At 47.4% G+C, this 57671-nt stretch carries 46 protein-coding genes, 2 tRNA genes and 1 pseudogene (1 of these 49 only partly in view); 29 read left to right on the top strand and 20 right to left on the bottom strand.

What is annotated here, in order from left to right:
- Together NDI44_RS01680 and NDI44_RS01675 are read left to right on the top strand one after the other, a co-directional pair.
- Window positions 1-442, top strand: partial view of a PhoH family protein gene (locus tag NDI44_RS01680; protein ID WP_190413225.1) — the 3' portion only. Its footprint begins 515 nt before the window's first position; 442 of the gene's 957 nt are visible here — the last part of the coding sequence; its start codon lies off the left edge, out of view; its stop codon occupies window positions 440-442.
- 193 nt (window positions 443-635) lie between these two features.
- Entirely contained in the window at window positions 636-1010 is a 375-nt protein-coding gene (locus NDI44_RS01675) for a hypothetical protein (protein ID WP_190413223.1), read from the top strand.
- A gap of 12 nt (window positions 1011-1022) precedes the next feature.
- Here NDI44_RS01675 and NDI44_RS01670 read toward each other — a convergent pair whose 3' ends face one another.
- The gene (locus NDI44_RS01670) at window positions 1023-1940 is read right to left on the bottom strand and encodes a phytanoyl-CoA dioxygenase family protein (protein ID WP_190413221.1); all 918 of its coding nucleotides are present in this window, start codon (window positions 1938-1940) and stop codon (window positions 1023-1025) included.
- A gap of 212 nt (window positions 1941-2152) precedes the next feature.
- On the opposite strand from NDI44_RS01670, the gene NDI44_RS01665 reads away from it, so the two are divergent.
- From NDI44_RS01665 to NDI44_RS01655, 3 genes are all read left to right on the top strand, one after another.
- On the top strand, window positions 2153-3346 hold the full coding sequence (locus tag NDI44_RS01665) for an NAD(P)/FAD-dependent oxidoreductase (RefSeq protein WP_190413219.1): 1194 nt from the start codon (window positions 2153-2155) through the stop codon (window positions 3344-3346).
- Window positions 3347-3611: 265 nt separating this feature from the next.
- Window positions 3612-4259, top strand: coding sequence for an HAD family hydrolase (locus NDI44_RS01660; RefSeq protein ID WP_190413217.1), 648 nt, complete (start codon window positions 3612-3614; stop codon window positions 4257-4259).
- Between the two features lie 204 nt (window positions 4260-4463).
- Window positions 4464-4955, top strand: a complete 492-nt coding sequence (locus NDI44_RS01655) for a hypothetical protein (protein ID WP_190413215.1) — start codon at window positions 4464-4466, stop codon at window positions 4953-4955.
- A gap of 143 nt (window positions 4956-5098) precedes the next feature.
- Here the strand turns inward: NDI44_RS01655 and NDI44_RS01650 are convergent, their stop codons facing one another.
- Complete coding sequence (locus NDI44_RS01650; RefSeq protein WP_190413213.1) at window positions 5099-5824, bottom strand: DUF4079 domain-containing protein; 726 nt, start codon at window positions 5822-5824, stop codon at window positions 5099-5101.
- 24 nt (window positions 5825-5848) lie between these two features.
- Window positions 5849-6097 (bottom strand): DM13 domain-containing protein, encoded by a 249-nt coding sequence (locus tag NDI44_RS01645; RefSeq protein WP_199302826.1) that lies wholly within the window; start codon window positions 6095-6097, stop codon window positions 5849-5851.
- A 413-nt stretch (window positions 6098-6510) separates the two neighbouring features.
- Here NDI44_RS01645 and NDI44_RS01640 point away from each other — a divergent pair, with 413 nt between their 5' ends.
- The 3 genes and pseudogenes from NDI44_RS01640 (at window position 6511) to uvrA (ending at window position 12067) form a co-directional block, all read left to right on the top strand.
- On the top strand, window positions 6511-8784 hold the full coding sequence (locus NDI44_RS01640; RefSeq protein WP_190413211.1) for a glycosyltransferase: 2274 nt from the start codon (window positions 6511-6513) through the stop codon (window positions 8782-8784).
- Window positions 8785-8827: 43 nt separating this feature from the next.
- A pseudogene (locus NDI44_RS01635) lies at window positions 8828-8956 on the top strand (Uma2 family endonuclease); the annotation flags it as partial.
- 108 nt (window positions 8957-9064) lie between these two features.
- Window positions 9065-12067, top strand: coding sequence for an excinuclease ABC subunit UvrA (uvrA, locus tag NDI44_RS01630; protein ID WP_190413209.1), 3003 nt, complete (start codon window positions 9065-9067; stop codon window positions 12065-12067).
- Between the two features lie 199 nt (window positions 12068-12266).
- Here the strand turns inward: uvrA and NDI44_RS01625 are convergent, their stop codons facing one another.
- On the bottom strand, window positions 12267-16271 hold the full coding sequence (locus tag NDI44_RS01625; RefSeq protein WP_190413207.1) for a PAS domain S-box protein: 4005 nt from the start codon (window positions 16269-16271) through the stop codon (window positions 12267-12269).
- Between the two features lie 486 nt (window positions 16272-16757).
- Here NDI44_RS01625 and alr point away from each other — a divergent pair, with 486 nt between their 5' ends.
- Window positions 16758-17996, top strand: a complete 1239-nt coding sequence (gene alr, locus NDI44_RS01620; protein WP_190413205.1) for an alanine racemase — start codon at window positions 16758-16760, stop codon at window positions 17994-17996.
- A 111-nt stretch (window positions 17997-18107) separates the two neighbouring features.
- Here the strand turns inward: alr and NDI44_RS01615 are convergent, their stop codons facing one another.
- Complete coding sequence (locus tag NDI44_RS01615; RefSeq protein ID WP_190413203.1) at window positions 18108-18677, bottom strand: GNAT family N-acetyltransferase; 570 nt, start codon at window positions 18675-18677, stop codon at window positions 18108-18110.
- 54 nt (window positions 18678-18731) lie between these two features.
- On the opposite strand from NDI44_RS01615, the gene NDI44_RS01610 reads away from it, so the two are divergent.
- The gene (locus NDI44_RS01610; protein ID WP_190413201.1) at window positions 18732-19520 is read left to right on the top strand and encodes a mechanosensitive ion channel family protein; all 789 of its coding nucleotides are present in this window, start codon (window positions 18732-18734) and stop codon (window positions 19518-19520) included.
- 8 nt (window positions 19521-19528) lie between these two features.
- Here NDI44_RS01610 and NDI44_RS01605 read toward each other — a convergent pair whose 3' ends face one another.
- Both NDI44_RS01605 and NDI44_RS01600 read right to left on the bottom strand, forming a co-directional pair.
- Window positions 19529-21199: an ATP-binding protein gene (locus NDI44_RS01605; protein ID WP_339380697.1), complete on the bottom strand. Its 1671-nt coding sequence runs from the start codon at window positions 21197-21199 to the stop codon at window positions 19529-19531.
- 589 nt (window positions 21200-21788) lie between these two features.
- Entirely contained in the window at window positions 21789-23069 is a 1281-nt protein-coding gene (locus tag NDI44_RS01600) for a glycosyltransferase family 1 protein (RefSeq protein WP_190413199.1), read from the bottom strand.
- Between the two features lie 612 nt (window positions 23070-23681).
- Between NDI44_RS01600 and NDI44_RS01595 the strand changes: the two genes are divergently transcribed.
- Together NDI44_RS01595 and NDI44_RS01590 are read left to right on the top strand one after the other, a co-directional pair.
- Window positions 23682-23773, top strand: a tRNA-Ser gene (locus tag NDI44_RS01595).
- Between the two features lie 189 nt (window positions 23774-23962).
- Entirely contained in the window at window positions 23963-25336 is a 1374-nt protein-coding gene (locus NDI44_RS01590) for an ABC transporter substrate-binding protein (RefSeq protein ID WP_190413197.1), read from the top strand.
- 80 nt (window positions 25337-25416) lie between these two features.
- Here the strand turns inward: NDI44_RS01590 and NDI44_RS01585 are convergent, their stop codons facing one another.
- Window positions 25417-26385 carry a hypothetical protein gene (locus NDI44_RS01585; RefSeq protein WP_190413195.1) on the bottom strand — a complete coding sequence of 323 codons (969 nt, stop codon included), beginning with the start codon at window positions 26383-26385 and terminating at the stop codon, window positions 25417-25419.
- 391 nt (window positions 26386-26776) lie between these two features.
- Window positions 26777-27718: a serine hydrolase gene (locus NDI44_RS01580; RefSeq protein ID WP_190413193.1), complete on the bottom strand. Its 942-nt coding sequence runs from the start codon at window positions 27716-27718 to the stop codon at window positions 26777-26779.
- An 81-nt stretch (window positions 27719-27799) separates the two neighbouring features.
- On the opposite strand from NDI44_RS01580, the gene NDI44_RS01575 reads away from it, so the two are divergent.
- The 3 genes from NDI44_RS01575 to NDI44_RS01565 are packed head-to-tail and all read left to right on the top strand — an operon-like array spanning window position 27800 to window position 30818.
- Complete coding sequence (locus tag NDI44_RS01575; protein ID WP_190413191.1) at window positions 27800-28483, top strand: C40 family peptidase; 684 nt, start codon at window positions 27800-27802, stop codon at window positions 28481-28483.
- 60 nt (window positions 28484-28543) lie between these two features.
- On the top strand, window positions 28544-29533 hold the full coding sequence (locus NDI44_RS01570; RefSeq protein WP_190413735.1) for a glycosyltransferase family 2 protein: 990 nt from the start codon (window positions 28544-28546) through the stop codon (window positions 29531-29533).
- A 22-nt stretch (window positions 29534-29555) separates the two neighbouring features.
- Window positions 29556-30818 carry an MFS transporter gene (locus NDI44_RS01565; protein ID WP_190413189.1) on the top strand — a complete coding sequence of 421 codons (1263 nt, stop codon included), beginning with the start codon at window positions 29556-29558 and terminating at the stop codon, window positions 30816-30818.
- A gap of 57 nt (window positions 30819-30875) precedes the next feature.
- On the opposite strand, the gene NDI44_RS01560 is transcribed toward NDI44_RS01565, so the two are convergent.
- Window positions 30876-30949 (bottom strand) — tRNA-Arg (locus tag NDI44_RS01560).
- Between the two features lie 34 nt (window positions 30950-30983).
- On the opposite strand from NDI44_RS01560, the gene moaC reads away from it, so the two are divergent.
- The 3 genes from moaC to NDI44_RS01545 all read left to right on the top strand — a co-directional run bounded on the left by moaC (window position 30984) and on the right by NDI44_RS01545 (window position 32290).
- Complete coding sequence (gene moaC, locus NDI44_RS01555) at window positions 30984-31493, top strand: cyclic pyranopterin monophosphate synthase MoaC (protein ID WP_190413188.1); 510 nt, start codon at window positions 30984-30986, stop codon at window positions 31491-31493.
- A 68-nt stretch (window positions 31494-31561) separates the two neighbouring features.
- Window positions 31562-31879, top strand: coding sequence for a 2TM domain-containing protein (locus tag NDI44_RS01550; RefSeq protein WP_190413186.1), 318 nt, complete (start codon window positions 31562-31564; stop codon window positions 31877-31879).
- A gap of 102 nt (window positions 31880-31981) precedes the next feature.
- The gene (locus NDI44_RS01545) at window positions 31982-32290 is read left to right on the top strand and encodes a DUF3181 family protein (protein ID WP_190413184.1); all 309 of its coding nucleotides are present in this window, start codon (window positions 31982-31984) and stop codon (window positions 32288-32290) included.
- A 99-nt stretch (window positions 32291-32389) separates the two neighbouring features.
- On the opposite strand, the gene nrtS is transcribed toward NDI44_RS01545, so the two are convergent.
- Together nrtS and murJ are read right to left on the bottom strand one after the other, a co-directional pair.
- Window positions 32390-32650 (bottom strand): nitrate/nitrite transporter NrtS, encoded by a 261-nt coding sequence (gene nrtS, locus NDI44_RS01540; protein WP_190413182.1) that lies wholly within the window; start codon window positions 32648-32650, stop codon window positions 32390-32392.
- A gap of 132 nt (window positions 32651-32782) precedes the next feature.
- Window positions 32783-34399: a murein biosynthesis integral membrane protein MurJ gene (gene murJ / locus NDI44_RS01535; RefSeq protein WP_190413180.1), complete on the bottom strand. Its 1617-nt coding sequence runs from the start codon at window positions 34397-34399 to the stop codon at window positions 32783-32785.
- A gap of 129 nt (window positions 34400-34528) precedes the next feature.
- Here murJ and sfsA point away from each other — a divergent pair, with 129 nt between their 5' ends.
- Both sfsA and NDI44_RS01525 read left to right on the top strand, forming a co-directional pair.
- A complete protein-coding gene (sfsA, locus tag NDI44_RS01530) occupies window positions 34529-35281 on the top strand; it encodes a DNA/RNA nuclease SfsA (protein WP_190413178.1) in 753 nt (250 codons plus the stop codon).
- Between the two features lie 183 nt (window positions 35282-35464).
- Window positions 35465-36385 (top strand): NAD(+) kinase, encoded by a 921-nt coding sequence (locus NDI44_RS01525; RefSeq protein WP_190413733.1) that lies wholly within the window; start codon window positions 35465-35467, stop codon window positions 36383-36385.
- Between the two features lie 120 nt (window positions 36386-36505).
- Here the strand turns inward: NDI44_RS01525 and NDI44_RS01520 are convergent, their stop codons facing one another.
- The gene (locus tag NDI44_RS01520; RefSeq protein WP_190413176.1) at window positions 36506-38674 is read right to left on the bottom strand and encodes a serine/threonine-protein kinase; all 2169 of its coding nucleotides are present in this window, start codon (window positions 38672-38674) and stop codon (window positions 36506-36508) included.
- 69 nt (window positions 38675-38743) lie between these two features.
- Between NDI44_RS01520 and NDI44_RS01515 the strand changes: the two genes are divergently transcribed.
- Complete coding sequence (locus tag NDI44_RS01515; RefSeq protein ID WP_190413174.1) at window positions 38744-38890, top strand: hypothetical protein; 147 nt, start codon at window positions 38744-38746, stop codon at window positions 38888-38890.
- A gap of 91 nt (window positions 38891-38981) precedes the next feature.
- On the opposite strand, the gene NDI44_RS01510 is transcribed toward NDI44_RS01515, so the two are convergent.
- Entirely contained in the window at window positions 38982-39488 is a 507-nt protein-coding gene (locus tag NDI44_RS01510; protein ID WP_190413172.1) for a hypothetical protein, read from the bottom strand.
- Window positions 39489-39917: 429 nt separating this feature from the next.
- Between NDI44_RS01510 and NDI44_RS01505 the strand changes: the two genes are divergently transcribed.
- Entirely contained in the window at window positions 39918-41798 is a 1881-nt protein-coding gene (locus tag NDI44_RS01505; protein WP_190413170.1) for a serine/threonine-protein kinase, read from the top strand.
- A 107-nt stretch (window positions 41799-41905) separates the two neighbouring features.
- The gene (smpB, locus tag NDI44_RS01500) at window positions 41906-42373 is read left to right on the top strand and encodes an SsrA-binding protein SmpB (protein WP_190413167.1); all 468 of its coding nucleotides are present in this window, start codon (window positions 41906-41908) and stop codon (window positions 42371-42373) included.
- Between the two features lie 245 nt (window positions 42374-42618).
- Here the strand turns inward: smpB and NDI44_RS01495 are convergent, their stop codons facing one another.
- Window positions 42619-43590: a cation transporter gene (locus tag NDI44_RS01495; RefSeq protein WP_190413165.1), complete on the bottom strand. Its 972-nt coding sequence runs from the start codon at window positions 43588-43590 to the stop codon at window positions 42619-42621.
- A gap of 86 nt (window positions 43591-43676) precedes the next feature.
- Between NDI44_RS01495 and NDI44_RS01490 the strand changes: the two genes are divergently transcribed.
- Entirely contained in the window at window positions 43677-44555 is an 879-nt protein-coding gene (locus NDI44_RS01490) for a Cof-type HAD-IIB family hydrolase (RefSeq protein WP_190413163.1), read from the top strand.
- A 157-nt stretch (window positions 44556-44712) separates the two neighbouring features.
- On the opposite strand, the gene NDI44_RS01485 is transcribed toward NDI44_RS01490, so the two are convergent.
- Window positions 44713-45606, bottom strand: a complete 894-nt coding sequence (locus NDI44_RS01485) for a DALR anticodon-binding domain-containing protein (RefSeq protein ID WP_348235253.1) — start codon at window positions 45604-45606, stop codon at window positions 44713-44715.
- A 218-nt stretch (window positions 45607-45824) separates the two neighbouring features.
- Between NDI44_RS01485 and NDI44_RS01480 the strand changes: the two genes are divergently transcribed.
- The gene (locus tag NDI44_RS01480) at window positions 45825-46523 is read left to right on the top strand and encodes a Crp/Fnr family transcriptional regulator (RefSeq protein WP_190413159.1); all 699 of its coding nucleotides are present in this window, start codon (window positions 45825-45827) and stop codon (window positions 46521-46523) included.
- A 64-nt stretch (window positions 46524-46587) separates the two neighbouring features.
- Here the strand turns inward: NDI44_RS01480 and NDI44_RS01475 are convergent, their stop codons facing one another.
- The 4 genes from NDI44_RS01475 to NDI44_RS01460 all read right to left on the bottom strand — a co-directional run bounded on the left by NDI44_RS01475 (window position 46588) and on the right by NDI44_RS01460 (window position 51774).
- Window positions 46588-48003: an ABC transporter substrate-binding protein gene (locus NDI44_RS01475; RefSeq protein WP_190413157.1), complete on the bottom strand. Its 1416-nt coding sequence runs from the start codon at window positions 48001-48003 to the stop codon at window positions 46588-46590.
- 100 nt (window positions 48004-48103) lie between these two features.
- Window positions 48104-49177, bottom strand: coding sequence for a PstS family phosphate ABC transporter substrate-binding protein (locus tag NDI44_RS01470; protein ID WP_190413155.1), 1074 nt, complete (start codon window positions 49175-49177; stop codon window positions 48104-48106).
- Window positions 49178-49206: 29 nt separating this feature from the next.
- Entirely contained in the window at window positions 49207-50658 is a 1452-nt protein-coding gene (locus NDI44_RS01465; protein ID WP_190413153.1) for a serine/threonine-protein kinase, read from the bottom strand.
- 111 nt (window positions 50659-50769) lie between these two features.
- Window positions 50770-51774: a LysR family transcriptional regulator gene (locus NDI44_RS01460; protein ID WP_190413151.1), complete on the bottom strand. Its 1005-nt coding sequence runs from the start codon at window positions 51772-51774 to the stop codon at window positions 50770-50772.
- A 299-nt stretch (window positions 51775-52073) separates the two neighbouring features.
- Between NDI44_RS01460 and NDI44_RS01455 the strand changes: the two genes are divergently transcribed.
- The 4 genes from NDI44_RS01455 (at window position 52074) to NDI44_RS01440 (ending at window position 57576) form a co-directional block, all read left to right on the top strand.
- Window positions 52074-52790 carry an NnrU family protein gene (locus tag NDI44_RS01455; RefSeq protein ID WP_190413149.1) on the top strand — a complete coding sequence of 239 codons (717 nt, stop codon included), beginning with the start codon at window positions 52074-52076 and terminating at the stop codon, window positions 52788-52790.
- 249 nt (window positions 52791-53039) lie between these two features.
- Window positions 53040-53381, top strand: a complete 342-nt coding sequence (locus NDI44_RS01450) for a thioredoxin domain-containing protein (protein WP_190413147.1) — start codon at window positions 53040-53042, stop codon at window positions 53379-53381.
- Window positions 53382-53743: 362 nt separating this feature from the next.
- The gene (locus tag NDI44_RS01445) at window positions 53744-55816 is read left to right on the top strand and encodes an NAD(P)H-quinone oxidoreductase subunit 5 (protein WP_190413145.1); all 2073 of its coding nucleotides are present in this window, start codon (window positions 53744-53746) and stop codon (window positions 55814-55816) included.
- A 143-nt stretch (window positions 55817-55959) separates the two neighbouring features.
- Entirely contained in the window at window positions 55960-57576 is a 1617-nt protein-coding gene (locus NDI44_RS01440) for an NAD(P)H-quinone oxidoreductase subunit 4 (RefSeq protein WP_190413143.1), read from the top strand.
- Window positions 57577-57671 lie beyond the last annotated feature (95 nt).

The raw sequence follows: 57671 nt of genomic DNA, 5'->3' as shown, positions 1-57671 counted from the left end.
AAAATTGGGCTTTTTGCCTGGGGACTTACAGCAGAAAATCGACCCATTTTTGCGCCCCCTTTATGACGCCCTCTATGAATTTATCGATACAGATAAAATTCCCAGTTTGATGGAACGCGGGGTGATTGAAGTCGCTCCCCTGGCTTATATGCGGGGTCGAACCCTCAATAACTCCTTTGTTATTGTTGATGAAGCCCAGAACACCACCCCAGCACAGATGAAAATGGTGCTGACTCGCCTGGGATTTCGTTCTCGCATGGTTGTTACGGGCGATATCACTCAGACCGATTTACCACTTAACCAACAATCTGGGTTAGCCGTTGCCCAAAAAATTCTCCAACGGGTTGAAGGCATTGCCTTCTGCAATCTCTCCAAAACTGATGTTGTCCGCAATCCGTTAGTTGAGCGAATTGTAGCGGCATACGAAAATGATGCGTTGTGAGGGATGAGTGAGGAGAACTCTTCGGATTTTCTAACCAGGAGAATGTCGGTTCTCAGACTATTTGAAAATTTGCTTGCAGTTCTCTACCCAAACAATCAGGGAAGAAGTTCTCGAATGCGTGCGTCGAGAGTAAAGATAAAACTAGAAAATTTTGCCTTTTTCAGCAGCTGATAGAGGTAAAAAAAGTAAAAGAATGAACGATACCACAGTGCTATTTCGTCCAGTGGGTCAAAAAGAGCTAGATTTGATCCGACAAAGCGGTTATAGTGCCTTTCCAGCTCGGCTTCCCTACCAACCGATATTTTATCCAGTGCTAACTGAGGCGTATGCCGTGCAGATTGCTAGAGATTGGAATACGAAAGATGAAGCTTCTGGCTATGTAGGTTATGTCACCCGCTTTTATGTGAAAACGGAATTTCTAGTGCAGTATGACGTGCAGACAGTGGGGAGTTCTCAACACCAAGAGTATTGGATACCAGCGGAGGATTTAGCAGAGTTCAACCAAAATATCGTCGGGAAGATAGAAGCGATCGCTAAATTTCAACCCAAACCAGAAACCGCATCATAAAATGTTTTTTTCTTAGCAGATACGACCTCGCTTCCCTGCGGCTGAGTGACCCACAGGGTTGCTTCCCACCCATCTTTCATCCACAGGTTCCGAAGCTAGCTGATAACGGCTATCTGAAGAAAGCCGAATTTGCTGGGAGTGGTTATCTAAGCTGGCATGAATTGTAAACATACCGAAAATCAAAACATCTCCAGCTTTGAAATCGGCGGTTAGCCAACGTCCTCCGTATTTTTTTCGCAGAGAAACTGGATTTTTTGATAACGCCCCATTCCACCACTTTTCACCAGATGCATACAATTGGGCAGTCTTTCGGTTGTAACAATAACTATCTACATCCTTGCGCCCATAATCGTTTTTAATCCTTTCCAGCCGATGCGAGTTTTCTAAAATTATCAACCCTCCCATCTCCAGAGATACGTCGCCCAACGGTGTCCAAGTTGTGTAAAGGTCATGAGTTCCCCGTCCCATGTACACGATATCGCAATGAGCATAAGTACCATGACCGGGGGCAACTGCCCTTAACCAGGTGTAATCGAAAGGTCGGACATCTCCGCCTAAAAAAACTTGATAAAATTCCATCATTCGACCCGAATAAAGCAGTTTTTTAATTGCCTGACTTTGGGCTGCTAAATCGGGTCTAAAATGCATTTTCAATCCCGGCTTTGCCACGCATTCTAGAATCGGGTGTCCGGGTTTGAGACAATCTTCTGCGGCTAAGAGTTCGGCAATTTCCTGACGGCTTTGCCAAACTTCTTGGGAATTTAGAAGTGCCCGAAGGTATAAATACCCGTCCTGTTGCATCCGCTGGCGCAGTTTCTGGGGCTGATTGAGTAAATTTGAAGAATCGCTTAAATAACCAAAAGCTTCGCTGCTGCAATCGAGTTCGTAACCTAAAGAAGTGAGGACGGTTTTCTCAGGTAAGACGATCATCACTCAGTATTTAAAGTTGCTATTCTCACATCTTATTCTCGATATCAGGCAGCAGCCCAGAAACGAGAGATGCGAGGCTACTGCCGCCCCAGCGCCAGCGATTAGACGAACGTTATCAAATCACATAATTGGACAACCCACTTGCTTGAAGGATTGTATTGCTATCCTGTAAGTTAGTTGCCCTGCGCTTGAATCGCCCACTCACTAGAACCATGACCCAGCAACCTAAACGCATATGTATCCTCGGTGGCGGCTTTGGCGGTCTCTACACTGCCCTGCGCTTGAGCCAGTTGCCTTGGGAAAAATCGGAACGTCCGGAAATTGTCCTGGTGGATCGAGATGACCGCTTTTTGTTCACGCCGCTGCTGTATGAACTACTCACCGGGGAACTGCAAACTTGGGAAATTGCTCCACCGTTTCAAGAGATTTTAGCGAACACGGGTGTGCGCTTCTGTCAGGGTGTTGTGGCTGGAATAGATATCCAAGAAAAACTGGTACATTTGCATGATGGCCCTGCCTTCTCCTACGATCGCTTGGTGTTAGCCCTGGGTGGAGAGACGCCGCTAGATATGGTGCCGGGGGCTGCCGAATATGCGTTTCCTTTCCGGACGATTGCTCACGCCTACCGCTTGGAAGAACGGCTGAGAATTTTGGAAGAGTCGGAAACAGATAAAATTCGCATCGCCATTGTGGGGGCGGGTTATTGTGGGGTTGAATTGGCTTGCAAGTTGGCGGATCGCCTTGGCGAACGAGGTCGCATCCGGTTAATTGAACAAGCTGATATGATTCTCCGAACATCGCCAGATTTTAACCGGGAAGCGGCGCGAAAAGCTTTGGAAGAAAGGGGCGTGTGGATCGATTTGGACACGGCAGTGGAGTCGATGTCACCGACTACGATCTCGCTAGTGTACAAAGCACAGGTAGACCCAATCCCAGTGGATTTGGTGCTGTGGACGGTGGGAACGCAAGTGGCAGAGGCAGTGCGATCGCTCGAACTCAAACACAATCAACGCGGTCAAATTACCACTACGCCGACTCTACAAGTGGTTGACCATCCAGAAATCTTTGCCCTTGGCGACCTTTCGGACGCTCGCGACGCTGACGGTCAGCAAATACCGGCAACTGCCCAATCTGCCTTCCAGCAATCAGATTATACTGCCTGGAATATCTGGGCATCGCTGACCGGGCGTCCTTTGCTTCCCTTCCGCTATCAGAGTTTCGGCGAAATCATGACCTTGGGGACGGATAACGCTACTTTCACCGGCATGGGAGTAAAGCTGGATGGTTCCCTCGCCTATCTCTTCCGGCGTCTGGCATATCTGTATCGGATGCCAACGCTCAACCATCAGTTGAAAGTCGGATTCAATTGGATTTCCCAACCTCTGTTGGAAATGTTCTCGAAGTAATCCGGAATGCAGGGTTATCAGCTTGGAGTCAAAGGTGGGCAATGCCCACTTATACAGTTTCACTATATTTATCTCTTAGATTCTCATGTAGGGGCGCGAGGCTTTGTCTCGTGCCCTTACGTTTAGGAAGGAATTGACGCTCCCACGGCTTTAAGGAAGTAGAGCTGTGGGAGCATCAATACTGAGATAGGATTTATGACATGATGATGAATCTAATCGCTGGTTTTGTTGGGTTTGCGATCTTGAGATGGAACGCTAAGGTAGCATGAAGCGCCCCAAAGTTATTTTTCTCGATGCCGTGGGCACCATGTTTGGTGTAAGAGGTAGTGTAGGAGAGGCGTATAGCGCGATCGCCAGTCGGTTTGGCGTCCAAGTCTCTGCTGAGGTGGTGAATCCAGCCTTTTACCAAAGCTTTAAAGCCGCACCGCCGCCAGTTTTTCCAAGCGCAGAACCCCAAGAAATCCCGGATCAGGAATTTGAGTGGTGGAAAGCGATCGCGCTTTCCACATTTGAACAAGTTGGCGTCTTGCCCAAATTTTCCAACTTTCCCAGTTTTTTTAACGAACTCTACGCCTACTTCTCCACCTCTGAACCTTGGTTTGTTTATCCCGATGTTCTTACAGCTTTGGAACAATGGAGAGAAATGGAAATTGAGCTGGGTGTATTGTCAAATTTCGATTCGCGTATCTATTCGGTTTTGCAATCGCTGAATTTAATCGAATTTTTTACTTCTGTGACCATTTCCTCGGAAATTGGTGCTGCCAAACCCGATCCAAAAATTTTTGCCGCTGCGTTGGAGAAACATAACTGCTCGCCTGAGGAAGCATGGCACATTGGCGACAGTCATAAAGAGGACTATCGAGGAGCAAAAGCAGCCGGACTCAAGGGCATTTTTTTAAAGCGCACTGAGTAGAGGGTTGGGACATGATGTAACAGTGTAGTTGTGGCAGCGAAAGGCCACGTATAGCGCGATACGGCCAGCGATGGTTTTTCTCAAGTGCTACTGCCTGTAGTTTCACCATCGTGACTCAAGAGCAACTGTGCTAATCGAGCCATGCTACTGCATCATTTCTACTTGCTTGGAGCGATCGCGTAACTCGTCAACAAGGAGTCATAGATGTCTTTTCTACCTTATGAAAATTTCACTATTACAACTAATCTAGATTCAGAAGAAGTCAAGAGAATATTGGCTGATGTCATTGAACCGCCTAAGACGTTTAGAAATTCTTGGTCTTCGGCATCAAGATCGCATAAACCCTATGAAGGTAAAATTTATGATGATAGTTTCCAAATATCTAGAATTATCCATACCCGAAATTCATTTTTACCAATTATTAAAGGCAAAATTTCCCCTCAAGTTATTGGTTGCTCAATCAATATAACGATGAAATTGCATATTTTTGTATTAATATTTATGGGCTACTGGTTGAGTATGACTGGCAGCATCGGAGTAGGATTTCTATTGGCATTGCTATCAGATAGTCGAATGGGCATAGCTGGTTTGATGCCCCTTGGGATGTTTGTATTTGGTTGTCTTTTATGCATAATTCCTTTTAAAATTGAAGCCAAAAAATCTAAGGAGTTTTTATACAAGCTGTTCAGCGCTTAGTTTACATAAAAATCACACGACAAAAGTATCTAAGAAAAATCCTTCGTTCCATTTGACTAGGAAGAAAGAGCATCGACCAACATTCAAGCAGTTTGATGGGAGCGATCGCGCTAATTTTGTAGCCAGATTAAAACTTGAGTCACTTAATTTTTTGCAGGTGTTACTTGGATGATGCAAGGCTGACTGTTGCACTGCTGGATGTAAAGCCGATCCACATAAGGTTTCTGCCACCTTAAAGGAATCTCTAGTAAATCTCGCGTACCAGTCATGCTTTGTCCTACAAACATTAAGAGTGCAATGCAGCTCAAAATGATGTGAATGGTGCGCCAGCGATTTAACCGATCTTTGTAGATATCTTCAATAATTGCTAACGAAAAAATCATCAGCATTGCCGCTGCGATGCCGATGTAGTAGTGAGACACCAACCACTCGTTGTCCCGACGATAGACGCCTTCTTGGAAGCCGAGAATAATTAAACCTGCGCCGGTTAAGGTTGCAAAAACGCCGCGCCAAAGCCGCTGTTTGGCTTTGTAGAGCAACATTAAAGAGGCAATGGTAGCCGCAAACATTAGGACGATAAAGACAACTTGAAAAGGTGTCTGGCTCCAGATTTGCTTGCTCAAAATATGCTCAAAAATCGGGTAAGCAAGCCCGATGAGGCTAACTCCGACAATAGCACCTGAGAGCCATTTGCCTAATTGGACGTGTTCTTGCCCAACCACTGGCGGAATTTTACTTTTGCCTTCTAAATTTTGCAAGCGGCGTTGGCGAGTCTGCCAAGCGCGGTTGACGACAATGCCAATCAGAGGGAAGACGACTGCAATTGCGATCGCAGGATGAATTAAAGCCGCCAAATCTGCAATTTCCATAACAACCTCAGTATGCGTTGATTTTTAACTACTGAAAGGGGCAAAGCCAAAGGTAGGGTTGAATAAGCGACACCAAATCACCACCGATCCAAACTCTGCTGGATTGACACTAGCAGGAATAGCATAGCGTTGAGCACCACTTATTTTTTGCAAGCGACCGATACTTGCATAATCTTTCTCTTTAATGCCATTTGTTGGAGGTTTTTCAGAACGATACAGAATGACGAATAAATCCAGGCCATTGTCAGTTTTGAAAGCTCGATCTAACTCCAGATAGCGTTTTCAATTTTCTATCACCAAGCGCACAGTTCCTTGGGTATGATGTTCTGATCCCTGAAAAGTCCCAGATTTTGTAGGCGTCTGTGCTACCGATGTAGCAGATGAGCCAGTTAATGGTGCAGGCTAAACATTTGGCTGATTAAAATTGGTTTCTATTGTATTACCTTTTAGCTTCAATGATTACTAAGCTTATCTGGTGCTTAAACAGTCTTATTAACCTCCAGTAATTAGGTAAAACTTTAGAGCATATATAAAAGTTGTAATTACTATAAAGATAAACAACATTACGTATTGTCTAATATTTTTTTCAGTTAGTGCATAATTGAAAATTAGTATATTACTTTTAATTTAAAAAAAACCTATAATTAACTGATTATCAAACAACTTTGAATTAGGAAAGTACAGCGATGACGACTTCATACATTAAAAATAAAATCTCAAAGCGTCAAGTCCTAAAACGAATTTTCCGCCTTCGGATGGCAACGCTGCTCATGGTAGGAATTGTTGTCTTCGCAGCTGCGATCGCTACTGCGTGGTTTGCGGGTGAAGGGAAAATTAGTCAGCTGTTTGCCGAACTCAATACTTTACAAGAGAATCCACCCCTGTGGCTGCAAGCGCCCATGAAGAGTGAATACTTGCTAGTTCCTACGGTTGCTCTGCTAGTAATTGTTTTGATAGTAATGAAAATCTCTCCAAAAACCGACGCTTGGTCTCGGTTTCTTGTAGTAGGGATTTTGCTGGGGTTAACGGGTCGATATATTGTATGGCGATCGCTCTCTACTCTGAATGTTGCTGACCCTCTAAATGGTGTTTTCAGCTTAGGATTATTTTTCATGGAAATGTTGATGTTAAGTAGTAGTACGATCCAGCTTTTTTTGATGCTAAACGTAAAGGATCGACATCGTGAAGCTGACCAGATGGCGAAAAGTGTGATTGATGGCAGCTTTATGCCAACCGTTGATATTTTTATTCCCACTTACAATGAATCTGTATTTATTGTTAAACGCACAATTATTGGTTGCCAAGCTTTAGATTATCCCAATAAAACAGTTTATTTGCTAGATGATACAAAACGCCCAGAAATGCATAAATTGGCTGAGGAGTTGGGCTGCGAATATAAAACCAGACTTGATGATAGACATGCAAAAGCCGGTAATTTAAATCATGCATTCCCTCAAACAAATGGAGAAGTAATTGTTGTATTTGATGCAGACTTTATTCCGACTAAAAAATTTCTTACTCGCACTGTAGGTTTTTTTCAAGATGAAACCGTTGCTCTGGTACAGACACCCCAAAGCTTTTATAACTCCGATCCAATTGCCTACAATTTAGGATTAGAAAACGTCCTAACGCCAGAAGAAGAAGTGTTTTACCGGCAAATTCAACCGATTCGGGATGCAGCGGGTAGTGTTATTTGTTCTGGAACTTCTTTCATTGTTAGGCGTAGTGCTTTAGAAGCAGCGGGTGGCTTTGCCACCGATTCCTTGAGCGAAGATTACTTCACTGGTATTTGTTTATCAGCCCAAGGCTACCGATTAATTTACCTAGATGAAAAGTTAAGTGCTGGATTAGCCGCAGAAAATATTGCCGCTTATGCTACTCAGCGGCTACGGTGGGCACAAGGCACTTTACAAGCGTTCTTTATTAAGGAAAATCCGTTAACAATTCCGGGACTTAGCCCTCTGCAAAGACTGGCTCATTTAGAAGGATTATTACATTGGTTTACCAGTTTGTCGCGGGTTTATTTCCTGTTTATACCCTTGGCTTATTCGTTTTTTGGTGTTATTCCTATTCGGGCAATGACTACTGAATTATTATATTATTTTTTACCTTATTATGTTGTGCAGATTTCAGCTTTTTCCTGGTTAAATTATCGTTCTCGATCAGCTTTGCTCACGGATATTTACACTTTGGTGCTTTGCATTCCTTTAGCGCTAACTGTACTTCAAGCAATGCTGAATCCTTTTTCTAAAGGGTTTAATGTGACGCCTAAGGGAATATCGCGCGATCGCTTTGCTTTCAACTGGAATTTAGCATGGCCTTTGATTATTTTATTTATAGCAAGCGCTGTCAGTTTGTGGCGAAATTTAGGAATGTGCATAATGGCGGTTGGTTTGCAAGGAGCGGAAGTTTACGAGTCAACGGAAGTGTATAAAGGTATCGGCTTGGGTTGGATTTGGAGCGGCTACAATCTGTTAATGATTGGCATTGCGTTATTAATTTTATTGGATTTCCCTAAACCTGATATTTATGAATGGTTTGATTTGCGGAGGGTTATACGTCTGAATGTTAATGGGCAGAATTTTTGGGGCATTACTACCATGATTTCGGAAGCAGGCGCTCAAATTGCCTTAACGCAGGGAGGAATACAAAATAATACCAGTGAAATATTGCCGGTGACATTAGAAATTATGGAAGAACAATTAGAATTGCAGGGCAAAATTATCTACACCGGATTTAGATGTGAGTATCCAACTGTGCGGGTGATTTTTGAAAAACTGACCCTCAAACAATATCGGTGTTTGGTGGAAATGCTATTTTGTCGCCCAGGTCAGTGGAAGCGCCGGGAGACTCCTGGAGAATTTGGCTCTTTATTACTGATTTTCAAAATTTTACTTCGTCCACGAATTTTATTTGATAGAGCGCAAGAAGTGAGAGCGATCGCTGTCTCCAAAATTTAATGACTGTCCGCAAAAGCGATATATACATTTCCCCAAAAGACTGTTTAGAAGGCGATCTGAGGGGCGATGGGTTCTCGATCCCTACGGCGGAGGGGAAGAAGTTCACTTGGCTAGTGTTGATTTTAGGTGCGCGATCGCAACCTTGTATGAAGATGTATTAGCGCTTGGTTGATCGCTGAGTTACCCGCCCGGTTAGCGATAAATTGATTAATTGGCTAACTCATCCAGCGCAGCCTCTTGCCAGCGCTAAGATCGTTAAGCACTGTTTCGCTCTGCCCTCATGTCTGACCGTGTCAATCTTTCGGATGCTTTACCAACTGAGTCCTCAAATGGGCACCATTCCACGGGTGTAAATCAAAACAGCCAGAACGCGATTCGCATTCGCGGCGCTAGGCAGCACAACCTGAAGAATATCGATCTGGAACTACCGCGCGATCGCTTAATTGTCTTTACTGGCGTCTCTGGTTCCGGCAAGTCTTCCCTCGCCTTTGATACCATCTTTGCAGAAGGACAGCGGCGCTACGTGGAGTCCCTGAGTGCCTATGCGCGGCAATTCTTGGGGCAGTTGGATAAGCCAGATGTGGATGCGATTGAGGGACTGAGTCCGGCAATTTCGATTGACCAAAAATCGACCTCTCACAACCCCCGCTCAACGGTTGGCACGGTAACGGAAATTTACGACTATCTGCGGTTGCTGTTTGGACGCGCGGGTGAACCCCACTGTCCCCTCTGCGATCGCTCGATTGCACCTCAGACGATTGATGAAATGTGCGATCGCATTCTGGAACTGCCCGATGGCACCCGTTTCCAAATCTTAGCCCCTGTGGTGCGCGGCAAAAAGGGCACCCATCAAAAATTGCTCTCCAGCCTGGTTTCTGAAGGATTTGCTCGCGTCAGAGTTGATGGAGAGGTGTTTCAACTGTCCGATTCTATTGAATTAGATAAAAATTATACACACACGATTGAAATTGTCGTTGACCGACTGATTAAGAAACCCGGTATTCAGGAGCGTCTAACCGATTCTCTCAGCACTTGTCTGCGTCATGCCAGTGGAATTGCGGTCATTGAGGTATTAAAAGATACATCAAACTCCAAACAATCCGACCAATTAAATAATTCGTATACGGAAAATACCACAAAAAATGAAAGTGGGCAAGAAAACTCTACAAACGCTGAGAATTCCCATCAGGAAAGCTCCAACGAATTAGTCTTTTCAGAAAACTTTGCTTGCCCGGAACATGGGGCGGTGATGGATGAACTTTCTCCGCGATTGTTCTCCTTTAACTCCCCTTATGGTGCTTGTCCTCAGTGTCACGGATTGGGTAGCTTGCGGACATTTTCACCAGAGTTATTGGTACCTTTTCCGGAGTCGCCGGTGTATGCTGCGATCGCGCCTTGGTCAGAAAAGGATAATTCTTACTATCTCTCCCTTCTATACAATGTCGGACAAGCGTATGGCTTTGAAATCCAGACACCCTGGAATCAGCTAACAGCAGAACAGCAGCACATCATTATGTATGGTGCTGACAAATCAATCTGGAACGAAAGTCGAAATGATTTTAGACGGTATGCAGGCGTTATTGCTATCCTCCAGAAGCAATACGATGAAACGAGTTCCGAACTCATTAAACAAAAAATGGAGCAATATCTCGTCGAGCAGCCGTGTGAAGTGTGCGCCGGGAAGCGATTGAAACCGGAAGCCTTGGCTGTGCGATTGGGACAGTATCGGATGCTCGATTTGACAAGCGTTGATATTGGGGAAAGTCGAGAACGAATTAATAATTTAAAATTGAGCGATCGCCAGTTTCAAATAGGCGATTTGGTACTTAGAGAAATTAAAGCTAGGCTGCAATTTCTCCTCGATGTTGGCTTAGATTATCTGACGCTTGACCGTCCGGCAATGACACTTTCGGGCGGAGAAGCGCAACGAATTCGCCTTGCAACCCAAATTGGTTCGGGTTTAACCGGCGTCCTCTACGTGTTAGATGAACCGAGTATCGGACTGCATCAGCGAGATAATGGACGCTTGCTGCAAACTTTAATTAAACTCCGCGATTTGGGCAATACATTAATTGTGGTCGAGCATGATGAAGAAACGATTCGTGCGGCTGACCACATTGTTGATATTGGCCCTAGTGCGGGCGTTCATGGTGGAAGAATTGTTTCTCAAGGTGACTTAGAGACATTGTTAGCAGCAGAAGATTCCCTAACAGGTGCTTATTTGTCGGGACGGCAAGTGATTGAAACACCTGCACAGAGGAGAGAGGGAAATGGGCGATCGCTAATTCTCAAAAATGCCTACCGCAACAACTTACAAAATATAGATGTCGAAATTCCACTGGGTAAACTTGTCTGCATCACCGGCGTTTCTGGTTCCGGCAAATCTACTCTAATTAACGAATTACTTTACCCAGCCTTACAACACCACCTCACCCGCAAAGTTCCCTTCCCGAAACATTTGGAAGCCATCAAGGGATTGAACGCAATTGATAAAGCAATTGTCATCGACCAATCTCCAATTGGACGTACCCCTCGTTCTAATCCAGCTACCTATACAGGTATATTTGATGCGATTCGAGATGTATTTTCACAAACGATAGAAGCAAAAGCGAGAGGTTACAAACCGGGGCAATTTTCTTTCAATGTTAAAGGTGGACGCTGCGAAGCTTGTGGCGGACAAGGCGTGAATGTGATTGAGATGAATTTTCTGCCAGATGTCTACGTACAGTGCGAAGTTTGTAAAGGCGATCGCTACAACCGAGAAACTTTACAGGTAAAGTACAAAAACAAGTCGATTTCTGATGTTCTCAACATGACCGTAGAAGAAGCTTTGGAATTTTTTATAAATATCCCTAAAGCATCAACACGGTTGCAAACTTTGGTAGATGTGGGACTCGGTTATATCCGTTTAGGACAAACTGCACCTACTCTTTCCGGTGGTGAAGCGCAACGAGTGAAGTTAGCCTCAGAACTCTCTCGTCGTGCTACCGGGAAGACGCTTTATTTAATCGATGAACCGACAACGGGTTTATCTTTTTACGATGTCCACAAGTTGCTAGATGTGTTACAGAGATTGGTAGATAAAGGCAATTCAATTTTAGTCATCGAACACAATTTAGATGTAATTCGTTGCGCCGATTGGCTTATCGATTTGGGACCGGAAGGCGGAAATAAAGGTGGAGAGTTAATTGCGGTGGGAACGCCAGAAAAAGTGGCAGAGAATCCGAGGTCTTATACCGGGCAATATTTGAAACAAGTGTTGCAGCAGCATCCCCCAAAATGACAACTTTTAATTTGTCAATCTACTAACCGCAATCGCGCAATACCAGTCTAAAAATCGACAGATTTTTAATACTGGCTTTTCGCCAGATGCCTGCTGGGAAAAAAGCGCATTTCCTCAATTCAGCAACTGCCCGCACCCTAGAAGTCTGGGGCTACATAAACGAAGCCTGCCGGGATCAGGCTTTAACTTAAAATTCTCTTTATTTTCTGCCAATCAAAAGATAAGTTGTCATCTCGCCTTTACCCTTGACGTGGATAAGACCCCGTTCCTCAAAAACATATTCGTCTCGTAATAACTCATAGGTAGTGGCAGTGACTTGAATTCGACCCGCAAGACCGTGAGATTCCATCCGAGAAGCTGTATTTACCGTATCGCCCCACAAATCATAGATAAACTTTTTGATACCAATGACGCCAGCAACGACGGGTCCCGTACTAATGCCGACTCGAATCTGAAAATTTTTCGCATTTTTGAGGTTAAATAGCGCGATCGCATCTTGCATATCCAGCGCCATGTCAGCTATCGCCTGGGCATGATCGTTGCGGGGCATTGGCAAACCGCCGACAACCATATAGGCATCCCCAATTGTCTTTATTTTCTCCAAACCATGCAGTTCGGATAGGCGATCGAACGCAGAAAATATCTTGTTGAGTAATTCGACAAGTTCGGTGGGTGATGTATCGGCAGAAAGTTGGGTAAAGCCAACAATATCAGCAAACAAAACGGTAACTTCGGCAAAGCTATCGGCAATTGTGCTTTCCTGAAGTTTTAATCGCTCAGCAATCGGGGCAGGTAAGATGTTGAGCAGCAGCAGTTCCGATTGTTCCTGTTGATAGCGCAGTGCTTCTTCTGCGACCTTGCGATTGGTAATATCTTGGACAGTGCCTTCGTAGTAAAGAATTCTCCCTTGAGAATTCTTTACCGTGCGGGCGGTTTCCAAAATCCAGATAGTGCTGCCGTCCTGGCGGTAAATTTGAGACTCAAACCGAGATACAGAATCATACTTTTGCATGGCAGCAATAAATTCCGTCCGTCGGTTTGGGTCAACATAAAGTTGCCGCTCAACGCTCGTCACATTGGCGATTAATTCCTCCGGGGACGAGTAGCCATAAAGGCGTGCGAGGGCAGGATTCGCACTGATGAAGCGTCCATCCGGTGTCGTTTGAAAAATGCCTTCAACTGCGTTTTCAAAGATGCTGCGATATCGTTCTTCGGCTTGCCGAAGTGCGCCTTCCACTTGCTTGCGCTCGGTAATGTCGCGGGAATTAACCACGATGCCTGCCACGAAGGGATCGGCTAGCAAATTGCTCCCAGTTGATTCTAGAAAACACCAGGAGCCGTCTTTTCGGGGAAAACGATATTCGATGGAAAAAACACTCTGAGGGTTGTTAAGCGCCTCATGGAAAGCTTCTAAAACGCGGCGACGATCCTCTGGGTGAATCATGCCCAAGGTGTGTACCCCGGTCAATTCCTCTGGTTGGTAGCCCAAAATACTCACAATCGAAGGACTTTGATAGCGGGTAATGCCATCTGCGTCATAAATGGCGATTAGATCCGAACTGTTGAGAATCAGCGAGCGAAATTTCGCTTCACTATTCGCGAGGGCGGTTTCTGCTTGTTTGCGATCGCTCGCTTCCATTGCCAAAGCAGCCATATACGCTAAATAAGTCGCAAAGTTCTGATCCTCCAACGCCCACTGCCTTTGCGTACTCATGTGTTCCAGACAAAGCACCCCCATCGTCCGTCCACCTACCCGAATCGGGACATCCAACATCGAAGCAATGCCTAAAGGAGCTAAATAAGCCGCGGAAAACTCCTTCGTCCGAGGATCTGTATGGGCATCAGAAGCCGCGATCGCGCGTTCCTCTTCTAGTGCTTGGAAATAGCCCGGATAGTCTACTCGGTACAGCTCCATGCCCCAGCTATGCCGCTCCTGAGTGACTTCGTACAAGTCAACACAGAGCAATTTTGGATTGGGTTGGGATGTGGTAGAAGCCGGTTCCTGAGTCTCAACGATTTCTTGTTGATAAAGCCAGATACTTGCTCGTGCGACGCCCAGTGTGTTTGTGGCTGTCTCGGTAATCTCCTGCCAAGCCGCGCTCAAATCGCCCGTGTATAAAGCCTGACACGTAGCCAGTTCCATCAGCGCCCGCTGCTGTCTGCAAAGCCGAGTCTCGCTTTCTTGGAGTGCGGCTTCCGTCTGCTTGCGCTGAATGACGGAAGCCAGCTGAGCCGCAACGCCCGATACTAGCTCCACCATCTGCCGGTCTTCTTCCTGGCTGTCGAAGCTGAAGAAAACCAGAACAGCTAGCACTTGTGGCTGCTGTAGGGGCACCCCAGCGCTTTGCCCGTCCTGAATCGGCAGGGGGGACGATTCCCAAAACGTTGCCGCAATAATCGGAATGGCGAAACTTGCTTTCAATCCGCTTTCTCGTGCAATTGCGACACGATCAAAAACGGCTGGTGGCTGAATTGAAACATCATCAATCCACTCTGGCTGCTGCGATGACCAAACTCGTCCCGGCAATCCGTTCCAGGATGCAAAAGTGAGCTTCTGGCTGAAGTGTCTGAATTTCTTCAAGGCGGGGGATATTTTCTCCTTACCGCCATACCAACCCCGACTGCATTCGAGAAAGTCACCCGTTGGGTGGGGAATCCAAGCTTCCCCAAAACTCCAGCCGATTGTCTCGCAAACCTTGCCCAGCGTGACTTGCAAAGCTGAGTGAAAATCTGAGGCATCCGCGATCGCTTGCGTCGTCGTCTGCAACAAACGGATTTCTTCTTGGGCTTGTTTGCGATCGCTAATATCTCGAACCACGCCACACACGACCTCTCTGCCACCATAGGAAATCGAGTTGGCACTCACTTCCACATCCACCAGCGTTCCATCTTTACGCCGGTAGCGTCGTTCACCTAGGTAGTGCTGTTTATCAGCTAGGATTTGGTTGATATTTAAGTCAGCGCTGTCTTGGGTGTGGGGAATGAGATCGTAAAGGGTCAGATGTAGAATTTCTTCATGGCTGTAACCGAGCAAGCGATTAAAGGCAGTATTGGCTTCCAGAATTTGAGAAGAGCGAGCATCAATCAGAACAATCCCTTCTGAAGCTTGCTCAACCACGGCGCGGTGACGTTCTTCGCTTTCAATGCGATCGCGTCCAGATTTTTCCAACGCTTCTAGCATCCCATTAATCGTCAGTGCCAAGCTGGATAATTCATCCTTTCCGGGAGTCGATACCCGCAGCGAAAGATCGCTACTCGCGCCAATTTTCCGAACTTCCCCACTCAAAGCTGCCAACCGAGATAGCACCAATCGCTCTATCAGCAGCAGCGTCACTCCACCAAATACCAGTCCTACTACCAACAGACACAAGATGAGATAGACTAGGCGAATCTTTCCTTGCCTGTAGATTTCTCTGGGGACATCCACCCGCAACAGCAAAGCCGGTTTGCCATAAATGTCTTTAATCCGGGCGTATCCAGAAATCGTGTCTTCATCGCGCGATCGCACCAGAATTGGGCGTTGTTCTGACAAAGCAGAACGCACGGCTTGAAAGTCCGCAGGCATTTGAGGATCGTTCATCCCGTACATCATCACGGGCAAACGGTTGATTCTTGCCAACTTCTCGATCGTCCGATTGTCTATATAGCGCCCGAAGATCAAAGTTCCTCGGATAGAACCTTTGCCATTTGAAGGCAAAATCGGCTGCGAACTAATCAGCATTGGCCCTTCCGGAAGCAGAATGATTCCTGACAGGATGCGATTAGAATGGGGACGCTCTAAAAGCCGGTCGTTGAGAGCCAGGTGTTGTTTGAGGGCCGGTGGAATCGGTGTTTTTTTCTGATTTTTTAGATCGAACCCAGTCCCAAAGACAATTTCACCCCTGTTATTGATAAACAGCACCAAGTTGATCTGCAAGTTGTAGAGCGATTCTGGATTTAGATTCGACTCCCGATAAGCTTGGTTTGGGTTGTTAATAAAGTTATAGGTGTCATCCCACGATGACCAATCGCGAAATCTAGAACTAAAGTCATCGCCAGTTTGGCTAAAAACATTCAGAACTGCCTTAACCATCTGACGGGTATTTTGATCCTCAGCGTGTTTGAGGCTCCGCAACAAAACGATGGAAGAGGTAGCATATAGCACCCCTACCAGACCGACGAGTGTCGCGCCAATGACCATTAGTGTCTTCGTTCGCAGTCTCATGCTTTAGTGCTGAGTCCGTCCTGTAAAGGCGGGTTGACCCGTCCTAGCTAAGTGTTGAGAGGGGAAGTCAAATTATCTCCTTTATTGTTCCTCGTAAACTCGGCATTCGATACGATTTCTGCCAAAATCTACCTCCAGACGTTTGACGAAAAGCGGGATCGCTAAATACTGCGTCAACAAGCTGTGTTCGAGAAGCACCCTGGATGGCGAAAACCCCGAAACCCAACAGGAGGAAGGTTAGGGTTGGATGCCAACATCCTAGCTGCGTTCAGAACGACAGCTACAGTCTCTAATCAATAACAACGAGAAACTACTTGACGATCCGGACGCGATCGCTCACTCTAAGTTGTTAACTGTAGGACTTCTCCTAGAGTTTTCTCTGAACGGAATCGATGAACGCTAAAGCTAGATATACCAATAGTGTAGTAATGGCTTGAAGGCGTAAGTCCTAAACTAACAGGTGTGAGTGAGTGAGGAGTGAGTCTAATGCTAAGTTGGGAGCCGACTCCTGTCGGGATGCCTTCTTCTGGGTACCCCAATCTTTCCCAAATACAGCGAGAAAATTTTACAGCGCTCAAGGAACGGGCTTGGGTAGAAATTGATTTAGCCGCTTTAGCTCATAATGTGCGGCAGCTGAGGCGTTTTCTGTCCCCAAAAACGGCTCTGATGGCGGTGGTGAAGGCGGATGCTTATGGTCATGGTGCCATTACGGTTGCCGAGATTGCTTGCCAAGCCGGTGCAAGTTGGCTGGGTGTGGCGACGATTCCAGAGGGAATTCAACTGCGAGAAGCCGGGATTCAGGCACCGATTTTGATTTTAGGTGCCAGTAATACGTCTGAGCAAGTGCAAGCGATCGCTCACTGGGATTTGCAGCCGACTCTCTGCACGCCTCAGCAAGCTTTAGTCTTTTCCGAGACACTGGGCACTTTAAATCGTTCTTTAGCGGTTCATGTAAAATTAGATACCGGGATGTCTCGCCTAGGCACTCCCTGGCAGCAAGCAGCGGAGTTTGTCTCCTTGGTGCAGCGATTGCCCCATCTCAAAATTGCCAGTATCTACTCTCATTTAGCAACGGCTGACAGTCCAGATCCCACGGGAATGAGACAGCAACAAGACAGATTTGAGGAAGCGATCGCTCTTATCAAAACTACAGGAATGACGCCTCCCCGTCTGCACCTCGCCAACTCAGCTGCCGCTTTAAGCGACCCAAGCTTACACTACGACATGGTGCGAGTGGGTTTAGCAACCTACGGTCTTTACCCCGCGCCCCATCTAAAGTCTGTCATCGACCTCAAACCCGTCATGAAAGTAAAAGCACGGGTAACGCAAGTAAAAAATATTTCAGCTGGTACGGGAGTAAGCTACGGACATCAGTTCGTCGCTAGCCGGGATATGCGCCTCGCCGCGATCGCCATTGGCTACGCCGACGGGGTTCCCCGCAACCTCTCCAACAAAATGCAAGTTTTGCTCCGAGGTCAGCAGGTGCCGCAAATCGGCGCGATTACAATGGATCAGCTGATGCTGGATGTCAGCGCAATCCCCGATTTACAAACTGGCGAAGTCGTCACTCTGCTGGGGCAAGAAGGAAACGCCGGAATTTCTGCGGATGACTGGGCGGCGACTTTAGGCACGATTTCCTGGGAAATTCTCTGCGGCTTCAAGCATCGCCTCCCTCGCGTGGCAGTCGGTCAACCCCTGGAATCAGAACAGGCTACACCGTCTTGACGCAACTTGAAATACTCGCAAGTCTTTGCTTCTAGATGCCGGGGTACGACACTGCCGTACCCCCACCGAGAATAAGAATAGCCGAGAATAAGAATAGTGGCAGACAAAAATTCATTTCCTCTGCCAATTTTTATTCGTTAAGCTGGTCAAGATATGGTCTTGCCATTCACCTTGAATCAATAAATATTTTCTAGCATATCCTTCAACAACAAATTCTAATTTTTTCAGTAAATTAGCACTCCGGTGATTGTGGGGTAGATAATTTGCCATCACCCGGTGCATATCTAATTGTGCAAAGACATCATTTATGGCAAAGTGCAATGCTTCCGTCATATACCCTTTACCTTGTTCAAATTCTGCTAAATTATAGCCCAAATAACAAAATTGGGCAGCACCCCGCATAAACCCGTGAAAACTAACATTGCCAATAATTTCTGAGAAATTCCCATTCTTGAAAATAAATAATTTTAAAGAGCGATCGCATTCAAATTCTTTAATGTTTTTCTCAACTTGCTCTTGCCAAAACTCATGGGTTAAAAAATTATCAGGCCAAAAAGGTTGCCAGAGAGATAGATGCCCTTGATTATTCCGGTAAAATTTGACAATCTCAGGCACATCTTCTTGAGTTCCCATCCGTAATAACAATCTAGGCGTATAAATCAGCTTAAATTCCGAATTCATTCCAGTATTCTTATAAAAAAAGATATATTAATTGGAAGTGAAAAACGATTGAAAATGGATATTATTTCTGTTGAAGCTGCATCGCAGTTATGGAACTACCTGATTGGCCAAGCGTATTTTAAGATTCTACAGAACCTTCTCTGGGCAGCGACAATTCTGCTGCTCACCCGATTAGCTGTAGGTTGGGTAGGAGGTCTTACCCGCAAAGCGCTAAGTCGCACAGAGCCAACCTTACGCAAGTTCTTGATTCAGGTAGCCGAGATTTTCACGCTGGTCGTCGGGATGGTCGCCGTTCTCAACAGGTTGGGAATCGAGACGACCAGCGTTGTCGCGGTAGTGGGGGCGGCTGGTTTAGCAATCGGCTTAGCATTGCAGAATACCTTATCTCACTTTGCCGCTGGTGTGATGCTGATTAGTTTGCGCCCGTTTGAGGTAGGCGATTTTATTGAAGGGGCGGGGGCTGCCGGAGTGGTGGATGCCATCGGCATTTTCTCGACTACGCTAGTAACGCGAGACAACGTAGTAATTACAGTACCGAACGGGCAATTATTTAGCGGGACGCTGAAAAATACCACCGTACTCGGCAAGCGACGAGTCGATTTAGACATTGATATTGGCGATCGCCCGATCGAACCGACTATCACCCTACTTTTGTCTTTAATTCAACCCCATCCCTTAGTTTTGGAAGAACCAAAAACGACCTGTCACGTTGCTTCCATCTCAGCAACCGGAACAATTTTATATCTCCGTCCTTGGTGTGCATCTGAAGCCTACGATCACGTCCGCTCCGAAGTACAACAGCTGGTGAAAGAAGCTCTGCGAGAGCCAGAATTGTCACTGTAGTCTTCTGCCTACTCCTGAAGGGCGCGGGATCCTTCTTGCTCCTTCATCTTCATTATTTTCCCGTGAATCGGCAGTTCAATCCGAAACTCTGTTCCTTGTCCTGGTTCAGACAGACACTTCAGTACCCCGCCATGCTTCTCAACGATAATCTGGTAGCTAATCGACAATCCGATTCCCGTGCCTTTCCCTAAAGGCTTCGTCGTGAAAAATGGATCGAATATCTTTGCCCTAATCTCTTCCGGTATGCCAGGGCCATTATCCGCAATGCGAATTACTACATGAGATCGGTCAGAAGAAAGGCTGGTGCTAATGCGAATCCAAGCACTGCTAGTGGGTAGAGACACGATTAATCGTGTCTCTAGGTCAGTTGTTGTTTCACGAATGATTGACGGCTGACTATTGACCATTGACAACTCTAGAGCATCCACCGCATTACTCAAGATATTCATAAATACCTGGTTCAAGGGACCTGCGTAGCACTCAACGGGTGGAAGGACTCCGTACTCTTTAATCACTTCAATGCCGAGATTTTGGGCTGTGGGTTTAAGCCGATGCTGAAGGATTAAAAGCGTGCTATTAATCCCTTCGTGGATATCAACTCGTCTCATCTCGGCTTCATCCAATCGGGAGAAGTTTCGCAACGAAAAAACAATTTGATGGATACGGTCAGTACCCACTTTCATAGAAGCCAAAGTTTTTGGTAAATCTTCTACTAGAAAGTTCACATCAATTGTTTCTGCTTTTTTTTGAATCTCGCCATCGGGATGGGGATATTGCTTTTTGTAGAGGTTTAGCAAATCGAGGAGATCCCGAACATAGGCACTAACATAGGGCAGGTTGCCGTGAATAAAGTTGACAGGGTTGTTAATTTCATGGGCGACACCAGCAACCAATTGACCCAAACTCGACATTTTTTCGCTCTGAATCAGTTGGGCTTGAGTATTTCGTAATGTCTTGAGGGTTTGCAGCAGTCGTTGATTACTGCGGCGGAGTGCTTGCTCTACTCGCCGACTCTTGCTGACAGTCCGTTCTAATTTATCCAGGTTAATCCGTAACTCCATCTGGCTGACCACTTGACGCCCCAACGCCCGCAGTGCCTCCATCTGTTCGGGGGTGAGATGACGTGGAATCCGGTCAATCGCGCAGAGGGTGCCGACAGCATAGCCATCAGATGTTACCAAAGGGGTACCCGCATAAAACCGGATATTGGTGTCTGAGGTCACGAGCGGGTTGTTGGAAAACCGCCGATCTTCTAAGGCATTGGGCACAATCAACAACTCATCTGGTTGCACCAAGGCATGGGCGCAGAATGCCACGTCTCTTGGCGTTTCCGTTGCTTCTAGACCGATTTTTGATTTGAACCACTGCCGATTAGAATCGACGAGGCTGACTAAAGCAATGGGAGTGCCACAAATATAGGCTGCCAGAGCCGTCAAATCGTCAAATGCTTCTTCAGGAGCAGTATCAAGAATCTTGTAGCGATTCAGCGCTTTGAGCCTATCTGCCTCATTGATGGGGATGGGTGGGCTGCTGCTGATTTCCTCTGTCGGTTTCGATGGGGTGAGGTTGATTTGATTCAATTCAGAATCGATTGAGGCGTCTTGTCGGAGGGGCTGACGACGTAACTGGCGACGTTTTTTTCTAAAAAGACGACTGTAAATGGTTTGAATAGCGTTCACAAGAAGGTTCCATGCTGTTGTAAATAGCCGTTTCACGCTGGTATTCTGCACGCTTAATTAGAGATTATCATAGGTCATTCATACCCTTTCTTTAATTGATTGTAAGTATATGAACGTAAGCACACGACTATGCGCTCTTACTAAAGTCACAAGTACAAAGTGAATTGGTATCAACGTTAATTGGTATCAACGTGAGTTACTATCAACGCCACGAGCGGTACTGTGTTACTTGAGGTTAACACCATTTTAGGTTGAGGATTTTGGATGGGAAAAGGCAACTTAGAATCGGATTGTAAAATTTAAATAAAGTATATATATAACAACATCATCCAATTCCAACCCATTATTTTATTTATTCCATCACTAATAAATTGCAACCAATCTCCTCAAAATCCGGATAATTTGAGAGCGAGCAACACTCAAATGGTTGCTTTAAAAAGGGAATTTTTCTAAATAATCATTCTGTAGAGGTAGGATAATTTTTATTTGGGAAAAAGTATACACTAAAACAAAGACTTCTAGTTGTACTAATCTTACTGGTACAACTAGAAGTCTTTGTAGGGTATTTCCAGGACAAGCTGCTGCGTAATTAGGCGCTGACTTGAGTGACCAATTCTAATTCTGGTGCAGGTTGTTCTTTCAATAACTGGGTGTAAAGGTCGCTTAGTTGAGTCGCTACGCCATCCCAACTAAACATCTTCTCTACCCGAACTCTTGCCTTCTCACCTAGCTGCTTGCGCCATTCTGGATTGGCGAGAATGCGGTCAATCGCGGCTGCAAACGCTACGGCATCTTTCGGGGGTGCCAGTAAACCCGTTTCTTCGGGGACGACGGTGAACTGGAGTCCGCCGACATCACTAGCAACGACGGGCGTTCCAGAAGCCATTGCTTCAATTGCCACTAAACCGAAGGGTTCGTAATGACTGGGTACGACACAAACATCAGCGGCGGCGTAGTAAGCGGGCAGGGTGTCGTCACCCAACCGTCCGGGGAAGGAGGTGATGTCTTGCAGCCCCAGTTCGCCGACAATTTTTTCAATGCGATCGCGTTCGATACCGTCACTTTGACCAGGACGAGAACCCCCGCCGATAAATAGTTTTAGGTTGCCCTGCTGGCGCATCTGGGACTTGCCAACGGCGCGAACGAGTGTTTCAATTCCCTTGCGGCGATCAAATCGACCCACATAGAAGACCACCTTGGTATCGGCGTCGATTCCCAGTTTCTCTCTTGCTGCTTCGCGGGTGACGGAACCAAACTTGCGAATATCGGTGCCGCAGGGGATGATATCGATGTTGCCTTTTGTGGAAACGAGCGATCGCATATGTTCTTTCTCTTGCGGACTGGTGGCAACAATCCGTTCCGCTGTCTCTAAAACCTTTCTTTCTACCTCTAGCCGCGTGGTAGCAATCAAGGGAATCGTCGAAACTGACTTATATTTGACGGCTCCCAAAGAGTGGTAAGTATGAATTTGTTTGATGGGTTGAACTTTCTTCAGCTCCATTCCCACCCAAGATGAGAGCCAGTAATTTGTGTGTACTATAGAATATTCAATGCCTTCTTGCTGCTGAAACTTGAGCATCTGTTCGACAAACACTGGCAGATACTCAAACAAATTGTCTCTTGGGACAAACTCTTCAGGACCAGCTGTCAAGCGAATTGTTCGACAATTCGCGCTATGTTGAACAATCGTGGGTTGATCGCCACTAACTTTGCGGGTAAACATATCTACTTGCCACCCCTGTTGAGCAAGTGCCTCACCCACCTGACGTACATAAACGTTTTGACCGCCAGCCTCTTCTTTACCGATTTCAATTGCTGGATCTCCGTGGACGGAAATTAGAGCAATGTGCTGGTTGTTTGTGGAAAGCATATATTTATATCGATTTTTTCACTCAACGACGTTCAGGGCGAAGCAGGGGTTGACTATTCTACTTAGTTGCCTGTTTAGCCCACCGGAACTTAAGGAATCTTTACTTGTGCTAATAGGATAAGCTTCGCCGTTGATGATGAACATCAACTACGGGAGAGAATCTACTACCTGACTATATTCAACCTTCCGGGGGACGGGTGGGTATCATTGGGTATCATGGCCTCCTCCCAAAGAAATAAAATTTTAAGCCAAAGGGCATATAAATCGCTAGAGTAGCGAATGGATTCCCATTTTTCCGTCCTCCAACGGTCAGGGAAGTGAAGATTTATAGATTTAATCGTGAAACGCGAGAATATTTAAATCGCCCAAGCCTTAAGGAAAGCGGGTTGTAAGCATTTATTAGATTTCTTTGCCAGCCATAAGAAATTTAACAATAGGTAATTATACTAAGGGATCGGGAAAGAAGCAAACAGCCACAACGACGAGGATGAATCATGGCTTTCCCTGCAACTGCGAAGACTCACTCGGAACGATCGGGCATCAAAAAAAGAAAATTTTTTTGACAGCAGCACCAATTGATTAATATCTGCTATTATCTATATTTGTCACCTAGGAGAGGTGGCTGAGTGGTCGAAAGCGACAGATTGCTAATCTGTTGTACGGTTGGTAACTCCGTACCGAGGGTTCGAATCCCTCCCTCTCCGTTTTAAAAGCGAAAACAGACAAGTAGCGAAGCCCAATAGGGAAAAGCAAACGCCTCACTCTTGACGTCTCACAGCGATCGCTTCTGCTAGCTAAAATGTTGGCAGAAGTTATGGCTGTATTCTTAAACAACTGAGATCAATTAAAATATTTGATTTCAATCGTGGACTGTTGAAGAGTTAAACACCCAAATGAGCAGACCCGCTTCAGCCAAAAATATCAAACCGAGTTGGGCGATCGCCCTAGCAATTACCACTATTACGACAAGTTTTCTAACCGCTGCTTGCGAAAACCCCTCTCAAACAACGCCAGGTAATAACACGCCAACCAGTACAACCAGTAGCCCCGCCCAGACTACAGGTTCTACCCCAGCCACCAGCGGTTCCGGACTCAAGATTGGCTCACTGCTGCCGACCACTGGCGACCTATCTTCCGTAGGGCAACCCCTGCCAGATGCTATCCGCCTGTTAATAGACACCGTCAACAAGTGTGGCGGCGTCAATAGTCAGCCAGTCACATTTATTCCTGAAGATGACCAAACCGATCCCAACGCTGGCACCGCAGGAATGACCAAATTAACGGAAGTAGATAGAGTTGCTGGCGTCGTCGGTTCCTTTGCCAGCAGCGTTTCTAGTGCCGCCGTGCCTGTTGCTGTCCGCAACAAGGTGATGTTTATCTCACCGGGTAGCACCAGCCCAGTCTTTACCGAACGAGCCAAAAAAGGAGAATTTCAAGGTTATTGGGCGCGGACGGCTCCCCCCGATACCTATCAAGCTCAGGCTTTAGCAAAACTAGCTAGTGACAGAGGATTTAAGCGCGTTTCCACTGTCGTCATCAACAACGACTATGGGGTTGGCTTTGAAAGAGAATTTGTACAAGCCTTCAAAAAATTAGGAGGGACTGTCGTCAACGAAGGAAAGCCAACTCGTTATGACCCTAAAGCTGCCACTTTTGAAAGCGAGGCAGCAGCTGCATTTAATGGCAAACCGGATGCGGTAGCAGCGGTTGTCTACGCCGAAACCGGCAGCTTGTTCTTAAAATCTGCCTACGAGCAAGGTCTCAGTAAAGGCGTCCAGGTGATGCTAACCGATGGTGCTTATTCGGAAGACTTTCCCGAACAGGTCGGCAAAACCAGCGATGATAAATTTATATTAGCTGGGGCAATCGGTACGGTTCCCGGTGCTAATGGCCCAGCACTGGCTGAGTTCACCAAGATTTGGAAAGAGAAAACCGGAAGGGGATTGAGCGCCTATGTCCCTCATGCCTGGGATGCTGCCGCTTTGATGGTACTAGCAGCCGAAGACGCTAAATCAAATACCGGCGAAGGCATTAAAAGTAAGATTCGCGATGTCGCCAATGCCCCTGGCACAGAAGTAAGCGATGTTTGTCAAGCGCTAGAACTGGTACGGAAGGGTGAGGAGATTAACTACCAGGGAGCTAGCGGTAACGTAGATATTGATGCTAATGGCGATGTGGTGGGTAGCTACGATGTCTGGGCAGTGGAACCTACGGGTAGTCTAGCTGTGACCGGCAAAGTCAGCCCCCAAGTAGCAGTAACCAAATAAAAAGTAAGAAAGTACAAAGGCAAAAGAAACAGGAGAAACCAAATTTTTCTGCTGTCTTTTGCCTTTGTTTTTTACCTTCTCTAGAAACCAGGGAAGGTGTAACCCACTCCCAGAATTAGTCCCACTGGCACTTCATCGCTTTGAAATCCGATATTTAGAGCTGCATTTGCTGTAAATTGCCGTGTCAAAGGTACATCGACGCCACCCGTAACCAGGAAACCAATGTCGCTGTCATCACCCGTGGAAATCGTGACACCGCCACCCACGTAAGGGGCGAATCTGACGGGTTCAAACGGATCTGACTGTCGAATGTTAAAGTCGTAAGTCACTGGAAGCAGAAAGGTCGTATCGTCACCGAGTAGCACGGAAGGGCGTACAGACAACGTATTGGTTAGACCAATTTTGCTGATCACGGCGAAACTACCATCGCCCAAAGCACTATCGCCCCCGAAACCAATATTGAAGCCAACCCCGACGTAGCTGCGACCGGCACGGGTGGTTCGACCGAGTTCGATATCGGTTTGAGCAACCTCAGAGTCATTGGGTAAGTTTGGAGTTTCAGCAGTTGGTTGCTGTGGTGCGGCGAGAGCGGCAGCAGAAGTGGTTACGCCGGGAAATGGTTGCGTAGTAGCAGTATCATCAGCCGCTGCCAAGGAGGAAGGCTCTGAAGCCACAGGCTTTGCGCTTTCTTCAACCAGCGTTGCATCTTGGTACTCAGAGAGAATGACCGGCTGTTGGCTCAGATTATATTGTGTTGAGACCGGGGCTTGCGGTGCAGCCGGGACTTGTGGTGCAGCCGGAACAGTTGATTGCCTCATCGGTGTGACATTTGCCGACTTGACAACTGGCTTGACAACTGGCATACCCATTACTGTTGGCTCAGCGATCGCTTCAGATGCGGCAGGTTCTGAAGTCTCAACGACCGCAGGAGTCTTTTGGTCAATGACTGTGGCAGTGGGCTGGGCTGTAGCTGACAAGCCACCGCTGAAAACTGTCAGTGCGGTCAGACCTAGTAAGAAAGAAACACGCTTAGAAAAGATTGTATTCACGGTCACTCCTCAAAAACTTCCTCAAAAATCTACGAAAGCAAACCTTAATTGCCTATTCTCTCGGAAATTATATTTCCCTGTCGTCAATTTAGGAAATTTTAAAAGATTTTGCTACCCACCAAGGAAGGATTATGCGCTGAAAGTGGCTAATATTCGACGATAATTGATGTTGACAGGTGAAATGGAATAAAGAGGGTCAGAGGGTGATAAGAGAAATTTTTATTCCCGATTCCTAGGCTTTATCTCCAAAGCAGCGATCGCAATTTCTCTGATAAAGGCTTGGGATGCGACCAATCGCTCATTTTGATTTTGATGACGAAGAAACCCTTTTTTACAATAAAAAGGGTTTCTTCGTGATTGATGAAGCTCGCCTCTGTAACCGCAGATTGTACTAGGTAAGGCTGTCCATTGCCGCGACAACTTGCTGGGAAACAAAGGGGAGAATCGCTTTGTTTTTACTATTTGCTTTGCCTTCAGTGAACACAATCAACAAATAAGGGTGCCGTAATGGTAGCTCGATATAAGCGGCGTCGTGGCGAACTTGGCTTGTCCAACCGGCTTTAGACCACAATTGGGCATTTGGAGGCAGTCCGCCACCTAAGAAACCCCGCACCTGATTTTCCTCATCGGGGGCTTCATCGTCTTCTGCATGGAGGCTGCGTTTCATCAGTCCCATCATTGCTTGCGATCGCCCGGAGGAAACTGCAACGCCTCCGACAATGCTATGTATGAGCCTCGCCGTGGCATTGGTCGTCACCATATTGCGGTTTTCCCGCATCTCCCCTAAAAATGCCCGCTCTCGCCCATAGGGACCGTCACCCCAAGGTTTTTGATTGACATTGATGGTTTCCATCTCTGTCCAACCGAGGGATTGAAAGTAGCGATTCACGATATTGCGCTGCAACTGCCAGGTTTCAAACGGCCCTGGCGGCAACTCTGGACCGCTAGTAGTGCCAGTCAATACATCCAGCACTAAGCTGGTGGCGTCGTTGCTGGAATCAATAATCATGTCGCGGATGGCTCGCTCTAACTCCGAGGAAGTTTGGATCATTCCTTGTTCTAACCACTCCTGTACAGCAACCAGATAAAACAGTTTAACGATGCTGGCAGGAAAGATTCTCTCGACGCCGCGATAGCTAAAGCCCCGGACTGGATATTTCCAGAATTCCTCTGAACTAAGGGCACCGCCAGTATTGACGGGCACTGGGGGATCGTAGACTACCCAGGTTAAGGCAATTTGGTTGCGGGCTAATCCCGGAAATTCTGCCCAAGTTGCTTCTAAAATGCGATCGCCTAATTTTTCTAGTTGTGCGTCTTTGTGAAAAAATGTCATTTTTATCAGTTGTTATCAGTTGTCAGTTATCAGTTGTCAATTGTTCAATAGTTTGTACCACTGACCAACAACCACTGACCCATGACCCATGACTCATTCCGCGAGTACCAATGTCGAGTCAATCTAAACCTCTATGATTCCCCCAGTTGTACTCGTTTGGCAACTCAGGCAGCAATCGGGCGTCACTTGCGGATTTTGTCGCCAAATACAGATGTATCGTCTATCCAAGTTTGTCTGCGTGAAGATGACTATTCCGGCTGGGTGGCAATTCAAGGCCTCAAAGAGATTGAGGAGGCACAAACGCCCTACGAAGCTCATACCATCTCCCCGACAGAAATTCAAAATCGCATACCCCAAGTCATTGCCTTTATGCAAGCGGCGATGCAACAGCCGAATTATTATCTCTGGGGCGGAACATTAGAACCAAATTATGACTGTTCCGGACTGATGCAAGCCGCTTTTTCTGCCTCTGGGATTTGGTTGCCGAGGGATTCCTATCAGCAGGAAGCATTTACACAATCAATTGCGATTCAAGAGCTACAATCAGGTGATTTAATCTTTTTTGGCATCGGAGATAGAACAACCCATGTGGGTTTATACCTGGGAGAAGGACGTTATATCCATAGTTCCGGTCAAGAACAGGGTCGCAACGGAATTGGAATTGATGTCCTTTCGGAACAGGGAGATTCGATTAGTCAGTCGTATTTTCGGCAACTGCGCTCTTGCGGGCGAGTGGTTGCCAGTTATCAACCACAACGACAATAAGACACCAAAAGGTGGGAGGCAATCGTGTTAATTCCTGAAAGACTGGTAACGCAAAGCGAAATGTCTGCTGACGAGATCCCCGATATTTCTGTAGTAGTGCCGGTTTATAACGAGGTGGAAAGTTTACCCCACCTAATTGAAGCGATCGCAACCACTTTAATTGAGACGAATCTGAACTACGAAATTATTTGCGTGGATGATGGTTCCAAGGATGGTTCAGCGGAATTGCTGAAATCTCTAGTGCAAACCCACAAAAACTTAAAAGCAGTGCTTCTGCGTCGAAACTACGGTCAAACTCCAGCAATGTCTGCGGGGTTTAACTATGCGCGAGGCAAGGTGATTATCACAATGGATGGCGATTTGCAGAATGACCCGGCGGATATTCCCCGGCTCCTGACAAAGTTAGAAGAAGGCTATGACTTGGTAAGTGGCTGGCGTGAGAAACGACAGGACGCCGCCCTGACTCGTCTACTTCCGTCTAAAATCGCTAACTGGTTAATTGGGAGAGTCACGGGTGTAGAGTTGCATGACTACGGTTGTTCCCTAAAAGCCTACCGCTCAGAATTGGTGGCGGATATGAATCTTTATGGGGAATTGCACCGATTTTTGCCAGCTTTGGCGTTCATTGAGGGGGCAAGAATTACTGAGCTGCCAGTGGGGCACCATGCCCGCCGCTATGGAAGCAGTAAGTATGGGCTGGGGCGGACATTCCGAGTCGTGATGGACTTGTTAACCGTCTACTTTATGAAAAAGTTCCTCACCCGCCCCATGCACGTCTTTGGGCTGTTTGGCATTATTGCAATGGCATTGGGGACGCTGCTCGGTCTGTATTTAACGATTTTAAAAGTGGGTTTCGGTCAGAGCATTGGCGATCGCCCGTTATTGATTTTGGCGGTCGTACTGCTAGTGACGGGTGTGCAATTGTTTTCTTTTGGACTGCTCGCAGAATTGTTAATGAGAACTTATCACGAGTCTCAGGGCAGACCAATCTATCGGGTGAGGGAAGTTGTTGGGGGGAATGTTAACAATAGTAAACAAAGGGAAGGCTAAAAGTGTAAGAAGGAATTAAGCTTTGAAAGTTTTTTGGACGCTAGAGCCGCCCAGTCGCCGCAATCTGTTGGTTTTATTTACGGCTGGGCTATTATTTTGGTCTAGTATGGCTTCTTTGCTCCCGACGCTGCCGCTCTATATCGAGGATGTGGGCGGTACGACGCAGCAGATTGGGATTGTCATGGGGTCATTTGCCCTCGGATTGGTTCTGTGTCGTTCGTGGCTGGGGCGTTTGGCAGATCGACGCGGTCGCAAGGTGGTCTTGCTGATTGGCATGACCGTGGCAGCGATCGCGCCTTTGGGCTATCTAGTTGTTAAATCAATTCCCCTATTAATGCTGCTGCGAGCGTTCCACGGGATTAGCATTGCGGCTTTTACGACGGGTTACAGCGCCTTGGTGGTTGATTTGTCCCCAGTGTCCAAGCGGGGTGAGTTAATTGGCTACATGAGCTTGGTAACGCCAGTTGGGATGGCGATAGGGCCAGCAGTTGGGGGTTATATCCAAGCTGGGATTGGTTACACGCCGTTGTTTCTGCTCTCTTGCGGACTAGGAGCGATCGGTTTAGTTTGTGCCAATCAAGTCAAAGAACCCCGAATCGTCCACGAGACAGCCGATTCCTCTGCCGATTCATCCGAAACTCAACAATTTTGGCGACTTCTGGCAAGTCCTCGTCTAAGGATTCCAGCTTTAGTGTTGTTGCTGGTTGGTGTAGCGTTTGGAGCGTTAAGTACCTTCGTCCCTTTATTTATTAAAGATGCCGAAGTTGACTTAAATCCGGGGTTATTTTACACAGCAGCAGCGATCGCGTCTTTTATTTCCCGCATCATCATTGGTCGCGCTTCTGACCGTTACGGACGCGGAATTTTTATCACTGGCAGTATATTCAGCTATGCATTGGCAATGCTGATGCTGTCTCATGCTTACACTGCCCGTAGCTTTTTAGTAGGCGGTTTTTTGGAAGGCGCAGGAGCAGGAACATTACTGCCGATGATGATTGCCTTGATTTCCGACCGTTCCTCTCCCCAAGAACGAGGCAGAGTTTTTGCTTTGTGCATCACGGGGTTTGATGTCGGGATAGCGATCGCGGGTCCTGTTTTGGGTTCCATTGCCGAACCCATTGGCTACCGAGCAATGTTTACTATTACAACAGTTATTTCATTCCTGGCGCTGATTATCTTCGCTACCCTATCGAGCAAAAATTTATCCCATTCCCTCCGCTTCGCCTTTGGCAGAGAAAAGGATGTTTATGCCTTGAATAAGGTTGGGCTACAAAGTGAGGCATAATTCAAAGAAAAAAGGCAAAAGAAAGAATCTTTTGCCTTTTTCTTTTTTACTTAGTAACGGGCTAGGAGGGATTCGAACCCCCGACACCGTGGTCCGTAGCCACGTGCTCTAGTCCACTGAGCTACAAGCCCTTGCCAGAAATTTATAATAGCACACCCCAACCGTATGACGCAAAATTTTTCTCAATCGCAACAATTAACTCATCTGGATGCCCACGGTGAGGCTCAGATGGTAGACGTTTCCGGCAAAGAACAAACTCGACGCCATGCTGTTGCTGCGGCACAGGTGCGGATGTTGCTAGAGACATTTGAGGCGATTCAGGCAGGGAACGCACCGAAAGGAGATGTACTGGGAACTGCAAGATTGGCTGGGATTATGGCAGCTAAGCAGACTTCTCAGCTTATTCCCCTGTGTCATCCCTTGCCAATTCATAAAGTAGAAGTTCAGATTGTGCCTGATGCCCAGCTACCGGGATATCAGATTCAAGCCGAAGTCGTCACCAAGGCAGAAACTGGCGTAGAAATGGAAGCGCTAACAGCAGTTTCTGTCGCGGCACTCACCCTCTACGACATGGCGAAAGCGCTGGAAAAGGGGATGGTGATTGAATCGATTCGCTTGGTGAGTAAGACGGGAGGCAAGTCGGGAGATTACCTGCGCCAGGGACAGGGCAGTTAGCGGCTTAGAATGAATTTAGTTGTTAGCGCTAACAACTCATAACTCATAACTTATAATTCATCACTTCCATGCCTCCTCGTTGGCCTCGAAAACCAGACCGTAATGACCCCGCCTATCGTCGCCTCGACGATAGAATGAATTTTGCCATCCATGTGGCGATTTTTGGTGCTTGTAATTCTGGCTTGTGGTTTTTCCACAACTTACAGAATGCTACATGGCCTTGGGCAACCTGGGTGACAGGCGGATGGGCGTTAGTCTTGGCGACCCACGCTCTGTATATCTTTGCACTCGCAGATTATTCCAATCCAGTAGCAGAATCTGCAAATACTAGTGCTGGTTTAGGATTCCAGCCCAAAACCAAAGAAAAATCCAAAAAAACTACCTAAAGATAGATCGCTGTTTCTTGCTTTTCGTGGATTCAAATTCGGACGGGGATCAATTGCAATGAAAGCATTAGATTCCCTATCCACATAACCAAAGTAAATCCTATGGCTAGAACCAACACTTCTGAAGCAATTGAATCCCTCGCCGCCGAAATTGGCGAAAACGTTTACATCGATGTTGCTAAATGGCACCTCTATTTGCAGGATGCCAAGCTGCATACTCTTGTGGCAGAAAAGCTGTATCCCCTACTGGCTGATAATTCTCTAGATGAAAATCAGGTGTTGAAAGTCCTGCAAGGGATTCCCGTCAAGTTAGGCGGCGGGAAGCGGGAAGTTCCCCTAGTAGATTTGTTGCCTACCCAGTGCCAGGTAAACCTGATGGATCTTCTGGAAGAATTCCAGCGCAATCTATAAATAAGTTGTCACTTTTCCCTTCCCCTTCTCTGGCAGAGAAGGGGTTTGGGGGTTACAACTGCTCGATCCGAAAGGGATTAGCAAGAGCTAGTTTCATGACTAAAAATGTTTACTTTGATACGGAGAAGTTTTAATTAACTTGCGACGATAAGCGTATTGCCCGTAAACACTAACTAGATAAGGCATTAGGTAGGTCAGCAATCCAGAAATCCAGCGATCGCGCGTCATTTCGCCTCGGAAAAAGGCAAACCCGTGATTGATCAAAAACAAGAGAGTCCCGACAAATACAGCCGTTTTTAATCCAGTCGGGATAAACTCTTTGTCAAATAAGCTGACAAGATATGCTTTAAGTGTCTTCATTCGGGGTTGCGATCGCTAAGCTAGATGAGCCAAGCCTCAATACTCATCTCGACTTACTGTTAGATATCACACCTTCCTGTTCAAGTTTGGTATTGTTTCATACACCTAATTGAGCTGGTTCAAGTGCGATCGCTACCTTGCAAAGCGTTGGCGAATCCGCGACACAAAAATATCAACTTCTGGCAAATTCAGCTGCTTTGCCAAGAAAGCATAAACGATCAAGCCAACAAAAGCAGCTAAACTTAGCTGCAATAACTGCACCAGCAACCCATTCGTATTCCAGACTTGTTGAAAACCTTTACTAACACCCCAACTCGCTAAACCAGCTACAAAGCTAGCACCTGTCAAACCCAAAATTGGCAAACTCCACTCTTGCCAAGGCAAGCCGTTAAGCTTGCGATTCAACATCCAAATGAGTGCCACGACTGAAATGGTATTCACCATCACCGTGGATAAAATCAAACCGGGTGCCCCAAAACGTTGAACAAGAATAAAATCTAGCAGAGCATTGAAGAAGATATTCACGATACTGATGCGAAAGGGCGTCTCTCCATCGCCCAAGGCATAAAATACCCGCACTAGTACATCGCGCCCCAAGTAGACAAACATCCCAATCCCATAAGCCATCAGCAATGAAGCAACCAACTCAGATGCTCTAGACTTAAAGGCTCCGCGTTGATAGATTACTTGGACGATGGGGACGGCTAGCGTCATCATCAGGGCACTCAAAGGCAACATAGTAATCGCAGTCAGCAGTAATCCTTGGCGAATCCGCTGCTTGAGTTCGGGCCAATCTTCAGGGGCAGCGAGTCGCGAAAAAACCGGCAGCAGGGGGACTAAAATGACATTCGAGATAATTCCTAGAGGCGTTTGAACGAGAAGCCCCGCATAGGTCATGGCAGCCGCTGCTGTGGGGATATACGAGGCGAAAAATAAATCCGTGTAGAGGTTAATTTGCAGCGTTCCGGAGGAAAGTGTCGCCGGTCCCATCACCTTCAAGACCTCCTTGACCCCCGGCTGATTCCATTCAAATCGCAGGCGTAACTTGCCCAAGCCAGCCCGCCACTGGGCAGTAAGTTGGACTAACCACTGCAACACGGCACCGGCAAGGGTTCCCCCCGCCAACACCAGTCCTCCTACTTCAGCGTATTGGGGTAGGGTAATTTGGTTGCCGACTTGTAGAGCCAAAACTGCCAGTCCACCAATTACGGTAATGCTGGAAAATAAGGGGCTAACCGAGGGTAGCCAGTACATATCTGCCGCATTTAAGGTGCCAAAACCAATCCCAATCAGCCCAGCCATCAGCGCCATCGGAGCCATGATCTGTAACTGCTGAATTGCGATCGCCCTCACTTGCATTCCTTGCGGCGTCTCGCTTAAACCGGGTGCCACTAGGTTAATAAACACGCCCGCAAACACGATTAAGACAATCGTGACGAGTAGGAGTATCCCGCCTACGAGTGTTGTAATCGTCTCCACGAGGGGCGCGGCTTCCGATTTGTCGCGCTGCTTGGCTAAAACGCTGACAATCGCACTGTGAAAAGGGCCATTGATGCCGCCCAGTAAGATCAGCAAAAAGCCAGGAATCACATAAGCGTAGTTGTAGGCATCGGCAACGACACCCACGCCAAAAGCGGCGGCGATCGCTTGTTGACGCACTAACCCAAAAATTTTACTAATCAGCGTAGCAATTGCCACAATTCCGGCAATGCTAGCGAGTGTCCGAGCGGTTTTCTGCTTTTCAGTCACGAACGGTTAACAATCCCTCAATTGGCTCATCTTATTTAAACGCAAAGGTTAACCCCAAGGTGCGCCAAGTTAAAATCTCCTGTGCGCTCCTTTACGATTTCCCTGGCTTACCTCTGCGTTAAAAATACTATGGATTGGCTCTACCGCTACCCGACTCTCTCATCCGGAATTTTGCTCAAACGCTACAAGCGTTTCTTTGCCGATATTGAACTAGCGTCCGGGGAGGTTATTACTGCCCATTGTCCAAATACCGGCCCGATGACTGGGGTTTCAACGCCCGGTAGTCCCGTGCAGGTGTCGTATAGCGACAATCCCAAGCGGAAATTGCCTTATACCTGGGAAATGATTCAAGTTGACGATACCGAACCCACTTGGGTGGGAGTGAATACCGCTTTGCCTAATCGGGTCGTTAAGTTAGCACTAGAAAAGTTCCTGTTCCCAACATTGGGCAATTACAGCCAAGTTCGTTTTGAGGTGCCCTATGGAGTCGAAAAAAATAGCCGGGTAGATTTTTTACTAACGGGTAATGACTCCGATTTACCTATTTATTTGGAAGTCAAAAGCACGACTTGGGCGCAAGGGAAACTGGTGCTATTTCCCGATACAGTCACGACAAGAGGACAAAAGCATCTGCGGGAACTGACCGCGTTAATTCCTCAGATGCGGGCAGTAATGCTTTATTTTGTGAATCGCGGTGACTGTACTCATTTTGCGCCTGGAGATACTACCGATCCGCTGTATGGAAAATTATTGCGCGATGCGATCGCCCAAGGAGTGGAAGTATTACCTTGCCGCTTTGAAGTTACCCCAGAAGGAATTCGCTACTTGGGCTTAGCAGATTTTCTGCCTTCAATGCCCGCAGAGACATTTTGCCTATCCTAGCCAGAATAGCGATGCCTAAACAGTGGAACCTCACCCCTAACCCCTCTCCGTGAACGGAGAGGGGAATTATGGTTGCCCGTGAACGGGCAACGGCAGGGATAGGGTTAAAAAACGGAAAGGTAGCCCAAATGCAGGGTGATAGGTATCTTGAAAAATAGCTAACTTCGATTGAGTAAAGGCAAATTGGAGCTAAAAAACGTCATCATTGCACACAAGGCGGGAGATCCCCTCAGCCGTAGCTGGGCAGAAAAGTGCGCCAAACAACTGGAAAAACGCAATTGCCACGTACTCATGGGGCCGAGTGGGGCGAAGGATAACCCCTACCCAGTGTTTTTGGCTTCTGCAATGCATCCAATCGATTTGGCGATAGTATTGGGCGGCGATGGCACGGCTTTGGCGGCAGTACGGCATCTCGCACCCGAAGGAATACCGATTTTGGCGGTGAATGTAGGAGGACATTTAGGATTTCTAACCCAGCCGTTTGAGGAATTTGAAGATACTGACCGGGTTTGGGACAGGTTAAGCGAGGATCGCTATGCCCTTGAACGGCGGATGATGTTACAGGCGGCGTTATTTGAGGGGAACCGCACGAATTTAGAACCCGTGAGCGATCGCTACCTGGCACTAAATGAAATGTGCATCAAACCTGCCTCCGCCGACCGCATGATTACTTCCATCCTAGAAATGGAAATTGATGGAGAGGTGGTCGATCAATATCAGGGAGATGGACTGATTGTTTCTACTCCCACTGGCTCTACTTGCTACACAATCTCTGCCAATGGCCCGATTGTCCACTCTGGAATGGAAGCGATTACCGTTACGCCCATCTGCCCGCTAAGTCTGGCGAGTCGCCCAATTGTCATCCCTTCTGGTTCTGTCGTCAGCGTTTGGCCTTTGGCTGACTACGAGTTAAACACGAAACTATGGATGGATGGCGTCTTGGCAACTGCCATTTGGCCCGGACAGCGCGTAGACATTCGCATGGCAAATTGTCTCGCTAAGTTCATTATTTTGCGGGAAAACTATTCTTATTACCAGACACTCCGCGAAAAGTTGCAATGGGCAGGAGCCAGAATTCGGTACAGTAATAATCACCGGAATTAAGGATGCTATAAAGTTGAAACATAAAATTGCAGCGATCGCAATCAGTAGGGTAGGCAGAAAAGCATTCCCAATCCATTACCAAACCGGCGCGATCGCTATCTATTTTAAACGCACAGCAGCTTATTTCTTTTTCTCTCGCTTCGGCTTTTCTGGTTTCACTGACTCTGCACCTAATTTTTGAGTCAGCTTTTCTTTTTCCTGCTTCAATTGATCCTGCGATCGCTGTTTGCCTTCTATGGCTTGCTGGTAATCTGGCTTGTATCGGATCGCCTTGTCATAAGAGGCTATTGCTTCTTCATAGCGCTTTACGTTAAACAACGCATTCCCCCGACTGAACCAGCTTTCGTAGTGATCTGATTTAATGGCAACGGCTCGATTATAAGACGCGATCGCTTCTTGATATTGTTTCAAGTTATAAAGTAAATTGCCTCGATTGTACCAAATGAGGTAATCGCCTCGATTAAATTTTAAGGCTTGGTTATAGGAAGCGATCGCTTCTTCGTATCGTTGTAATTGATGCAGCGACCAACCAATCCCGTACCAGCCTTTAGAGTAATTTGGCTGAATTTTAGTAACTTGGGTATACGAGTCAATTGCATCTTTATATTGCTGCAAATTCACTAACGCATTCCCCCGGCTATACCAAGCTTTGAAGTGATTCGGTTGAAATCTTACCGCCTTGTCATAAGATTCAATCGCGTCTTGATAACGTTGTAAGCTCATTAGCGAGTTACCCCGATTGTACCAAGCTTGGGAGTAGTCGGATTTAGATTCTACAGCTTTGTCGTAAGACGCGATCGCTTCCTCATATTTTTGCAAATTATGCAACGTCCAGCCCCTACTGTACCAAGCTTGATAGTAGTCTGGCTTAAATTGCACCGCCTTATCAAAAGATTCAATCGCTTCTTGATATTGCTGTAAATTCGTCATTGCTTCGCCGCGACCATTCCAAACTTCTGGCGAATTGGGATTAATAGTTAAAGCTTTCTCGAAAGAATCAATTGCCTCTTTGTATTGCTCCAATTTATCCAGTACATAGCCGCGACCCGCCCAAGCTTCAAAGGATTCTGGGCTAATCTGAATGGCTTTGTCGTAAGCTTCAATCGCCTCTTTATATTTATTCAGATTGAATAGAATTTGACCGCGCCCATTCCACGCTTCTAGGTATTCCGGTCTAATTTTAAGAGCTTTGTCATAAGCATTCAGCGCTTCCTCATTGCGATTTAATTCTGAAAAGGTTTTGCCTCGGTTATACAAGTCAGTTGCATTAGAAGAGTTAATAATATTAACCGTAAAAATAGTTGCACCCGTTCCCAATACTAGGACTATCGTTGAGATTAAAATTTTCCAAGGAAGGGAACGCGATTTTTTGCTTTTTTTCTGACTTGTCGGGCGAACGGGTGATTTTACAGAGGGTGCAACCATCATTGTGACACCCGTCGGTATCTTCAAATCTTTGAGAGCTTGCAACGCTTCAGCAGCAGATTGGTAACGCTGTCGAAAATCATAACGCACCATTTTATCTAAAACATTTGCCAGAGTGGTGCTGACTGATGAATGGTTACGCCAAATGATTTCACCCGTATTAGAATCTTCTGGTAATTCGTTAGGAAATAAGCCGGTGAGAGCCTGAATTCCTATCATGCCTACCGCATAGATATCACTGCTTAATTTGGGGTTTCCGTTCGCTTGTTCGCTTGGTAAGTAGCCTGGAGTACCAATGGCAACCGTAAAGCTAGTTTTCGCTCCCTTAATTATTTGAGTGCTAATTCGTTTAACTGCACCAAAATCAATTAAAACTAACTTGTTATCTGGCTTACGTCTGATTAAATTTCGAGGGTTGATATCGCGGTGGATAACATTTTGTTGATGGACAAATTCTAATATTTCCAGAATCTCTTGTAACAGAGAAATTACTTCATCTTCAGATAGCGGCGGGGTGACTCCACTGCTACCGCCTGTGGGGAGTTCCTGGCTAAGATCGCTACCTTCAATGAATTCTTGAACTAGATAAAACTCTTGATTTTCCTCGAAGTAAGCAAAAAGTCGCGGAATCCGATCGTGATTCCCTAACTGGTGCAGAACTTTTGCTTCCGTCTCGAAGAGGCGTCTTGCGGTTTGCAAAGTTTGGGGATCGGTTGCTTGAGGCTTGAGTAGCTTAACAACGCATCGAGGGGTGCCAGGAAGATACATATCTTGGGCAAGATAAGTTTGACCAAATCCTCCTCCTCCCAAAGAGTTAATGATTTGGTAGTGTCCTCCCAGTGTTTGTCCGATAACTAAGTTCATGGAGTTTCGTGGCAGATAGCGTTAGGAAAGCGTCTTTGCAGAAAAATCGCGCAATCGTTGAAATCGATTTTGGCACAGAAAAACTTGCCTAACTCCACCTACATAGGTGAAAACAATCCATCAGGTGATTTGATGCGATCGCTTCGCTGGAAACACCGCAGCTTCCAGTCAACCCCCCCAAAGTGCGATCGCTCTCAGCTCAAACGTCTTTCTTAGGGTAGGCGATTGACTCTACCCATAGCAAGGGGATTGCTGGTGAGCTGAAACATACTTTTGTCAATATGCAACCAGGCTCTTTTGATAAAACTTAACCATAGGCATCTACCCAAATGATAAGAAAGTTTGTCTTTGCTACTCTTCTAGCCTTTTCAGCGCCCGTCGCTATCTCCACCTCAGGTCTTGCCCAATCTAACGCCCCAGGCACATCGACCACACCAGGCGTCACCACACCGACCACACCAGGCGTCACCACACCGACCACACCAGGCGTCACCACACCGACTACACCAGGCGTCACTACGCCAACTACACCAGGTGTAACCACACCAGCCACACCAGGTGTAACCACACCAGCCACACCAAGCGTCACCACACCGACACCGCCGACCGCACCAGGCGTAACCACGCCGACTATACCAGGTGTAGCCACACCAACCACACCAGGCGTCACCACCCCAACCACACCAGGCGTAGCAACACCAACCACACCAGGCATAACACCGCCTGCTCTACCAGGGGTTCCGCCCGTGATACCCGTAATACCGCCGGTCACACCAGGCGTAACACCGGCAATCCCGTCGATTACACCAGTCACACCACCCACGCCACCATTACAGTGAGCGAACGGTAAATCGGTGTCTGGAGATTAGTCTGTCAATGTTTATCTGAAAAGTAGGGGCTTTCCGACCCGAAAGCCTCTACAGACTGTCAAAACATTTTTGACACAGCAATAGACTTGATTTTTTTGACCCACAACAGGGGCGCAAGTTGAGAAATGCGCTCCTTTACTGTAGGCTTCTAAACGGTGTAGCGACGCTCAGCATGAGCGTATAGGCACAACAAAACTGTAAATAGCTCTGTGGTCGAGAAACTGAGTTTCTGGTATCCGGGCGCGATTTTACATTGATTTGCGCTTAGCTGTACAGTACGTGTCACTGGCTTCCGGAAATAGATGTGAGTTGCTGAAAAAATTATCTAGATGTGTTTTTAAAATTCACTAGATAAAAAGCTGGCAATTTACTCCATGATCGGGAAACTACTAAAAGGGCGTTACCAAATTGTCCAACTCCTGGTATCTGGAGTTTTTGGACAGACCTATATTGCCGAAGACATTCACCAAGTAGGCAAGCCAAAATACGTTGTCAAGCACTTTAGTCTTGCAAGTTCAGACCCCAACAGTTTGGAAAGTGCAAGGCGTCGGTTCGTCAACGAAACAGAAATATTGACAAAACTTGGCACCCATAATCGAATTCCTCAGTTGTTAGACTCCTTTGAAGAAAACCAGGAATTCTATTTGGTACAAGAATTTATTCAGGGACATCAGCTGAGTGCGGAACTGCCCATAAGCCAAGGCTGCGTCAAACGCTGGACGGAAACCCAAGTCATTGAAATGCTGGAAGAAGTCCTGCGTATTCTGGCATTTGTTCACAGTCACGGCATCATTCATGGCGACTTGAAACCGAACAATTTAGTCAGACGCGGCGAGGATGGCAAGTTATTTCTAGTAGATTTTTGTGTAGCGCAGCCGCAGCATTCAGCTCCCGATCTAGCACAGAGTAAGACGACTTTGGCTGTTGGTAGCTTAGGTTACATTCCCTCAGAGCAACTCATCGGACATCCCCGCCGTAATAGCGATATCTATGCTTTGGGAGTAATTGCCATCCAAGCCTTAACTGGTGTGGAACCTGCACAATTAAAAGAAGATCCTGAGACGGGTGAGCTGATCTGGCAGCACCTTTTTATCAGCAGTCGGTCAATGAGTGTCTTGAGCGATCGCTTAGTTTCTGTCCTGAACAAGATGGTACGCTACCACTTCAAAAGCCGCTACCAGTCAGCTTCGGAGGTACTGCAAGCTCTCCAGTCGTTAGACGGAAGCCAGAAGCCAGCAGTAGAGACAACCAACCAGCCACCCGTACAGAAGGCAGTTTTTAATCGTCAAAAAAAAGAAACTCACAAAGCCACAATTAAAGAATTTCCAACTCAAAAATCAAGGAAAGGCGAGAGAAATACTCGCTCTTACAAACCTCAACATTCTCCAATACTGACTGGGCTTGGAATCGGGATTGCAGCGAATAGTTTAGTAATAACAGGCGGACTTTATTCTCTGCTGAATGCTTTTCCGTCAGAGTCTTCATCAAACATTTTAGTTACAGCGAAGGACAAATATCAGACAGGAGATGTTCAAGGCGCGATCGCGCTAGCACAATCTATTCCCTCAGAAAGTTCTATCTATCCAGAAGCTCAAGCCACCGCACGCGAGTGGAGCCAAGAATGGCATACCGCTGCTGCTCAATTTCAATCCGCCGAACAAGCATTTAAAGAAAGCCGGTGGTTAGATGTGCTAGAAGCAGCTCGTAAGATTCCTAGAATTTCCTACTGGCAAGAAAAAATAGCGCCACTTGTTCAGAAAACTCAACCCAAAATTGAAGCAGAATCTCAACAATTATTAAAAAAAGCCTACGAGCGAGCGGCAGAAAAAGACTTTACCAGCGCCCTAAACTATCTCAAACTCATTCCCCAACAAACGCCTGCTGGGGCAAAAGTTCAGACAAAGATTGCTGAATATACCCAAAAGCAACATATCAAAGCTGATTATCTGTTACAACAAGCCTACGAACGAGCATTCAGAACAGACTTTGCGGGTGCGTTAAATTATCTGCAACAGATTCCCCAAGACACCCCTACCTACGCCAGAGCTTTAGCCAAGAGTGCAGAATATACCGAAAAGCAGCACCTCCAAGCTGAAGCCGAAAAAAAGGCGGAAGCTCAAAAAGCAGCAGCTCAATCTGCTTCCCAGATTTCAGCAGAACGCCAAGATGCTAGAAGTCGGAAAGTCGGTGCAACGTATCGAGATATGAACCCTGGTAGCCGCCTCCAAGAAGTTACGCTAAGACTCATTCCCTAATTCAGGCAGTAGGCCATTGATCTTCCCCCCTGCTCCCTCTGGAGTCTATTGCAACAGGTTCTGTTTTAAGGCTACGTTAAGGGAAGGTTTTCCACTGATGGGCTGCAATGAGTCAAAAGAACGAAGGGATAAAAATTCTTAGCGATAACCGGCAAGCCCGTTTCCTCTATGAAATTTTGGAAACCTATGAGGCGGGAATAGAGTTAACTGGCACCGAGGTTAAATCGATTCGTCTGGGTCAGGCCAATCTACGAGATGGCTATGCCCTGATTCGCAATGGTGAGATATGGCTGCTGAACGTCCACATTTCGCCCTACAAGGGCATCGGCGCATTTTTCAACCACGACCCTCGTCGCACTCGCAAATTGCTGCTGCACCGCCAGGAAATCCGCAAGCTGATTGGCAAGGTGGAACAGCAAGGTTTAACGTTAATCCCTCTGAAAATGTATTTGAAGGGGGGTTGGATTAAAATTAGTTTGGGTCTTGGCAAGGGTAAAAAGCTGCACGACAAGCGCGAAGACGTCAAGCGGCGCGATGATAAGCGCGATATGGAACGGGCGATGAAAAATTACTAATGAAATCGGGAAATTGGGAATTAACGTGAGTTCGGTATCAGAAACACATAAAGACAGCTAGGTTGAAAGTGCTGGATTCGCATCTGCTTATCTGATACTTAGGAAAGATACTCAGGCAAGAAAAGTTCTGCGGCGTTAATAGCCCCCCGCTCAATTGGGGGACAAAAGACAAATTGAAAGTGAAGCGTCAACAAGCCGGAATTGGGATGAAGTTCTACTCCGCTCGCCAGAAGCGTCGCTCAAAGTTAATTTTGGCTGTGTGTCTCATCTCGTCGATAACGAATTCCGTTCACTTCTAAAGTTGGATTAGCGGAACTGTAGTTTTCCAGCTCTCGAACATCGTCATCAATATAGAAAATGGCTTGAATGGGACCATAGCGCTCTCGAATCGCCAACTCAATGCGCTCGGCAATCAGAGAAGCAATTCCCATAAACTCTGGATGCAGAATTAGATGCATCTGCACTAACACCAAACGCCCGACAATTCCTCGCGACTCAATCTGGTAACAGTGGGTGACACCGCCAACCTGACGGGCAATTTGCGCCAAAACTTCGGGAGCGATCGCAGTCTGCTGCACCATCAGCGGTAACTGCCAATTCACCACGTACCAACAACTTCTCACGGCTAGAAGAACCAAAAAAACTGCCAGCATTACGTCGAGCCAGAAAATTCCCCACATCACGCCTACCAAGCCTGCTACTACCAAGAGGGTTAGCCCCACATCCTTAAACAACTGAATGGAATTAAACCGCACAGCAGGGCTATTTAAAACTCTGGCTTGGTACACGCCGATGAGGGCGAGGACTAGGGTTGTGGAGACAACCACTCCCAGCAATTGAATTAGGGGTAGACTCACTGAGGTGGGATACGGGAGATCGACAACCCTGGTCGCAGCGACTAGCTGCTGGGCGGACATTCCCAGTAAATTTAAGCAAGCAAAGCCCAAAAAAGCCACGAGCAGAAGCGTTGCCACGCTTTCCAGTTTGCTATGACCATGCACTTCGCGCCCTGCTAGACGGTCGGGTGCGGCAGTGACGAGCAAACTCAACAGGATACTGAAGCTGGTAATCAGGGTGTGCAGCGACTCCGCTAGCAGGCTGAGCGAGCGCGTTGTCCAACCTGCTGAAACTTTAACGGATAAAACGAACAAGGTGAGCCAAAGCGTCGCAAATAAAACCCGACGACTGGCGCGATAGCGATTCTTTGCCTCGGTCATAGCCTTTTAAGGAGTTATTAGTTTTTGGTTGTTAGTGTTTAGAAGTTTGGTTACTCTAGCAACGAACAACGAACAACGAACAACTCATGTCAAACCCTTCTTTTTCTAACCAGGTAGCTGAGGTCAACTCTCCCGGTTTAGATGCCAAGGCGATTCGATTATTAGTTTTAGACATTGATGGCACGATTGCCGGTGTATCCAACACTATCAGAGAACCTGTACTTCGGGCAATTCGTGCCGTTCAAGCAAAGGGTATTCACGTTGCGATCGCGACAGGTCGGATGTATCGTTCTGCTTTGCGCTTCCATCAACACGTTGGCTCCACATTGCCGGTGATGGCTTATCAAGGTGCTTGGATTCAAGACCCCATCAGCCAGAAAGTTCTGCGTCACTCGCCTGTTTCTCAGCCAATGGTATTGCAACTGTTGGAACACTTTGAGGAACCGGAATTGCGATCGCTGCTTTCCGTCCACTTCTACATCAACGACCAGTTGTATGTCAGAGAACTGACATCGGCAACCAAAGCTTACTCAGAACGCTCCGGCATCCAGCCTATCGTTGTTGGCGACCTGCGGAATACCCTCTCGATTGCTGAACCGACGAAAGTTTTGGCGCTCTGTGACGATACAACCGTGATTGAAAATTTGCTCGGAACGTTACGAAAGCGTTACACCCCAGCCGAACTTTACCTGACTACCTCTGTTGCGACTTTCTTTGAAGCAACCCACCCTAGTGTGAATAAAGGAACGGCAGTGCGTTACTTAGCCGAAGAGATATTAGGGCTAGACGCCGCTAATGTCATGGCGATTGGCGATAACTTTAATGATTTGGAGATGCTTGAATACGCTGGGATTGGTGTTGCGATGGGGGATGCACCCGCAGAGGTTCAAGCGATCGCGCAGTGGGTGGCTCCTAGTGTAGAGAAAGATGGTGCCGCCGCTGCCATTGAAATGTTTCTACTTTAAAACCCTTTAGATCAGAAAGAGGACCGACGACTGGCCGTGTTTCGTCTCGGTCCCCTCACTGGTTCGCTCCTCACACAAGAGCAATAGTATTGCATATCATTCCATTTGTCTAGTGCTTTTTACAAAATTTTCTAACTAGGGGTAGGTGGTGGTACGACTAAAGTTCGATGGGTGCCAAGATGCCCAGCCTGTCTTGCAAGAGGAATTTCAAAATTGCGCGAGTTACTCCCACTAACCCCAATCTTGCCTGCGCCAGATGAGGCATCTGAGTCTTGACTTCGCCAAAAATGCGACATTCACTGTAAAAGGTTTCAAAAGCCTGAGTCGCATCAAACGCCCGTTTTCCCCACTTCAGTTGATTCATGCCCCCCAGTTCATCTAGCAACCCCAACAATTGGGCGATCAAGTGGCGTTCTGCTGGATGAACCAACTGGAGTTGCCCGTCCGCAGTCAGCCAAGGAATTGGCTCTGGGTAGACTAGCATCAGCGCAGGCGAGTCATTGAGCTGGATTATCTTCTCCCGATGCCCTAAGCGCAGCAAAGAGCAGCAACGGGCATGGATGTACTGTACTTTTGAAAGACTTGATAGGGGTTGGGGGTAAGTCATCGGTACCCGGTAATCGGGAATTGGTAATAGGTAATTGGGAACTCCCTGGCTTTGACTCACCCCTACTACCAAAAGCTGCAACCAACGAGCTATTTCCGTATCGGTGAGTTGGAAATCAATGAAACCGGGAGGAATCACTTGAATTGTCAAATTTTGTAAACCCACCTTTCCCTGAGCGTCATCGACGCTAGTACAGAGATAGGCAGCTAGCTCAGTTGCAATTTCCAATGCTGGCAGGTGCCAGAGAGCTGCAAATTTGAGGGCGACACTCGACCTGTATCGGATGCCTTTACCCTCCTGAAATCGCTGGAGAGGGATTTCAGCGCCGCTCATCAACTCAGCCAACGGCGTATTTTCCTCTGGCGGATGTGAAGCGATCGCGTCCTTGTCGAGAAGGTATCTTTCTCTGTACAAACCGATAGCTGCTTGTAGCTGAATAAGCATCTGTTGCTTCAGCGATGGGTAATGAACAGCCGGTAAATTCACCTTCACACTCACTCCCTTTGAAAGGCGTATTTCGCTTATCTAGTCTAGTTTTATGACCTCTACCTAAGGTTAGAACTTTCCCAGAATAATATCTAACTCAAGCAGGCGCGTGAGGAAGTATTTTTTGCTACCTTGTAAGCTTGGTAAAATTTATAAAAGATCATCGCTTGCCACTTATGCAATCACCATCCTCCACATCAGAGGTATCACGACCGTTTTTAACCTGGCAACGGATTCTAGACTGGGCGCAGGAACACTACCGTTATCGGACTTTCAGTAAAGATGAGCGAATTCCAGCTAGACCAGGACTTTTGTATTTAGTCCAACGGGGTGCCGTCCGCTTAGTCGGTACGGCTCAAGTTAGCGCTAACACCAGTTCTTCCGCGGCTAAAGTTCTGCGTTTGAGTCCAGAAGAAGCTTTTTTAGGCTTTGTGGGTGCAGGACAACCGTTTGAAATTGTTGCCCAGTCACCGTTTACTCTTCAGGCTTATGCCCACGTCGATCAAACTTCTGTAGTTTGGATGTACTGGCATGACCTGGACAACTGGCCTCACTTCCGTCGCGAAGTATTTGATGCGTTCCGGTATCAGCACCAGCGCAAGCTACTGTGGCTGAGTACCTTAGGACAGCGACGGACAATCGATCGGCTGTTGGGATTCCTGACGCTGTTGATCGAAGAATTTGGCGAACCCCAAGATAGCGGTTACTGTCTGCCATTTCCCCTGACTCATGCCCAAATTGGCAGTGCCATCGGTTCTACCCGTGTCACTGTGACTCGCTTAATGGGTAAGTTACGTCAAAAAGGATTAATCAGAACTCAAGGGGATAATTTGCTCTGTTTACCTGCGTCTGCTTTGAGTGTTAACAATAATTAGCTTTTTGAGCCGATTGCCATCAGTTTGTTGTCCTGACGATTGCCCTTTCATGGCTACCAACCTATTAAGGACGAAGGGGTACAAAATCGTAGCCGGTACCGGAGGTGGTACCCGGTTGAATGCGGACGAGAATGACGGCAGCATTGCGATCGCCTGACGGTAAAAACCGGATGATGCCCGATGCCCCAGTAGACGAAAAATCCGATGCAATTAGGGATTTTTGGACTCCGGTTCGGGTGGGATTGCGCTGCAAGGCTGCAATCAAAGCCTGGGTAGCGTCATAAGACAAAGCGGTACGCCAACTGACATCGCCACCCCATAGTTGTCGGGATTGGCGGGGAAAGTTAGAAGTCGGATCGCCATTGATATGCCAAGGCACTGCCAGCACCATCTCAACTGCTGCCTCACCGCCCACTTCCAAAGTCTTAGGTGTGTAAACATCATCTCCCCCCAAGAGCTTTAATCGTTTGCGATTTAGCTGCACGACTTGCAGGGCTTTGTCTAAAGTATCTGTATTCGCTGCTAACATTAGCACCTGGGCACCTTGAGCGATCGCTAGATCGATACTTCTAGCAGCACTAAAACCCGGTTCGGATAAGTCAAACTCATTCGATACTTGCCCGCCTCCTAAAGATACGGCAGCGACAAATTCCGATTTCAGCGATTGGCTATAAGCACTCCGGGAATTAAAGAAAACGGCTGCATTTTTCCGTTGCAATTTGTTGAGCATATAGTCAGATAATGCCCTGGCTGCTACGTAGTCACTGGGAACTGTCCGAAAAACGTAGCGGCTAAAACCGGAAAGTTTAATTGAGGTGCTGGTCGGGGAAATGATGACTAATTTGCCATCGTTATAAGTAGTTCCTGCCGCCAAAGTGACATCGCTCGAATAAGGGCCGATAACACCTAACACTTCTGGATTATTGACCAAGGCGGTAGCAATTTGTTTGGCAATTTCTGGATTATTATCGTCATTCGCGATCGCTACTTTTACCGGAATTCCTTTAATTCCCCCAGCTTGATTAATTTCAGTTTGAGCTTGAGCGACGCCCCGCAACATTTCTAAAGCTCCATTTACATCCGTGCCAATTGGCACAGAGACAGCAATGGTGTAGCTGATTTGCTTGCCGACCCGGGCATTATTGAGATAAATTAAAGTTTCTGGATCGTTGCGATTCCCTTGGAGGGATGATTGGAAGTTAGCGATCGCGCTAGCAAAATCCCCGCTTGCAAATGCTTGCACTCCTGCTTGTTTCTCGGAGTTAGCATTCGCCGTTGCTAAAGATTTTTCCCCTATACTAATTCGAGTGCTGATAGAACCTGGTGCGATAGGAACTGGACTTGATTGCACCGAATCAGGGTTTCCCGGAGCAATTGGGGGACTGGAATTGCTCTTAAACCACCAATAACCAGCCCCCAACAGACCTGCTGTAATCAATAGGGACAGAACAAGAACCGTTGTTTCATTTTTATGGGACATGGATGGTTAAGCAGGAAGAAATAGGTCTTATTGATAAGTCTAATTAAATTCTTTTTCTCGTTGAAATATTTAGTTTAAATCACGTTTTAAACGAGAGTAATTAGCGGAGCCTAACAAATCCAGCCTCAGAAATCAGTTGCTGTCCTTGTTCTATCTGCAACAAATTTGCATAAGCTTCACCCGCTTGCTGTTCTCTCTGACCATTCTGTTTAACAATCACAAATAGCTTCCGAGTCAGGGGATATTGACCCGTTTGAAAAGCCTGAATATTCAGCTGATTGCGTTGACTAGGGCACGTTTGCAGCGGCACAAAAGGCTCTTGGTAAGGCGTTACAAATTCACCCGCTCTCCGCCCAACTGGCAAAGGCTTGATACTACATTGTGGAACCACTTCAGGCGCAGAAGCAAAGTAAATTCCTCCAGGGCTACCACCAAGTTTTTGCAGTGCTTGAGTCGTGGTAGAGACAAATTCAACATTGGCACTAAAAGGTTGACCGTTCAAAACTTCTTCCACAAATAGTTCCACCGTTCCTCCAGCATTTGGGGAACGAGAATAGGGTTTAATTGGGATATCTGGGCCGCCTAATTCTTGCCAATTAGTAATCTTGCCCGTATAGATAGATTTCAACTGCTCTAAGGTCAAACCTTGAATATTCAGGTTTGGGTTAACCGCGACTGCCAATCCGTCAATTGCGATCGCAATCTCTTTAAGCCCGAACCCTCGCTGCTGTGCCTGGTTATACTCGCTCGTCAGAATCGGTCGCGAAGATTGGGCGAAGTCTATTTTCCCGTCTAGTAACATTCTGATGCCAGCGCCAGAGCTAGCAGGGCCGGTATTTGGCTCAACATAGCGCAGCCGAAACTCAGGTCGCGCCGCTTGCATCCGCGAGTCTACTGCGAGTCGAATCGGTGCCCAAGAGGTGCTGCCACCGTAGCTAAACAGCCCAGTAGGAACGTTCTGCACTTGGGGAAAGCTTTCACCCGTGGAGGGTGTTGAGCGATTGGGCTGATTTTCCCGATCGTTGGCAGCAGAATCGCTAGGATTGGTGGTTTGGTTTAAACGACCGAGGTCAACACCAGACCGCTTGGTAAACCACCAAAAGCCAGCGCCTAATAAAGCAGCAGTGAGCAGGAGGGCTAAGACGAGAACCGTGGTTTCGTTTTTTTGGGACATGATGGTTACTCAGGAAGCTCACGATTAGCTTAGAGAAAATTAGCCAGTAATTTATAAATTAGGCGAAATAGAGCCGTCACTGCGATCGCGCCTGCTCCAGCCAACATAGCCACAAAGACGACTATCTCAAGGGGAAACCCGTCTCGCAAAACGGGAAAAAACAGCATAATCGCCAGAGTTATTCCTGCAATAATGAATAAATCCAATTTTTCAATGAAGCGGCGGTATTGAGCAAACAATAGACCCCCAATCATCATCCCCAACAATCCAACGCTCAGCCCTGGGGATGGCAGCAAACTACCCAAAGCAATAAATAACAATCCGCCTTCAAACCCCGTAAAAGCTGCCCCACCTAAAACCTCCAGTAGAGAAAATCTCGGTCGAGAGGCGGGTTGAGAAATGGGGGCGGGTGGCTGAGGAGTCGGGGCTGGAGTAGGAGGCGCGGCAGGGGCGGCTGGAGCGGCGACGCGGGTAGGCATCTGAGTCGGTGGTGCCGGAGGCGCAGGGGGCGGTGATGAAGTCAGGGCGTGCAGCACTTCATCCGCAGACTGAAACCGTTGATTCGGCGCACTCAAGAGCATCTGGTCTAAAATATCGGCGAAGCGATTCCACTCACTGGCTACCGCTGCGGTAGCGATCGCACCCGCATGAGGTCTCCAATTCCACTGGTTTGTATAGACATCAAATAACTCAGTTGCCTGCTTGCCCGTGAGTAGGATAATGCAAGTCACCGCCAAGGCATACAAATCGGTTGAAGGATACACTTGACCCCCAGCCATTTGCTCTGGCGGTGCAAATCCCATTGAATAAATTCCGGTTGACGATCCACCAGGCGTTGCCTTCGTCACCTGCTTAACAGCACCAAAATCTAAGAGATAAAGCCGACCGTTGCGATGGCGCATAATGTTGGAAAGCTTGATATCTCGGTGGATGGAGCCGCTATCATGAACAAACTTTAGCACCGGCAGGATTTCTCGCAGCAGTAATAACACCTCGTCTGGGGAGAACTTCCCCTTCTGCGCCAGTTCCTCTTCCAAATTATGCCCATCGATGAATTCCTGCACCAGATAGAAAAACTTGTCCTGTTTTCCCGGTTGAATGCTGGGAACTGTGATATCAAAGAAAGCAAACAAGTCGGGAATTTGAGGATGGCTGCCGAGTTCTTCTAAAACTTCTCCTTCCCGTGCAAATAGATTTTGGGCAATTTGTAGCTGATCCGGCGTTAAATCTCCCACTGGCTGAAACTGTTTGACGACGCATCGGCGCATTCCAGGCGTGCGGCGATCGCGTGCCAAAAACGCTGCACCAAATCCCCCTCGTCCTAACAGCTTTGCCGATAGATACCGACCATCTAAAATCAGCTGCATTCCACAGGCGGTGCAATACTTCTGCTGCACCGTTTTGACAAGGTTGTTGTCATCAAGATCGGCAAAAAAATTCAGGGGACGAGGGCAGCCGGGACGGGTACAGTAAATTTCCATGAGGAGTTACTGGTCAAATCCTAATCGATTGTTGCTAATTGCTAATTGTTTAAGAGCTAGTAGCCATACTTCCATTCGCGATTAGCAACTAACAGATGGCTAATACTGGAATTAACTGCCTGCGGAGTTAGGAGCAGCTGCCTTGAACCCATCGGCTTCGATTGGAGTGGATGCTTCCATTTCTCTTCCCCATCCGGGGGAGGCAAAGGCGGGTAAAATTTCTTGGCTAAACGCTTCTGCTGCTTTGGAGCGGTAGCGATTTGGGTTCACAATCACCCATAGCATCCGCTTGACCACTACCTCTTCAATTTTTGCGTAGTGGAGGATGCCCATTTGCAACTCTTTTTCGATCGCCGATAGGGAGACAAACGACGCCCCAAGTCCTGCCTGCACGGCATTTTTAATTGCCTCAATCGAGTTAAGTTCCATCTCTATTTTGAGGCGTCGGGTATCGATGCCGCAGCGAGTTAGCACTTGGTCAATCACCTTGCGGATGGTGGATTGGGAGTCTAAGGCAATGAACTGCAATTTGTAAAGATCGTCTTTTTGGATAGTCCCAATTTTGGCGAGGGGATGTAAGGCTGGCAAGATCAGCGCTAGTTCATCTTCAGCATAAGGAATAATTTTTAGTGCTTCTTGTAGTTCGGAAGGAACCTCTCCCCCAATGATTGCCAGGTCAACTTGCCCGTTGGCGACACTCCACGCCGTGCGGCGCGTCGAGTGAACGTGTAATTGTACTGCTACATCTGGATATTGCTGGCGGAACATCCCAATCATTCGGGGCAGTAAGTAAGTTCCTGTCGTCTGCGAAGCTCCTATAATCAGGGTGCCACCCTGGAGATTTTGCAAGTCTTCAATGGCGCGGCAGGTTTCTTGACAAAGCGTCAAGATTTTTTCGCCGTAGCTGAGAAGTAGGTGCCCTGCTTCCGTCAGTTGTGCCCTGCGTCCTCCCCGGTCAAACAACGGCACATCCAACTGCCGCTCTAAGTTTTGGACTTGGAGGCTGACAGCGGGTTGCGAGACGTACAGGCTATCGGCGGCACGCTTGAAGCTTCCCTCGGCGGCGATCGCTTTAAGAATGCGGAGTTGGTCTAAAGTGAAAGGAAGGTCAGACATACAGGCTTTACCTGAAAAGGGAAAGGAGCGACTGAGGCATAAAGCTCGGCGATCTGTTAGCTTTTTGTCGGTTGTCAGTTGTCAGTTGTTGGTTACTGCTGACATTTGACCGATGACCCATCACCAATGACCGAAGGATCGCTAAGCGCTCTCTTGCGAGAGATGGGGCTGGACTCAAGCGATTGATAGCCCACTTCGTTGTAAAGCCTCTCAGTCATCGACAGTAACACAACACGAGATCAAGTCTCTCAGGGAATACTTGGGGGGTCTATTTTCTACTGGAAATTACGTAAAAGTTTATGAATTTCTTTCGCGTTCTGACTCCTAGCCACTACATAATGCTGGGACTGCTTTTTGGGTTTGCGATCGCTCACAGTGGTCTCGCTGCACTGCGTCCTTGGGGCGAAAAAAAAATCGGCCCCCGCCTCTACCGCATCTTATTTGCCCTCGTCAGTCTTCCTCTAGCAGTGGTGTTGATCGTTTACTTCATTAATCATCGTTATGATGGGCTGCAACTGTGGCAAGTTCAGGGCGTCCCCGGCGTTCAGTCGGTGGTGTGGGTGCTTTCGGCTATCTCATTTCTGTTTCTTTATCCAGCAACTTTCAACTTGCTGGAAATTGCCGCCATCGAAAAGCCTCAAGTGCATCTTTACGAAACCGGCATTATCCGCATCACCAGGCATCCTCAAATGGTTGGACAGGTGATTTGGTGTATTGCCCATACGCTTTGGGTTGGCACGACGTTTACCCTCTTAACTTCAGTAGGGCTAGTGCTGCATCATTTATTCGCAGTTTGGCATGGCGATCGCCGTCTCTTGGCTCGCTATGGGGAAGCTTTCGAGGCTGTGAAAGCTCGCACCTCTGTTGTCCCCTTCCAGGCGCTCCTGGAAGGGCATCAAACCCTGAAATGGCAAGAGTTTCTCCGCCCTGCGTATCTAGGGGTCACTGCTTTCATTCTGCTGTTGTGGTGGGCGCATCCCTGGTTGATCCAGGCGACAGGTGTTGTCAGATGGTAGTGTGAGTTCCGCAATTATGCTGAGCCACGCGATCCCAAATGGATGTAGCATGATTCCAAATAACTTTCAGCTTAATTACGCTCTGGTTCTACCGCCTTAGCTTCCCCATAGATGCCTAGACGTAGTAGATACGCACTGGCATATCAGTTGCGCTAGAGTAAGCTGAAGGATTTTACTTCATTGTTTATTGTTCCACTTCCTCCTTTTGGCTGACTTTCAATAGTAAAAGCGAATAAAACTAGAGGGATCATGGTGCTTTCTGTTAACGAACGGACGTTTACACAAGAAGTTTTAGAATCTTCCACCCCAGTCCTAGTTCATTTTTGGGCACCCTGGTGTGGATTATGTCGGCTAATTAACCCCCTCCTGACTAGAGTTCAATCTGAATGGGGCGAACAAGTCAAATTAGTTGGAATTAATGCCGATCAAAATTTAAAACTGGCGAATACTTATCGCCTCCAGACTCTACCCACGATCGTTCTGATTGAAAACGGCAAGGTAGTTCACCGCATTGATAGCTTTCAAGGGCGGGATGATTTACGCATGGCATTAGAAAAAATTATGGTAAGTTATTTGCCAAATTCTGCCTGAAGTTGGAGATAGCTGCTCCTATCCAAGATAAATAGGACTGACGCAGAGATCCCCTTTACATCCGCCGATAAAGTGGGGAATTGTCCGGTTCCCCGTTTTCAAGGGGGGTTCGGGGGATCTCGGTTTCAAGCTTTCAGTGCGTAAATCCCGATCAATTTTTTCGCTGCTTGTAACTGTTCAACCTGAATGCAACGTTTTACCCGTTCTTAAACTCACCGATTCTCTCTATCGGTGGGTTTAATTTTTGGCTGACAAGTTTCTGGCTGTCTAAACTGTTAGTTATAAATACTTTAGAGACCGTCTGTGTCACAATGTAAACGGTCTTACCAAGTTAGTTAAGAAATATAAAGTAGGCGTCAGTGATGGAACTGCTCTATCAGTATGCCTGGATCATCCCAGTCCTGCCGCTAGCTGGGGCGATGCTGGTCGGTCTGGGACTAATCTCGATTAATCGATTTACCAACAGTCTGCGGCAGTTAAATGCCGTGGTTATAGTCTCCCTGCTAGGGATGGCGATGGGTTTCTCCTTGGCGCTGCTCTGGAGTCAAATTCAAGGTCATGCTACCTACACCCGTACCCTGGAGTGGGCAGCCGCGGGGAATTTTCACCTGAATATGGGCTACACGATTGACCACTTGACGGCCCTGATGCTGGTCATCGTGACGACAGTTGCCTTCCTGGTGATGATTTACACCGATGGCTACATGGCTCACGATCCGGGGTATGTGCGCTTCTATGCCTATCTGAGCCTGTTTAGTTCCTCCATGTTGGGTTTGGTGGTCAGCCCCAACTTGGTACAGGTTTATATTTTCTGGGAACTGGTCGGTATGTGTTCTTACCTACTGATCGGATTCTGGTATGACCGGAAGGCAGCAGCCGATGCTTGCCAAAAGGCTTTTGTCGTCAACCGCGTCGGCGACTTCGGGCTGTTGTTAGGGATGCTGGGGCTGTACTGGGCGACGGGCAGCTTTGAATTCGACGTGATAGGCGATCGCCTGCAAGCATTTGTCGCATCAGGCTACCTAAGTACCGGCCTTGCGGCTCTGTTCGCCATCTTAGTGTTTATGGGACCAGTGGCGAAATCTGCTCAGTTCCCGTTGCACGTCTGGCTACCAGACGCGATGGAAGGCCCTACCCCCATCAGCGCCCTGATTCACGCGGCAACGATGGTGGCTGCGGGCGTCTTCCTAATTGCGCGGATGTATCCCGTGTTTGAAGGCATCCCAGTCGCAATGAACGTGATTGCCTGGACGGGTGCCTTTACTGCATTTTTGGGGGCAACCATTGCCATTACCCAAAACGACATCAAGAAAGGTCTCGCTTATTCCACCATGTCCCAACTGGGCTACATGGTAATGGCAATGGGCGTCGGTGCCTATACTGCCGGTCTATTTCACCTAATGACACACGCCTACTTCAAGGCGATGCTGTTTTTAGGTTCTGGTTCTGTGATTCACGGCATGGAATCAGTCGTGGGTCACGATCCCGCCTTGGCTCAGGATATGCGGATGATGGGCGGACTGCGGAAGTATATGCCGATTACCTCCCTCACCTTTTTGGTTGGAACGCTCGCGATCAGCGGGATTCCACCTTTCGCTGGGTTCTGGTCGAAAGACGAAATTCTAGGCAGCGCTTTTGGGGCAAATCCGGCGCTGTGGTTCGTCGGCTGGCTGACGGCTGGAATGACTGCTTTCTATATGTTCCGGATGTATTTCCGGACGTTTGAGGGCAAATTCCGAGGGCATGAATCAGGCATCAAGCAGGAACTACTAGGGGCGACTAAATCTCCCCAGGTTGAATTTGCTTTTGGCCCTGGGGCGATGGATACCAGAGAGTTATCCTCCAAAGCCCATGACAGCCATGATGACCACGGTCATAGCGAGTATCCGCACGAGTCGCCGCTGACGATGACGCTGCCCCTGATTGTTCTGGCGGTGCCGTCGATGCTGATTGGTTTGGTTGGGACGCCTTTCCACAATTATTTTGAGGAATTCATTCACGCCCCCGGCGAACCGTTGACTGAGGTGCTGGAAAAAGCCACTGAGTTTGATTTGACAGAATTTCTGATCATGGGGGGTAATTCGGTCGGAATTGCCTTGATTGGAATTACGCTGGCTTCTCTGATGTACTTGAGAGGCAAGATCGATCCCGCTGCGATCGCTGCTAAAATCCCCTTCTTTTACAAGCTGTCGCTCAACAAGTGGTATTTCGACGAAATCTATGACACCCTCTTCGTTCAAGGGTGCCGTCGCTTAGCGCGACAAGTCATGGAAGTGGATTTCCGCGTGGTTGATGGCGCAGTCAACTTCACCGGCTTAGCGACGCTGTTGAGTGGTGAAAGTCTGAAATACTTTGAAACTGGTCGCGTCCAATTCTATGCCCTGATTGTGTTTGGGGCGGTGCTAGTGGGCGTGATTGTCTTTGGTGTGACTTAAATTTAGAAACCGCTCGCTGTGTGTTTCTATCCGCTGTCAACAAAAGATAAAAGGAAAAAGCTGAAAACTTTTTCCTTTTTCCTTTTTAAGTACACTTACTCATAGCTGACAGCTAAACCTTGTTGCTCACGATTTGATATCTCATGAATACAGCTAATTTTCCTTGGCTGACTTTTATCATCCTGTTCCCCATCGCGGCATCCCTGTTGCTTCCGTTGATACCAGATAAAGATGGTAAGACGGTACGCTGGTACGCCCTCATTATTGGGCTGATTGATTTCGTGGTGATGGTTTATGCCTTCTATACTCAGTACGACTTTTCTAATCCCGGTCTGCAACTGGTGGAAAGTTACTCCTGGGTACCCCAAATCGACCTAAGGTGGTCGGTGGGCGTAGATGGCTTATCAATGCCGCTAGTCTTGCTCACCGGCTTTATCACCACCCTGGCGACTTTGGCAGCGTGGCCCGTGACGTTTAAGCCGAAGCTGTTTTACTTTTTGCTCCTGGCGATGTACGGCGGTCAGATTGCAGTGTTTGCGGTCCAGGATATGCTGTTGTTTTTCCTGGTGTGGGAACTGGAACTAATTCCGGTGTACCTGCTGCTGGCAATTTGGGGCGGTAAGAAGCGTTTGTACGCGGCTACCAAGTTCATTCTTTATACGGCTGGCGGGTCGCTGTTCATTTTAGTAGCCGCCTTGGCGATGGCGTTCTACGGCGATACCGTGACGTTTGATATGAGGGCGATCGCTGCCAAGGATTACCCCCTAACTTTCCAACTCTGGATCTATGCAGGGTTTCTGATTGCCTACGGCGTCAAGTTGCCGATTATTCCCCTGCATACTTGGCTACCAGATGCTCACGGCGAAGCGACTGCACCAGTGCATATGTTGCTAGCAGGAATTCTCCTGAAAATGGGCGGTTATGCGCTGATTCGGATGAATGCCCAGATGCTACCCGATGCTCATGCCGTGTTCGCGCCCGTTTTGGTGATTTTGGGCGTTACCAACATCATCTACGCAGCCCTCACCTCTTTTGCTCAACGGAACCTGAAACGGAAAATCGCTTATTCCTCGATTTCCCACATGGGATTTGTGCTGATTGGGATTGCCACATTTACTGACTTGGGTTTAAGCGGCGCGGTGCTGCAAATGGTTTCCCACGGTTTGATTGGGGCAAGCTTGTTCTTCCTAGTGGGAGCCACTTACGACCGCACCCACACCCTGATGCTGGATGAAATGGGCGGCGTCGGGTTGAGGATGAAAAAGATGTTTGCCATGTGGACGACTTGTGCGCTCGCGTCATTAGCATTGCCAGGGATGAGCGGATTTGTGGCAGAAATCATGGTGTTTGTTGGCTTTGCGACCAGCGATGCTTATAACCCCACTTTCAAGGTCGTGGTGGTCTTTCTAGCCGCCGTTGGCGTGATTCTGACCCCCATCTACCTACTCTCGATGCTGCGGGAAATTTGCTACGGGCCGGAGAATAAGGAATTAGTGGAACACGAAGCCTTGATCGATGCGGAACCACGAGAGGTGTTCATCATCGCCTGTCTGTTGGTGCCGATTATTGGCATTGGCTTGTACCCCAAAATCCTGACTCAAATTTACGACGCAACCACTTTGCAGCTGACGGAGCGACTGCGAGGTTCAGTTCCGACGCTGGCGAGTGGGCGACAGGTTCCGACCCAAGCACAGGCGGATATTCCCCTGTTGTCGTTGCGGGCACCAGAAATCGGCAATCGCCAGACAATTCAAAGGTGAAAAATTGCAAAAATTTTCTTGATGTTTGAATTTTCAGCTTGCTAAATTTTCATAATCAATAATCCCTTTCAGGGCGGAATTAAATATCCGCCCTT

The sequence above is a fragment of the Trichocoleus sp. DQ-A3 genome (genome assembly GCF_039961975.1).
GTDB lineage: Bacteria > Cyanobacteriota > Cyanobacteriia > Cyanobacteriales > FACHB-T130 > FACHB-T130.
The sequence above is the reverse complement of the archived record's forward strand: the minus strand, read 5'-3'. Positions and strand labels throughout refer to the sequence as shown.

Bases quoted from the DNA above. Each gene is read 5' to 3' on its own strand.
- NDI44_RS01675 (WP_190413223.1), top strand. From the start codon at position 636: ATGAACGATACCACAGTGCTATTTCGTCCAGTGGGTCAAAAAGAGCTA.
- NDI44_RS01670 (WP_190413221.1), bottom strand. From the start codon at position 1,940: ATGATCGTCTTACCTGAGAAAACCGTCCTCACTTCTTTAGGTTACGAA.
- NDI44_RS01665 (WP_190413219.1), top strand. From the start codon at position 2,153: ATGACCCAGCAACCTAAACGCATATGTATCCTCGGTGGCGGCTTTGGC.
- NDI44_RS01660 (WP_190413217.1), top strand. From the start codon at position 3,612: ATGAAGCGCCCCAAAGTTATTTTTCTCGATGCCGTGGGCACCATGTTT.
- NDI44_RS01655 (WP_190413215.1), top strand. From the start codon at position 4,464: ATGTCTTTTCTACCTTATGAAAATTTCACTATTACAACTAATCTAGAT.
- NDI44_RS01650 (WP_190413213.1), bottom strand. From the start codon at position 5,824: ATGGAAATTGCAGATTTGGCGGCTTTAATTCATCCTGCGATCGCAATT.
- NDI44_RS01640 (WP_190413211.1), top strand. From the start codon at position 6,511: ATGACGACTTCATACATTAAAAATAAAATCTCAAAGCGTCAAGTCCTA.
- uvrA (WP_190413209.1), top strand. From the start codon at position 9,065: ATGTCTGACCGTGTCAATCTTTCGGATGCTTTACCAACTGAGTCCTCA.
- NDI44_RS01625 (WP_190413207.1), bottom strand. From the start codon at position 16,271: ATGAGACTGCGAACGAAGACACTAATGGTCATTGGCGCGACACTCGTC.
- alr (WP_190413205.1), top strand. From the start codon at position 16,758: ATGCTAAGTTGGGAGCCGACTCCTGTCGGGATGCCTTCTTCTGGGTAC.
- NDI44_RS01615 (WP_190413203.1), bottom strand. From the start codon at position 18,677: ATGAATTCGGAATTTAAGCTGATTTATACGCCTAGATTGTTATTACGG.
- NDI44_RS01610 (WP_190413201.1), top strand. From the start codon at position 18,732: ATGGATATTATTTCTGTTGAAGCTGCATCGCAGTTATGGAACTACCTG.
- NDI44_RS01600 (WP_190413199.1), bottom strand. From the start codon at position 23,069: ATGCTTTCCACAAACAACCAGCACATTGCTCTAATTTCCGTCCACGGA.
- NDI44_RS01590 (WP_190413197.1), top strand. From the start codon at position 23,963: ATGAGCAGACCCGCTTCAGCCAAAAATATCAAACCGAGTTGGGCGATC.
- NDI44_RS01580 (WP_190413193.1), bottom strand. From the start codon at position 27,718: ATGACATTTTTTCACAAAGACGCACAACTAGAAAAATTAGGCGATCGC.
- NDI44_RS01575 (WP_190413191.1), top strand. From the start codon at position 27,800: ATGACCCATGACTCATTCCGCGAGTACCAATGTCGAGTCAATCTAAAC.
- NDI44_RS01570 (WP_190413735.1), top strand. From the start codon at position 28,544: ATGTCTGCTGACGAGATCCCCGATATTTCTGTAGTAGTGCCGGTTTAT.
- moaC (WP_190413188.1), top strand. From the start codon at position 30,984: ATGACGCAAAATTTTTCTCAATCGCAACAATTAACTCATCTGGATGCC.
- NDI44_RS01550 (WP_190413186.1), top strand. From the start codon at position 31,562: ATGCCTCCTCGTTGGCCTCGAAAACCAGACCGTAATGACCCCGCCTAT.
- NDI44_RS01545 (WP_190413184.1), top strand. From the start codon at position 31,982: ATGGCTAGAACCAACACTTCTGAAGCAATTGAATCCCTCGCCGCCGAA.
- nrtS (WP_190413182.1), bottom strand. From the start codon at position 32,650: ATGAAGACACTTAAAGCATATCTTGTCAGCTTATTTGACAAAGAGTTT.
- sfsA (WP_190413178.1), top strand. From the start codon at position 34,529: ATGGATTGGCTCTACCGCTACCCGACTCTCTCATCCGGAATTTTGCTC.
- NDI44_RS01520 (WP_190413176.1), bottom strand. From the start codon at position 38,674: ATGAACTTAGTTATCGGACAAACACTGGGAGGACACTACCAAATCATT.
- NDI44_RS01505 (WP_190413170.1), top strand. From the start codon at position 39,918: ATGATCGGGAAACTACTAAAAGGGCGTTACCAAATTGTCCAACTCCTG.
- smpB (WP_190413167.1), top strand. From the start codon at position 41,906: ATGAGTCAAAAGAACGAAGGGATAAAAATTCTTAGCGATAACCGGCAA.
- NDI44_RS01495 (WP_190413165.1), bottom strand. From the start codon at position 43,590: ATGACCGAGGCAAAGAATCGCTATCGCGCCAGTCGTCGGGTTTTATTT.
- NDI44_RS01490 (WP_190413163.1), top strand. From the start codon at position 43,677: ATGTCAAACCCTTCTTTTTCTAACCAGGTAGCTGAGGTCAACTCTCCC.
- NDI44_RS01485 (WP_348235253.1), bottom strand. From the start codon at position 45,606: ATGCTTATTCAGCTACAAGCAGCTATCGGTTTGTACAGAGAAAGATAC.
- NDI44_RS01480 (WP_190413159.1), top strand. From the start codon at position 45,825: ATGCAATCACCATCCTCCACATCAGAGGTATCACGACCGTTTTTAACC.
- NDI44_RS01475 (WP_190413157.1), bottom strand. From the start codon at position 48,003: ATGTCCCATAAAAATGAAACAACGGTTCTTGTTCTGTCCCTATTGATT.
- NDI44_RS01470 (WP_190413155.1), bottom strand. From the start codon at position 49,177: ATGTCCCAAAAAAACGAAACCACGGTTCTCGTCTTAGCCCTCCTGCTC.
- NDI44_RS01465 (WP_190413153.1), bottom strand. From the start codon at position 50,658: ATGGAAATTTACTGTACCCGTCCCGGCTGCCCTCGTCCCCTGAATTTT.
- NDI44_RS01460 (WP_190413151.1), bottom strand. From the start codon at position 51,774: ATGTCTGACCTTCCTTTCACTTTAGACCAACTCCGCATTCTTAAAGCG.
- NDI44_RS01455 (WP_190413149.1), top strand. From the start codon at position 52,074: ATGAATTTCTTTCGCGTTCTGACTCCTAGCCACTACATAATGCTGGGA.
- NDI44_RS01450 (WP_190413147.1), top strand. From the start codon at position 53,040: ATGGTGCTTTCTGTTAACGAACGGACGTTTACACAAGAAGTTTTAGAA.
- NDI44_RS01445 (WP_190413145.1), top strand. From the start codon at position 53,744: ATGGAACTGCTCTATCAGTATGCCTGGATCATCCCAGTCCTGCCGCTA.
- NDI44_RS01440 (WP_190413143.1), top strand. From the start codon at position 55,960: ATGAATACAGCTAATTTTCCTTGGCTGACTTTTATCATCCTGTTCCCC.